The organism is Erwinia sp. 009765445 (assembly GCF_058137865.1).
This window is the reverse complement of the sequence record NZ_JBYUWC010000017.1, coordinates 57,672-115,342: the sequence shown is the minus strand read 5'-3', so window position 1 is coordinate 115,342 and position 57,671 is coordinate 57,672. Positions and strand designations below refer to the sequence as shown.

Genomic DNA, 57,671 nt, shown 5'->3' with positions numbered 1-57,671 from the left:
CCGAACCACTCTTTACCAACAGAGAAAATGGCGTCACCACCAGCCGCTGGGATGACGGGATCAATGCCGCCTTTGTCGATTATCATCTCACTTATTCTCACACCACTGGCGACAACTATCGTGGCGATGACCGACAGCACAGCCTGTATGTCAGCCTGAACGAGGGCGTGAATCTTGGCCCCTGGCGTCTGCGCTACAACCCTGTTTTCCAGAAGGAAACCTGGGGAAATCCGCAGTGGCATACTGAGCGGGCGGTCGCTTTCCGGACACTGCGCACCCTGCGTTCTTCGCTGACGCTGGGTGACAACAGCACTGCCTCCACCCTGTTCGACAGCGTGAGCTACCGGGGGATCAATCTGCAGTCCGACGACCGGATGCTGCCGGACGATTACCGGCCGTTTTCTCCGTGGATACGCGGCTTCGCCCGCAGCAATGCCCTGGTCAAAATCCGCCAGAACGGTACAGTGATTTATCAGACCTTCGTCTCACCAGGGACTTTTATTCTGAAAGATGTCTACCCGCCCAACCCGGACGGGGATGTTGAGATGACCATTAAAGAGAGTGACGGGACGGAAACCCTGCGCACCCTCCCCTGGTCATCAATGCCTAATCTCGTGCACAGCAAGCATTGGGCTTACGATCTGACCGCAGGCAAGTACCGGCCTTATGTCGGTGTGGAAGCGGAAGAGCCGCTGTTTTATCAGTTCTCGGCGGGCTATGGGCTGCCTGCTGACATCACGCTTTATGGCGGTATGCAGAACTCGGATATTTATCACAGCGCCGCCGCCGGGATCGGCAAAAACCTGAACAGCTGGGGTGCACTTTCCCTGGATTACAGCTACGCCACGGCGCAGGATCCGCGGCGTAATAAGACGGTACGCGGAGGCATGGCCAGACTGCGCTATGCCAAAGCATTTCAGGAGTGGGAATCCTCATTAAGCGTGCTGGCCCAGTACTATCCCGATCAGCGCTACCGGACTTTTGGCGAGACGATCTCCCAGCAAACCTCATACTGGTGGGACTGGGAGGACGGGAAGTTTGTCGGTGAGTTTGAAGCGGAAAAAAAATCGCGGCTTGAACTGCGGTATAACCAGTATCTCTCCGAATCAGACAGCTTTTATCTGACGCTGGCACGAGAAACCTACCGGGGAAAAAACAGGGAAGAGAGCAGTCTCGAACTGGGCTACAGCGGCAGCTGGCAGGATGTCGATTATTCGGTTTATGCGCAATACAGCCATCCCAACTATGGCAAGGAGCAGGGCGAGATCGTTCTCTCTTTTTCGGTTCCTCTTGACTGGCTGGCACTGCCACGCCTGACGCTGAACATCGATCACACTACCGCCAAAAATGGCGACAATATCCGCCAGGTAGGCGTGAGCGGCACCGCGCTGGATGACTACAGCCTGAGTTACAGCCTGAGTAACACTCAGCAGCAGAACAAAAAAAGCAGTCAAAACGCCTCGGCAGATTACCAGTACAACGCCGGAGAATTGCGGCTGGGTTACGCTCAGGGAGAAGGCTTCCGTCAGCAGGCTGCCGAGATTTCGGGCAGTATCATGGCGTACCGCGAAGGGATCGTACTGGGGCAATCTTTGGGAGATACTCTCGGTATCATTAACGTGCCGGGCGCTTCCGGGATCGGCGTAGATAATCAGTACGGCACCACGACGGACTGGCGCGGGCAGGCCATCATCAGCAACCTGACGCCTTACCGGGTGAATCGCCTGTCGCTGAGCAGCTGGGATCTGCCCGACGGCATGGAACTGCCGGAAAGTGAAATTGAAGTGGTTCCCACGGCGGGCGCGATTATGTACAGCAAGTTTGCACCACCGCTGTATCACAACAAGGCCAGCGAACCGTAATCAGGGCTGCAGCGCTCTCACGGCTGCCCTGTATAACTTATTTCGCGTAGGCTTCCGTCGAAATAGTCAGCTTCACTTCATCGCTCACCGCCGGGACATATTTGTCCAGCTTGAACTCTGAGCGTTTGAAAGTGGTGGTGGCGTCAAAACCAACCGCCTGCTTTTTCACCATCGGGTGCGTGCCCTGCTTGTTCAGCACCGCGTGCAGAATAACCGGTTTGGTGATGTCTTTAATGGTCAGGTCGCCATAAACGTCCATTTTGTTTTTCCCTTTGCTGACCACTTTGGTACTTTTGAAAGTGGCCGTCGGATATTTCGCCACGTCGAAGTAATCAGCCCCTTTAAATTCTTCGGTAAGCTTATCAACATGGGTATTGATGCTGTCGACCGGAATAGTGACGTCAACTTTAGATTTGCCGATCTGAGCAGAATCGAAGTCGATGTTCCCGGTGATGTTGGATAAATCTGCGGTAGGGTGCGAGAAACCAAAGTGAGTCCAGGAAACCACGACCGAGGTATGGCCGGAGTCCATAGCGTAGCTTTCTGTCGCTGCGGCAGAAAACTGAGAGTAAACGGCGGTACTGATTAATAACGGTAAGGTAATTTTTTTGAGCAATGACATTTATTCAGACCTTATTTTCTTGAACAGTATTTTTGATAGTGCAAGATAATTCACCACGCCGATAGTGAAGATATTTGACCGGGTCTGTCAAAAAAGATTAGTTAACCCCTGGGATTATTTAAGACCGGGCGGAAATTATAAATCGACCCGCCCGTTCTTAATATTTATTCGTCCCAGTCAGGAACTGGATCGGTAAAAGTGGTCCAGCCATCCGGCCCCATCGCCATCTCCTGATCGGTTAGCAGAGCCGCCCCCAGCAGATACCTCAATGTATATTCATCCATCTCCATGCCGATAAAGACCAGCTCCTGGCGGGCATCACCCACTCTGTCATGCCACTCCTTCATGATCATCTGGCGGCTCTCTTCGTCCTGCGGCCAGTTCTCTTCGGGCACGCTGGCCCACCACATCCCCGCCCGTCCCTGACGCGAGACGCCACCGGCCTGTGACCAGTTCCTGGCAAAGGTCGGACGGCTGGCCAGCCAGAAATAGCCTTTTGAGCGCACCACGCCCGGGAGCTTGCCGTTCATCACGCTCCAGAAGCGGCCAGGATGAAACGGCCGGCGGGCGCGGAACACAAAATGGGTGATGCCGTACTCTTCCGTTTCGGGCGTGTGCTCACCGCGCAGCTCCTGCAGCCAGCCCGGTGCCTGCGAGGCCTCTTCAAAATCAAACAGGCCGGTATTCAGCACGCGATCCAGCTCAACTTTACCGAACTGCGCAATCTCAATCTTCGCCCTTGGGTTTAACCCGTGGAGGATGGTTAACAGTTTTTCCCGCTCCGGCTCACCGATCAGATCGGTTTTATTCAGCACCAGCACGTCGCAAAACTCGATTTGCTCAATCAACAGATCCACCACCGTACGCTGGTCTTCATCACCCAGTGATTCCCCACGGGAACGGATGCTGTCACTGGAGTCGTAATCCCGCAGGAAGTTCCAGGCATCGACGACGGTGACCATGGTATCGAGCCGGGCCACAGTGGAAAGACTCTCGCCCTCCCCATCGGCAAAAGTGAAGGTTTCCGCCACCGGCAGCGGCTCTGAAATGCCGGTGGATTCAATCACCAGCTGATCGAACCGCCCCTCTTTCGCCAGCCGGTTAACCTCCAGCAGCAGATCTTCACGCAGCGTGCAGCAGATACAGCCGTTGCTCATCTCCACCAGCTTTTCGTCGGTACGTGACAGTTCGGCCCCCCATCCCTGACCAGCGCAGCGTCAATGTTGACCTCAGACATATCGTTAACGATCACCGCCACGCGGCGTCCTTCACGGTTGTTGAGGATATGATTCAGCAGCGTGGTCTTACCTGCGCCCAGGAAGCCGGACAGAACCGTCACCGGCAGGCGTGTATCCTGCCGCTCAGGCTGTTGAAGTGATGACATTGTTCGATTCTCCTTCCCCTCTTACGGGGGTGATAAGCACTACACCGGCGGGCGTTGCCCGCCATCATTTACATATGTTATAACATAACATTGAGCGCAGCCAGCCCTGCTTATTTTTTTCCGGGTTACCGGGAAGGAGAAGCCGGGCGGCATTGGCCCTGGCGATAGCACTCATTTTGTGGGGATGGCAGAGAGGGACCAAAAAACGGGAGAGCCAGGCTCTCCCGTAACACTTATGCTTTCGCCACAAAGGCTTTAACCACATCCTGCCACGGCGTGGTCGGGCGGCCAGTCAGCTTGCTCAGCGTATGGCTGTCATCAAACAGCGAGCCCTGCGCCGCATTGGCATCCGAGTCGGCCAGCATCTCTGCCAGGCCATCCGGCAGACCGGCTCCTTTCAGCGCTCCGGCAAATTCTGCCTGCGGCAGATTGATGTAGCCAATCTCTTTGCCACTCTGCTTTCCAATCTCCGCAGTGAATTGTGCCAGGGTATAGGCCGTGTCACCCGCCAGCTCGTAAATTTTGTTGGACTCGCTGCCGGTCAGCACCGCAGCGGCGGCATCGGCATAGTCCTGACGGCTGGCAGAGGCAATTTTGCCCTCTCCTGCCGCGCCAATAAAGGCACCGTGAGTTACGGCAGGCGCAATGCTGACCGCATAGTTTTCGGTATACCAGCCGTTGCGCAGGATGGCGTAAGGCACGCCGGAAGCAATCAGCGCCTGCTCGGTGCCACGGTGCTCACCGCCCAGCCCCATTTTAGTGGTGTCAGCACGCAGCAGGCTGGTGTAAGCCAGCAGCTTCACGCCCGCTTGTTTTGCGGCAGCAATGACCGCTTTATGCTGCACTTCACGCTGACCAATTTCATTGGAGGAGATCAGCAGGACTTTATCCACCCCAGTAAAGGCACTGAGCAGGCTCTCAGGGCTGCTGTAATCTGCCTGCCTGAGCTGCACGCCCAGCGCAGCCAGATCGGCCGCTTTCTCCGGTGAACGTACGGCAGCGACGATCTCAGCCGCAGGGACTTTTTTCAGTAAAGCGTTAATCACTAAGCGGCCAAGTTGGCCAGTTGCGCCAGTTACTGCAATCATAATGCTCTCCTTGAGTTTTTTAAGAGCGAGATACCAGCCTGCAGGCTGGTTAAATCGCTTTGACCCAATCAGCCTATGTCATACACTAATAAAAAGTAAGTACGTACAGGAATGTTAGTATGAAATTAACCACAGAAACTGCCTTTTCTCCCCTCAGCGAAAAGCTCCGCCGTGGGGAACTGCTGGACGCGAACTGCCCGTCACGCGAGGTTTTGAAACGCCTGACCAGCCGCTGGAGCCTGTTAGTGCTGATGGCCCTTGAAGAAGAGACGCTGCGCTTCGGCGAGCTTCGACGCAAAATCGGCGGCGTCAGTGAAAGAATGCTGGCGCAGACGCTGCGCTATATGGAAGAGGACGGCTTTGTGGAGCGAATCGCTTATGAAGTGGTCCCTCCGCACGTGGAGTACCGTTTGTCTCCGCTGGGTCAGCAGGTACGTGGTCAGGTGGTAGGCCTTGCTGACTGGATTGAAATGAACCTGCATCAGATTATGGACCACCGGCGGGATTTTGCTTCTACGCCGGAAAGAGAAAACTAATCGTTTTTCAGAGTCGCTGGCGGCTGCGTCCAGTAGTTGGTATGGCCCCGGGAATAGCGAGACTGGCGTGCCGGTAAAACCGAGATAAAATCAGACCGGTGAACACCGGGTAAAGGAGAGAAAGATGCAAAGACCGTTGATCGGAGTAGGCGTGTTGATTGTGCGGGAAGGCAGGCTGCTACTGGGCCGTCGCAAAGGCAGCCATGGCGCTGGCTACTGGGCAACCCCGGGCGGACACCTGGAATTTGCTGAAACGCCAGAGGAGTGTGCCCGGCGGGAAGTGCTGGAAGAAACGGCACTGAAAGTAGGCGATCTGGCTAAGTATGGCTTCACAAACAACTTTTTTAGCGCCGAACAGAAACACTACGTTACCCTTTTTATGCTCACCAGTGACATCAGCGGCATGCCTGAAGTGCTGGAACCGGAGAAATGCGAGGGCTGGCAGTGGTTTTCTCCTGACCAACTACCAGATCCCCTGTTCGCCCCGCTGGAGACGCTGCGCCAGCAAGGCGGGCTGGATTATCTCAGCCCAGCGTCACCCTCCGCCCCTCTTCAGCACTGAGCAGCGCGGCATCCAGCACTTCAAGCGTGCGAATAGCCTGCTCCGATGTGACAGGAGGTTCGGTGCCATTTTTCACTGCGGCGGCAAAGGCTTCGTAATAAGCGTGATAGCTTCCCTGAGCCGAAGGGATGCGCTCCTCACCTTCCGCCGTGCGCAGCGTGCCCCACAGCTCGGGTTGCTCATAGCCCCAGCCTGACGGATCGTCTGCCGGGCGCTTACCGGCAAAAATCGCCTGCGCCTGCACGTCTGAGCCGTTTGAGACATAGCTACCCAGATCGCCGTAAACCCGCAAATCCCGTGCAGCAAGGTAGTTCAGCTTGCTGGAGGAGATATGCGAATGCACGCTGCTGGTGTGCACCAGAGTGATCACAAAACTGGCATCCGTCGGGCCTTCGGGCCGTTCAATCAGGTCAGTCTGCGCCAGCACCGATTTCACCGGGCCAAGCAGCCAGATGGCCTGATCGACCAGATGACTACCCATATCGCGCAGCAATCCACCTGTTTCTCCGCCTTCCAGCGTGTGCGGATCGTCAAGGTCCATGCGGTTATGCAATCGCCAGAGCTTACCTACACGCTGCTGCTCCAACACGCCGCGCAGGGTCTGAATGTCGGCATCGAAACGGCGATTATGGTAAATCCCCAGCACCACGCCTCTGGCTTTCGCCGCCGCAGCCAGTTCACGCCCGGTTTTCGCATCCGGCGCAAAAGGCTTATCTGCAATCACCGCCACGCCTGCCGCAATCGCTTCCAGTACCAGCTCGCGCCGGGTCTGCGGCGGCGTGGTGATAGTGACGATATCAACCCCAGCCGCCAGCAACTCGCTCAGACTGGCGTAGATCGGCACATCCGGAAAATCGGCTTTCGCCTTCGCGATGGTCGCCGGGGCGCGAGCCACAATGCCAGCCAGCTCAACACCCCGTGCCGCAACGATAAAAGGTGCGTGAAAATTTTTGCCGCCGGTACCGTATCCTACTAATCCAATACGCATTTATACTCCTTACCTGACGTTGGTGGCATATAAATTCCATCTATAGTAATTGATGGATTAATTTCACTCCAGCGGACAATTAACGCTGCGGTGCCATGTCAGGATACATTGCCAGCAACCGGCGCGTGACGCCATTGGTCCAGCCAAATCCATCCTGCAGCGGATACTCACCACCACCTGCCAGCACGGGCGCACGTCCGGCAACGTTGTATTTCTCGACCATCTTGTGATGGCGATGGTAGGTCGCTCCCACAACCTGCAACCAGCGCGTGGCGATCTCTTTCGCCAGCAGCTCCTCACCGTAGTTGTTAAGGCCCTTTATTGCCATCCACTGCATAGGTGCCCAGCCGTTCGGCTTGTCCCATTGTTCACCTGTCTCTTCCACCGTGGAGAGCAGGCCGCCCGGAGCCAGCAGGTGCGAACGGATTGCCGCCGCGGTGTGGGTAGCCTGTTCAAGGCTGGACATGCCGACATACAGAGGTGTGACCGAAGCAGCCGAGAACGCGCCTTTCTCACGCTCACGCCAGTTGTAATCGCGATACAGACCGGCCTCGTTGTCCCACAAATATTTGTCGACAACTTCACGACGGCGCACCGCTTTTTGCTGGAACAGATCGGCAGTAGCCGCATCATTCCTGCTGGCACTGGCAGCCAGCCGCGCGATGGTCGTCTCCAGCTTGTAGAGGAAAGCATTCAGGTCAATCGGCACGATACTGGTGGTCTGAATACTCTCCAGACGCCCCTGTTCGCTCAGCCAGCGGGAAGAGAAGTCCCAACCTGAAGCCGCACCGGCACGCAGATCGCGATATACCTCGCTGGAAGGTCGCGCAGAGTTCCTCGCGGTTTCCACATCCTCAATCCACGACTCATCGCGCGGCGTATCACGGTCATCCCAGTAGCGGTTCAGCACCGAACCATCCGACAGCATCACCACATGGCGATAAGCCTCGTTCGGCGTCAGTGATTCCGCGCCGTCCATCCAGAATTCATATTCACGCTTCAGCTGCTTCAGGTAACGATGCGCCTCGTTCACGCCATCTTTCTCAAACAGCTCAACCATCAGGGCAAACACCGGCGGCTGCGAACGGCTCAGGTAATAGGTCCGGTTACCGTTTGGGATGTGCCCGTAGGTATCGATCATCCAGGCGAAGTTATCCGCCATGCTCTTCAGCAGATCTGTCTGCCCACCAGCCGCAAAACCAAGCATGCTGAAATAGGAATCCCAGTAGTAGGTTTCCCCAAAGCGACCGCCCGGCACCACATAAGGTTCCGGCAGCGGCAGTAATGATGAGAATTCCGAATGCTTTTCCGGCTTACGGGTTAATACCGGCCACAGCGAATCAATATGTTCACCCATATTTTTATTTGGGTCAGAAACATAGCGGCTGTCATGCACTCTTGGCAGGTCGAAATTCTCCAGCACAAACGTCAGCAGATTAAAATCCTGACGTTCACGCTGCATGAAATAGCGATAGAGAATTCTTTCGGGTTCAATTTTGGGAGCGCAATCGGCGAACGTTTTACTGTCAGTAAATATCCGCGAAGATTGTACCGCCTCGAACAGCTCCTGATAGCGATCGGACGGCGTCAGGATATCCGATGCAGGCAGGCCGCGGATCGTCTCCGGTTGCGGCTCCACCACGGCGTCAAGACCAGCCTCATAATCGTGATAGTAGGCTTCATAATCTGTCTGGTTATTGTCTGTGATTAGGTCATTTTGATTAAAAGTAATAAGAACCTCCTGATGCCAATGACACTCGACAATGATGCTTAGGTGAATTTCGAAGGAAGCGATCAGTATAGTACTCTCGTCTCACAGCGCAACCTGATGATTTTATTACTGCCAATGAGATAATATTTCAGGAAATGACTGTGAGTGGGATTTTTCCCTGACAGTCATAATATTAAGTCTCTGCCGACATAAATTGACGTTGATAATCAATTACTGAAAAAAATAGCAATAACGAAACGAGAAAAAGGCGAAATATCCGGCGATCTTCTCCGTCTTCGCCCTACCAGCCGGTGGATAAATCACCACATCAGACGATTAAGCCAAATTCAGAAACGACTTAACTTTGTTCAGGAACAAAATTAATCGCAAGTGGCAGAGGTCTCTTTAAAAAAATAATTGGCTTTACCATTTACATTATATTTAAACAGTCCAATACTGACGCAGCCAGGACGTCGAGCAGCCCTTGCCATGCCTGGCATCAATAAGTTTATCTGATAGCAAACCAGACCGTTTAATCACAACCAAGGAACTCTTGTGGCACCCGTAGTAAATAAATCCGCAGCGTTGCACTCGGAAAGTCTCTCTGATGAAGACGACAGTTTAGTTTCCCCCGTTGATAATACCTCCATAAACAAAACCTATATTACCCGTGGCACCCGCAGGTTTATCCATGCCACGCTGGCGCTGTTTTGTGCCGGGCTCTCCACCTTCGCCGTCCTCTATTGTGTTCAGCCGATCCTGCCAGTGTTTTCGGAAAGTTTCCATCTCACCCCGGCGCAGAGCAGTTTGTCCCTGTCGGTGACCACGGCCATGATGGCGCTCGGACTGCTGATCACCGGGCCGCTGTCGGATGCGATTGGCCGTAAGTCGGTGATGTCCATTTCGCTACTGTTGGCGGCCTTCTTCACGCTGGTGTGTGCCACCATGAGCAGTTGGGAAGGCGTGCTGGCGATGCGTGCCCTGACCGGACTGGCTTTGAGCGGTGTGGCAGCGGTGGCGATGACCTGGCTGAGTGAAGAGCTGCACCCGGTGTTCCTCTCCTTCTCAATGGGGCTGTATATCAGCGGCAACTCGATTGGTGGGCTGGCCGGACGGCTCTCCACCGGGATGCTGGCGGATCACTTTTCCTGGCACGTTTCGCTGTTTGTAGTCGGTTTGTTTGCACTGGCCGCCGCCGGGCTGTTTTTCCGGCTGCTGCCACCTTCACAACATTTCCGCCCCAGCTCCCTGCGCCCGCGCAAGCTGCTGGTGAACTTTATGTTCCAGTGGCGGGATATCGGGCTGCCGATGCTGTTCGTGGTCGGTTTTATCCTGATGGGCAGCTTTGTCACTCTGTTCAACTATGTCAGCTATCGCTTCCTGTCAGCGCCCTTTTCGCTCAGCCAGACGGTGGTTGGCCTGCTGTCAGTGGTCTATCTGACCGGCACTTACAGCTCGCCGCGCGCCGGGATGATGACCGCATGCCATGGCCGTGGCGTGGTACTGATGGGATCGTTGGGGCTGATGCTGGCCGGACTGATTGCCACCCAGTTTGCCACGCTGTTTCTGGTGCTGCCGGGACTGATGCTTTTTGCCGCCGGTTTCTTTGCCGCGCATTCGGTTGCCAGCAGCTGGGTTGGTCATCGCGCAAGGCGGGCCAGAGGCCAGGCTTCCTCCCTGTATCTGTTCTTCTACTATCTGGGATCGAGCGTGGCAGGCACGCTGGGTGGCGTGTTCTGGAATGGCTACGGCTGGATGGGCGTTTCAGGCTTTATCGCCGTGATGCTGACCGGCGGTCTGATCCTCGCCAACAAGCTGCGTAAAATTCCCGTACTGGTGAAAAAAGTCCGCTGACCGGACAGGGCGGAAAGCTGAACTGCACCACAAAAAGCCGGACACTTCCTGGCTTTTTGTGGTGCAGTTCAGCCGCATCCGTGCTGAGTAAAGCCTGTCTGAAGATTTACTTCCCCCTGCTCAACCATTACTCTGTCGCCACATTAGTCACCTGACCGCAAACTCCCCGGGCCGGAGCCACCATGAGCGATGTTGAAAACCTGCAGGGGATGATTATCTTCGCTAAAGTCGTCGAGACGCTGAGCTATACCGAGGCGGCGAAACTGCTGGGGCTGTCGAAATCGTCAGTGAGTAAAGAGATCTCCGCTCTGGAAGTCCGCCTCGGCACTAAGCTGCTGCAGCGCACCACCCGCAAGATTGCCGTGACCGATGTCGGCATAACCTGGTATCACTACTGCGCCCGCATCCTCAGCGAGGTGAAAAGCGCCGATCTGTTTATCCGCCAGTTCCACGAAGAGCCGACCGGCAGCCTGCGCGTGGTCGCTCCGGTCACCTTCGGCTGCCAGTGTATCGTGCCGGTGCTTAATCAGTTTGTTGCCAGTAATTTGCACGTCAGCGTCGATCTGGATCTGACTGACCGCCCGGTGAACCTGGTGGATGACAATATCGACCTGGCGATTGTGGTCCGTCGCGACCGGCCGGAGCATGCTCATTGCCAGCCGCTGATCGATATCAGCTGGGGGCTGTATGCTTCGCCGGACTATCTGCGGCGCTTCCCGGCGATCAGCAAACCCGACGATCTGCCGCGTCACGATTTCATTCTGTTTCGCGGTCCGGCGCACACCATTTCGCTGCCGTTCCGTAAAGAGAAGCAAAAGCTGGATATCGAAGTCCGCAGCCGCTTTCGCGCCAACAACAGTACCGCGCTGGTGAATTCCGCCATCGCCTGCACCGGCATCGCTTATCTGCCAGACTACAGTGCACAGGAAGCCGTCAAAGCCGGCAAGCTGATCAGGGTGCTGCCAGAGTGGGAAATGGACGTGTATAAATCGTGGATCCTGAGCAAAGGTGACAGTTTTGTTTCACCGCGCGTCAGGCTGTTTATTGAAGCGTTGCAGAAGGCATTGCAGCAGAAATAACAAGGGCGGAAACCGGTTCCGCCCTTCAAATCTTAGTAGTAGTTACCGTGACGGTAATCCCACGTGGTGAAGATATCAGACATCATCGACATGATTTTATCCACGTCCAGCCCCTTACGGATCAGGATTGGGCAAGGCGTGATGCTGCGCTCGCCTTTCTGCTCAGGGACCAGCTTGCCGCTCTCGTCCACCATCGCCACCATCACACCCTGCTCGTAGCGGGTCTTCTCGGACTCGTTCGGCTGGATAGATTTCACATAGGCGTTCGCTTCAATAATCAGGTCAGCATGCGATTCAATACGCTCGCCGATCCCTTCGACCAGGCCACGGTTGCCCTTGCCTGACGGGTTAGCGGAGCTGGCGAAGGAGAATTTACCGTGGTTTTCCCACAGCTCTTTCGCCAGTTTTTCGCCAGGAATACCGAATTTGATCACGAAGCAGCTGGTCTGACGGCGGTCCATCATCAGCTCTTTCGAGCCATCTTCCGGAATACGTGCCACGGCTTCTTCTTTCCAAGGCAGGATGCAGCCCAGCAGAACGTCTTTGTCCCAGTGCTGCTGATACAGCTCTTCGATTTCCGGGTTCAGCTGCGCCAGCTCTTTCAACTGCTCCAGGGAACCACACAGCACCACACCCGGCTTGTTGCGGTTGCGCTGCTTGGCATCAAATTTACGCTCCAGGCCTTTGGCATCGGAGGTCATAATGATGTAGCCCACTTTGGTCGGGCAAACGATCATGCCGCCATCGGCAGACAGGATTTTTACCGCTTCTGGCTGTAAGCCGCCGTTCCACTGGATAGTCTTATTGCTCATGGTCACACCTGCATATCATAGAGGGTTAAATTCGTTGGTCAGCGTTTCATCCTGGCACAGCATCGTCAATTTCGCTGGCGGCGAAAGCCACTAATAACCTGTTGAAACCATCCTAACCTGGTCACTCTTTTACGCAACAATAAATGCATTCAAACGCTCATTGTTTCCCTCAGGAAACAAATGTTGCGTTTGCAGACCGGAGCGAACTTTCCTCTGCCTGAAGCCACTTAATCCTTTAGCTGACAGCGAGCAATGCAATGCAGATAACCTTTTTCCGGGCGGAAGATCAGGCCACGTTGGGCAGTTGGTTTACTTCCCAACTGGCGGTGACACAGTGGGCCGGTCCGGGCGTGAGCTGGCCGCTGAGCGCGGAGTTCCTTGCAACCCTGCTGAATTCAGACCAGCAGCAACCGGCCTCACTGCTGACTTTTTCCGGATGCGTGGAGGGCGAACTGGCCGTGGTGGCGCAGCTGGGTTTCGACTGGGATAACCATCTGGCCTGCCTGTGCAGGGTGGTGGTTAATCCACAGATGCGGGGGCAGAAACTGGCTGAAAAGATGCTGCAAACCTTGATCGTTAATGCCTTCAGGCAGGAAGCCATCGAACGTGTGGAACTGCACGTTTACCCGTTCAATATTGCTGCGGTGCGGACATATGAAAAGCTGGGTTTTGTGCGGGAAGGCGTGCGCAGACATTGTGTGGTGGTGGGGGAAGAACGCTGGGACTGCGCCCTGTATGGCATGCTGCGCACGGAATATACCGCGCACAGCATCGGCTGACTGGACCGGCATGGAATGCTCAGGCTTGATCCTGAGATCGGCCTGTGATTATCTGCCCGGTCCGAAACCTGCCCTGAGATCAGCCGGGGATCAGCCGTTCTGCCTTCAGCTTATCGAACAGCGCCACAAACGCATCGCGGGTGCACTGGTAGCCGGTGAAGCCCGCCTTACGGCTCTTGCTGATGTCGGTGAAGACTTCCATCGGGCGGCCGAGATCGGCATCGGTATGCCACCAGGAAACCAGTTTGCCGATGTCGGCTTCTTTCAGGCCGAACTTCTGCGCCATCGCCTGCCATTCGGCCGGAGCAGCGTCCATGCGGCCTTCCAGCGGCTTGATCGCGCCCGGGTAAGGCGCGGCTTCGATACCAAAGTAATCGGCAATCTGGCCCCACATCCATTTCCAGCGGAACACGTCGCCGTTGACCACGTTGTAGTCCTGGTCCTGCGCGGATGGCGTGGTGGCGGCCCATTCCAGCTGCTGTGCCAGCACGTGCACATCGGTCATGTCGGTAACGCCTTCCCACTGCGCTTCAGAACCGGGGAAGATAAATGGCTGGCCGGTCTCTTTGCACAGGCGGGCATACACCGCCAGAGTCTGGCCCATGTTCATCGCATTGCCCAGCGCAAAGCCGATGATGGTGTGCGGGCGGTGGACGCTCCAGCTGAAGCCGTATTTCTCCGCTCCGGCAAAGACTTCATCTTCCTGAGCGTAATAGAAGTTATCGACCGGCTGACGGCCCTGCTCTTCACGGAACGGCGTCACCGGCACTGCGCCTTTACCGTAGGCATCAAACGGACCGAGGTAATGCTTCAGTCCGGTGACCAGCGCCACGTGGCCGCCTTTCAGGCTGTCACCCAGCGCTTCAATTACGTTACGCACCATCGTGCCATTAACGCGAATGTTCTCTTTTTCGTTGGCCTGGCGGGCCCAGGCGCTGAAGAAGACTTTATCCACCTTCACGTCTTTCAGAGACTGGCGAACAGAGTCGCTGTCGGTCAAATCCGTCGTCAGCGCCGTACAGCCGGCAGGCACCGCAGTGCGGCCACGGGACAATCCCCATACCTGCCAGCCGTCACCGGTCAGCTGTTGGGCCAGCGCGGTGCCAATGACTCCGCTGATACCGACGATCAATGCGCGTTGTTGCATAGCTTGTCTCCTTAATGAGTGCAGAAGAAAAGCTTAATAGAGAATTAAAGTCTTATCTCAGGTATAAATTCATATCATTCGGGAATCAGAGTCACAAATGATGATCAACCAGGATCGTTTGAAAGGCATCACACCTTTTGTTGCCAGCGTTGAGCACGGCAGTTTTACCGCCGCTGCTGAAAATCTGCATCTGACCAGTTCGGCAGTCAGCAAGAGTGTCGCGCGGCTGGAAGCGCGGCTTGGCTCGCGGCTGTTTTAACGCACCACACGCCGCCTGGCGCTGACCGATGCCGGGCAGGCATTTTATGAAACCTGCACCCGCGTGCTGGGAGAGCTGGCCGAGGCAGAATCGGTGCTGGCGGCACAACGCAGCATCCCGGTCGGCAGGCTGCGCATTGCGGTGCCCAATACTTTTGGCCGGATGCATGTGATGCCGCTGCTGAATCAGTTCTGCCAGCAGAATCCGGAAATGCAGATCAACCTGGCGTTCTCGGATCGCTTTGTCGATCTGTTCGAAGAAGGGGTGGATATCGCCATCAGAATCGGCGGCCCTGCCGAATATCCACCTTCGCTGGGCTTCCGTTTTCTGGGGAATGAAAAGCTGATCTTCTGTGCCTCACCGGGGTATCTTGCCCGTCAGGGAATGCCGGGGCTGGCGGTAGAGGGCCTGCCGCTGTATATCGTCTGGCCGCGCAAAAAACAGCTGACGCCAAAGGTGGCGGCACTGCTGAGCGCACTGGAGCGGCTGAAGATTGATTGAGATTCAGAGAGAGGCGAAAACGGTCCATTTCACCCAGGGTATTAACGCGGCAGGCTTTCCACAAAGGTTCATTGTGTGCCAGGCGGTTCCGGTATTCACGGATCGTTTTCACCATATCACAAGCCCTGTCCAACATAGTGGCTCCTGAAGGATCTGGCCAGAGCCCCTTAAACACATCCGTCATCTTCGCCGCCCCAAAACAGACCTGGTCCCGGAAGCTCATCATTCATCGCAAATTCCCACGTTGAAAATTCAGTACTGGCCACCGTTTCTTCATGTATCGGTATGTGGTTCGCCCTGTGATAACGTAGTCGTTTATCCTTTCGGGCAAAGCTTGCCGCGTGACTGAAGCTTTCTTTAATGTCTTTGATTTAAAATGGAAATTCTTGCCCAGGTTCTGGGAAATAGCTCTTGTAATGAATGTTTTTCCACCACCTGAATTGAAAAGGACACGGCCAGCTCTGAACCAGCCGTATCCCGCAGTCTTACTTCACAACGTTCAGCTTCACAACTTCGGCATCACCCTGCGGTTCAGCCATCGTCTTACGCACTTTCGCCACGTCGCTGGCACTGACCTGCGCTTTGGCAGTGTTGCCCCAGCTGGTGCGGATAAAGTTCACCACGTCCGCCACCTGCTGATCCTTCAGCCGCCAGCCAAAGGCCGGCATGGTGATGCTGGATGGCGCATCCTTCATGCCTGGCAGCGTTGCGCCGCTCAGCACAATATGGATCAGCGAAGTTGGGTCTTCCTCCTGCACCACCGGGTTGCCGCGCAGCTCCGGGAAGAAGCGACGGTAGCCGCTGCCGTCGGTTTTATGGCAGGCCGCACAGCTGTCGACATATACTGAGGCTCCCGGCTTACTGTCGTCGCCTTTCCACAACGCTTTCGCTACCGCAGCATCTTCACTGAACCCGACCTGGTTTGGGTCGCGCGCGCCCAGCGACTTCAGATAACGGGCAATCGCCGTGGCATCTTCTGCACTCAGATGCTGCAGGCTGTGCTGGATAACATCAGTCATGCCGCCAAACACGGCGGTCCGATCGTTGCGACCCATTCGCAGGAACTGCACCAGGTCATCTTCGCTCCAGCGACCCAGCCCGTCACGGCTGTCGCCGCGCAGGTTGCTGGCGCTCCAGCCGTCAATCGGCGAACTGCTGCCGGACAGGTAATCGCTGCCTTCGCTGTCGTTCAGCGCTTTTTCCTGCATAGTCAGGCTGCGCGGCGTATGGCAGGCCCCGCAGTGGCCCAGCCCTTCCACCAGATACTGGCCGCGAGCCAGCACCGGATCCTGGCCTTTGATCGGCTGAAAGGCCTTCACATCCGGCGCAAACATGCCGCGCCAGATCGCCAGCGGCCAGCGCATGGAGAGCGGCCACGGAATGTCGCTCTCCTTGTTTGCCTGCTCAACCGGTTTCACGCCGTGCATAAACCAGGCATAAAGCGCCTGCATATCTTCATCGCTGACGACCGCATAGGACGGATAAGGCATCGCCGGATAGAGCGTGTCGCCATTCTTCGCCACGCCGTGACGGACTGCCTTCTGGAAGTCGTCATAGCTGTAGTCACCAATACCGGTTTTCTTGTCCGGTGTGATATTGGTGGAGTAAATATCCCCAATTGGCGTTGCCATCGACAGTCCGCCAGCAAACGGCTCACCGCCCTTTTTGGTATGGCAGGCCACGCAGTCTCCGGCTCGCGCCAGGTACTCACCGCGTTTGATCTGATCGGCACCGCTGTCGTCCGCCACGGCGGCAAAGGTGGTCATGCCCAGCATCAGGGCAGGGATTAGCATTTTCATCATGGTTATCCTTACGCCTGCACCAACGGACCCGGGTTATTCAGGTACTGTTCACGGATCGCTTTTGCTGACCAGTAAGTCAGCGCTGCCACCATACCGGTAGGGTTGTAGCCCAGCCCCTGCGGGAACGCGGACGCGCCCGGCACAAACACGTTAGACACATCCCAACTCTGCAGGTAACGGTTCACCGCACTGGTTTTCGGATCTTCACCCATGATTGCCCCGCCATTCATGTGCGTGGTCTGATAAACCGTGGTATCGAAATGCGTTCCCGCCTGCTTCGGCGACCCACTGATCAGCGTTGGATTCATCGCTTCGGCGATTTTATGCATCCGGCCGTGCATAAACTGCGACATTTTGATGTCGTTGTCCTGCCAGTCGAAGGTCATACGCAGCAGCGGCTGGCCAAAGGCATCCTTGTAGTTCGGATCGAGGTCCAGGTAGTTATTGCGATACGACTGGTGCGCACCGTGGGCATCCATCGATACATGGTGCGTGTAGTGGTCGGCAACCGCTGCCTTCCACTTGCTGCCCCAGTTCGGCGTACCCGGAGGCGTCGGCAGGCCAGAGATCGGCTTCACGCCAGCCTGGTTGACCCAGAATGGTGAACCGCCGACAAAGCCATATTTGCCGTGGTCAAAGTTGTCAGCGTTAAAGTCGTCCACGCCCACGCCTGCGCCACCAGCACCGATAAAGTTGTTGGTGAACACGTCCTTATCGAAGAAGGCTTTAATCGTGGAGATATTCTGATAAGCGAAGTTACGGCCTACCGTGCCCTCGTTAGTCACCGGATCGTACGGCTTGCCGATGCCGGAAAGCAGCATCAGGTGCACGTTGTGGAACTGAAAGGCGGAAAGGATCACCAGGTCAGCAGGCTGCTCAATCTGACGGCCCAGCGCATCGACATAGGTCACGCCGATCGCGCGCTTTTTATCAGCCGTCAGGTTAACGCGCAACACGTTGGCATTTTCACGCAGCTCGAACTTCGACTCCTGACGCAGTGCAGGCAGTACGTTAACGTTCGGCGACGCTTTGGAATACATGTAGCAGGCATAGCCGCTGCAGTAGCCGCAGAAGTTGCACGGCCCCATCTGTGCGCCGTAGGTGTTAGTGTACGGGCCTGAAGTGTTGGCAGAAGGCAGATCGTAAGGGTGATAGCCCACTGACTCTGCCGCCTGAGCAAACATCTGGGCAGAGAAGGTGCGCTTCTGCGCGGGCAGCGGGAACTTGTCGGAACGGTCCGGTGCAAAGGGGTTACCCTTGCCCTGGCCGATCACTTTCCCTTTCACGCTCCACTCCGAACCGGAGGTGCCAAACACCTTCTCGGCCTGATCAAAGAACGGTTCCAGCTCATCATAGGTGACGCCAAAATCCTGGATAGTCATCCCTTCAGGAATGAACTTCTTGCCGTAGCGCTCTTCGTAGTGGCTGCGCATCCGCAGTTCGATCGGGTCCACGCGGAAGTGAACGCCGGACCAGTGCAGACCCGCTCCACCGGTACCGGTGCCCGGTAAGAAGGCGGCCAGCTGGCGATAAGGCTGCGCGGTCTGCGCGGCGTTATGACGGATAGTAACGGTGCTTTTTGACAGATCCTGGAACAGCTTTTTACGGATGTTATAGGTCAGCTCGTCAATAACCTGCGGATAAGCGCCGTCAGGATAGGTATCACGGTGCGGACCGCGCTCCAGCGCCACCACATTCAGGCCCGCTTCGGTCAGCTCTTTGGCCATAATCGATCCGGCCCAGCCGAAGCCGACAATCACCGCATCCACTTTTTTCATTTCGTTTGCCATGGTTACGCTCTTTCCCCTCGAATCGATACCGGTGGGAACGGATAGCGCTCTCCACGTTCAACCCAGTCCATAAAGTCCGCACGGGCACCCGGGAAGTTAATCAGCGTCCAGCCGACCATGCCCTGATTGCCACCGTGGATTGGATCGCTGAAGAAGCCCTCGCGGGTGTTCTGCAGCAGAAAGGAGAAAAAGACTTTGGCCGGAACCTGTCTGAACTCAACGCTGCCCGCTTCGAAAGCCTGCAACAGTGAGTCCTGCTGGTCGCCACTGAGCCGAGCAAAGACTTTACCGTGCTGCGCTTTCGCCACGGCATCCGCATCTGCCAGTCCCAGACGGTAAATCTGGCGCGGCACCAGCGGATACTGGTAGCCCAGTTCTTTGTCGGCATCCGGGTGGAAAGGCCCCTGCATATACCAGTTGGAACCAATGGCGTAAGGGGTGTTCATCTGGCGGTCGATATACTCCGGCACGCCAGCTTCCAGCGCGCCCGGACCACGATCGTCAGCAGGGATCAGGCGGGCGGCTGCCGCCTGCAAAAAAGCATACTCTTCAGGGGTAAACCAGGTTGGCTGGTAATCGCGAGCTTTCTGCGGTCCGGCAGGAGCGGTCTCTTTTGCCGCGGCTGGAGTGGAGGCGGTTAGTGCGCCCAGCCCGGTGCCGCCCAGTGCCATGGCTGGGGCCAGGGTAATGGTTTTCAGCAGAAAGTCCCGGCGGGAACTTCCGGTTTTTTCGTTCGACATGACATTGCCTTTTCAAGCTTAGCCCTGGTGAGGAAGGCTAAGGGTTCACGGTTGCTTGCGGTATTTTTTTAGTGGAGTTCAGGCGTACAAATTGGTTAGCGGCACAATGTTACCGGTAACAATGACACTTATTGTATCCGATCTTTTTGCAAACATTTAGCGTAACGAAACAAAATGGCACAAATTCATTAACAACTTTCGCCGTGATGAGCAGGAAATGTTACAATTTCGCTCAGGGCAACTTTTTATGCTAAATTTTCTTATTAAAGGCAGCAATTCAAAATTTAACTCCTGTCCGAACCCCTTAGGATTGAGGGTTCCCTATAAAAATAAAGTGGTTGCAAAACAACATGAGTGAAATCAGTTCGGCAGGGATGACATCGCCGTCCGCAGAGAAAGTGAACACCAAACGCCTGTCCGCCAGGATCGATGCCCTGCCCGCTTCCGCCGGGCTGTGGCGCTTTATCGCGCTTCTCTCGTTAGGCGGATTTTTTGAGCTTTATGACCTGTTTCAGACCGGCTATATCAGCGCGGGCCTGCTGGCCGAAAACATCTTTCATGTCGGCAGCCAGGGCGTGTTTGGTCTATCCGATCAGGCGGCGTTTGCCTCTTCGACCTTCCTTGGTCTGTTTACCGGAGCCAGTCTGCTGGCTCCCTATGCCGATCGTTTTGGCCGCCGTCTGACTTTTATGTGCGCGCTGGCGTGGTACGGCTGCTTCTCGCTGATCATGGCCTTCCAGAATCAGGCCGAATGGATCATCTTCTTCCGCTTTCTGATCGGGGTTGGGCTGGGGATTGAGCTGGTCACCATCGATACTTATCTGACCGAATGCGTGCCAGGCTATCTGCGCAGCAAAGCCTTCGCGTTTGCCTTCTTTGTGCAGTTCCTGTCGGTGCCTGCCGTGGCACTGATGTCCTGGTGGCTGGTGCCGCAAACCCTCTTCGGCTTAACCGGCTGGCGCTATGTGGTGATTGCCGGGGCGCTGTGTTCGTTGGTGATCTGGCTGATCCGTAAGAATTTGCCGGAATCGCCGCGCTGGCTGGCGCAGCAGGGCAGGCACAGTGAAGCGCATCAGGTGGTGAGCCTGATGGAAGCGCGCTGCGGTGTCCCTTCCACAGCCCCCCGGGACAATGAGATTGAAACGGGTGAAATCATCGAGAAGAAAGGGACCTTCCGCGATATCTGGCGGCCGGAATACCGTCAGCGTACGCTGATGCTGGTGGTGATGAACTTCTTCCAGTCCATCGGCTTCTTCGGCTTCGGCAACTGGCTGCCCGCGCTGCTTTCCGGCAAGGGAGCCAGCATCACCCACAGCCTACTGTATGCCTTCTTTATCACCCTTGCCTATCCACTCGGCTCGCTGATTTGCAGCCGCTACGCCGACCGGATCGAGAACAAGTGGCAGATCGTTCTCTCCTCGCTGATGACGGTGATTTTCGGCACGCTGTTCGCCCTGCAGAGTGACCCGGTGCTGCTGATTATCTGCGGCTTCTGCATCACCTGGTCCAACGCCTGGCTGACCTACAGCTACCACGCCTATCAGACCGAGGTGTTCCCCACCTTTATCCGCGCCCGTGCGGTGGGCTTCTGCTACTCGTTCAGCCGGCTTTCAACCGTGTTCAGCAGCATTCTGATCGGCATGATTTTGCAGGTGGCAGGCTCGCAGGGGGTGATCGCCTTTATCGTGATCAGCATGTTGATTGTAATGCTGGTGATTGGCGTGTTTGGTCCGAAAACGCGGGGACTGAATCTGGAGAATATCTGAGGCGAAAGCGGGAGGACATTGCAGTCCTCCTGTCGGGGGTACTATGTGGCTGTCGGTAAGCCGGGATCGTTAAGCGCCTCCCTGTTCAGTAGCACTCCGGTACCAGGCGGAGCCTCTGCGGCAGGCGGCGTGACGGCAAATCGCTCAGGCGGGTTAAACAGCTTAAGCCGGGTCTCCGACGGCTGCTGGCGACCAAAATAGTACCCCTGGAACAGCGTACAGCCTTCGTTTTTCAACTGCTCGTACTGCTCACTGCTTTCCACCCCTTCTGCGGTGATCTGAATATCCAGACTGCGGCTCATCCCGGTAATGGCGCGGATAATCGCCAGCGCTTCACGGCTGTCCTTCATATCATTGATAAACGACTTGTCGATCTTGATCTTGTCGAACGGGAACGATCGCAGATAGCTCTGCGACGAACACCCTGTGCCGAAGTCATCCAGCGCAATTCTCACCCCCAACGCCTTCAGCTTCTGCAGAGTGCGGATATTCACCAGGGTATTATCCAGCAGGACCGATTCGGTAATTTCGACCTCCAGCCGGTGCGGAGCCAGTCCGGAATCTTTCAGTGCGGCTTCCACTACCGAGACCAGCGAACTGTTTTTGAACTGCAGCGGCGAGAGGTTGACCGCCACGCTCTGATGCTCAGGCCAGCCAGCGGCTTCCCGGCACGCTTCGAACAGCGCATAGGCCCCCAGCGAGTGGATCAGCCCGGTCTCTTCGGCGATGGGGATAAAGTCCATCGGCATGATCAGCCCTTTTTCCGGGTGATGCCAGCGCATCAGCGCCTCGTAGCCGATGATGTCCAGCCCCTGCCCATTGGTGATTGGCTGGTAATAAAGCTTCAGATGGCGACCGGTCATAGCCTCGCGCAGGTCGGTTTCAATCATCCGGCGCTTGCTGGCAGCCTCACCCATTTCCGCCGAGAAGTGTTCAAAGCGGCTGCGTCCGTTGCGTTTGGCTTCGTACAGAGCCATATCCGCACAGCGCAGCAGTTCATCCTTGGTGGTCATGCCCCTGTCGGCAATGGCAATGCCCACGCTCAGGCCGACCGACAGATTATGGCCATCCACGTTGAACGGTGGCCTGATCACGTCGATCAGCCGCTGGGCAACCGTTTCAGCCTCATCAACGTGGGTAAGTCCCGGCAGTACGATAGAGAATTCATCCCCACCATTTCGCGCCAGCGTATCCTGGTCACGCAATACGCCGCGTAACCGGCTGGCAACGGCTGTCAGCAAGTCGTCACCGACCTGATGACCCAGCGCATCGTTAACATTCTTGACGTTGTCCAGGTCCAGGCAGAGCGCGGCGGTATGCTTATCCGTGTCGCGATCGGCCCGCAGCGCTTCATTCAGGCGCTGGCTGAACAGCACGCGGTTAGGCAGGCTGGTCAGGTTATCGTGGTGCGCCATGTGGTGAATGCGCGCATCCGCAGCGCGCTGGTCCGTGACGTCATCGGCAATCAGCAAAACATAATTGGTACGCGCATCGCTGCCCCGAATAATCGAAGCGGAAGCGTTGATGATCCTTTCCCCACCACGGGTGTTAAGCAACTGCTCGTTTTTATGTACCCCTGCGCTGCGCTGAGCGGCATTCGCCAGCTGGGCGAAATAGCTGCTCACTTCCTGTGTCGTGCATTCAGACAGTTTTTTGCCCGACGTCTCGTTCTGACGGATACCCAGCAGCTGCTCTGCTTTGCTGTTCAGCAACAGAATTTCCTGCGAGACCACATCTTCAACAATCACGCAGGATGGGATATTGGCAATAATGGTATCCAGGAACTTCGACAGGGAGGCGGTGCGGGCACTGTTTTGCTCAGCCAGATCTTTCGCCCGCAGGATCTGCTGCTCGTACTCCCGCACTTCAGTACAGTCACGGGTGATTTTGGCAAAACCAATCAGCGTGCCGTCTTCCGCCTTAACGGCGTCCAGTACCACGTGGGCCCAGAAGGAGCTGCCGTCTTTGCGATAGCGCCAGCCTTCCACCTCGTAACGGCCGGTATCTGCTGCAGTGCGCAACGCAAGCTGGGGCAGACCTTTAAGCCGATCTTCCGCGCTGTAGAAGCAGGCAAAGTTTTTGCCAACGATCTCTTCAGGCTTATAGCCTTTGGCCCGTTCTGCTCCCGCATTCCAGTTAGCCACAGTGCCATCCGGCTTCAGCATATAGATTGCGTAGTCGACTACACTCTGCACCAACAGCCGGTACATCACATCACTATTTTCATTCATGGGCTTTTCGCCTGATCACCAGCTGCTGCCCGGATGTCACCCTTGTCAGTCCCGGCACTACAGGTACGCCATCCCCTGGCGCAAATGGGGGTCGCTCCATACCGGTGAATCGGTCAGAGCGCTGCTTTTTTAGGAAAATTCTGTACTAGCTATAAACTGAAAAGCGCCGCCAATTCAAGAGATTTCCTCCTTTACTCAGAGGTTCTTTCCTGTTTATCGGCATTGATTAAAAATTATTCAGCATTTATTTCTTTAAAGAGGGGCTGTAATCAATAGAAACAACCGCAATGAGATTGTTAACGGCAAAAAGCGTTATAAAAAGAGAACAATACCAGGAGTGCCTATGTTTAAATCTTTTTTCCCCAGGCCTGCGCTCTTTTTCAGCAGTGTCGTTCTCTGGTCTGCGATTGCCATTTTGCTGTGGTTCGGTGAAGCCCGTGAGTGGCTTCTGCATCTGGCGCTTTTCTCTCACGGAGCGACTCTTCCGCTGCCGAATAACGCGCTGCGCTTTATGGCGCCGTCAGGGCTGACCTTCTACCTTTACTATCTGCTGGTGGTGGTGCTGTTTGCCGGATTCTGGTCGCTGTTCAGCCCGCATCCGTGGCAGCGCTGGTCGGTGCTCGGTTCGGCGCTGATTATCTTTGTCACCTGGTTTTCCGTGCAGGTTGGCGTGGCGGTCAATGCCTGGTACGAACCGTTTTATGATTTGATCCAGCGCGCAATGGCTCACCCCAACACCGTGAAGATTGAAACCTTTTACAGCCAGCTTGAAGGGTTCCTCAGCATCGCACTGATTGCGGTGGTGATTGACGTGCTGAACATGTTCTTTATCAGCCATTACGTGTTCCGCTGGCGCACGGCGATGAACAATTACTATATGGATCACTGGGCTGAACTGCGGGGGATTGAAGGGGCTGCCCAGCGAGTACAGGAAGACACCATGCGCTTCTCCTCCACGCTTGAGGATATGGGCGTCAGCTTTATCAATGCCATCATGACGCTGATTGCCTTCCTGCCGGTGCTGGTTGCCCTGTCAGTCCACGTGAAAACCGTGCCAATCCTCGGCAGTATCCCCTACGCGCTGGTGATTGCTGCCGTACTGTGGTCACTGCTGGGGACAGGGATGCTGGCGGTGATCGGTATCAAGCTGCCGGGTCTGTCGTTCCGTAACCAGCGGGTGGAAGCCGCCTACCGTAAGGAACTGGTGTACGGCGAGGATGACCCGCATCGCGCCAGGCCGCCAACGGTAAGGGATCTGTTCCACAACGTGCGTAAGAACTACTTCCGCCTCTATTTCCATTATCTGTACTTTAACATTGCACGCATTCTCTACCTGCAGCTGGACGCAGTATTCAGCCTGTTTGTGCTGTTTCCGTCGATCATAACCGGCGCGATTACGCTTGGGCTGATGACGCAGATCACCAACGTGTTCGACCAGGTGCGCGGCTCGTTCCAGTATCTGATTAACTCGTGGACGACGCTGGTGGAGCTGCTGTCGATCTACAAACGTCTGCGCAGCTTCGAACGCACGCTGAATGAGTTACCGGATCATGAGGATGTAGCGGCTTAATGGCGCGGAGAATTCGGACCATTTGGGAAGACCTTTGAACCAACGACTCTGAGGCTTACAGCGCGGGGAACCCTGGCCGGGAATAAAGCGTCTCAGGCCAGGGACGGCCTGAGTCGAGCTGCCACTGACGGCGCTTTTGCGTCTTTATGAGCGGCCAGGGTTCCCCGCGCAGGCACTGTTTTAGCTTTAAGCTATTAGTTCTCAGTTTCCAGCCAACTTCGCAAACACCCTCTCCACCGCGAAAGCTCCCGGATCCGTTACCCCATTCAGGCTGTCCTTATTCAGATAGGAAGAGCGACCGGCCTTCGCCGAATTCATCTGCGCCGTAGCATCCGCACCTTTCTTCGCTGCGGCCGCCACTTTCTCCAGCCCTTCGCCCTTCACCAGCGCGGCAAACGCCGGATCCAGCGCATCAATCATCGTACGGTGTCCCGGACGTGCACCGCCGTAATGTTGCATGCGGTCCAGTCCCCAGCTCAGCGCCTCCGGCAGCGATTTACCCTCTTCCAGCTTCTGCCCCGCCGCGGTAAACATGATCGACATCAGCACCCCGCTGGAGCCGCCCATCACCACCGCCAGCTCGTCACCGACCTGCGTCAGCAGGCTGTGCAGCTCGTTCAGCGGCAGCTGTTTCGCTTCCAGCGCCTTCAGCACCTTCCCGGCACCGGCAGCAAAGGTGGAACCGGTATCGCCATCGCCCACTTTAGCATCCAGCTGATTCAGCTCGCTTTCCAGATCCATCAGCGTGTTGCAGATACTCTCAACAACGGCTGCAACCTCTGCATTCTCTGACGGCTTAGCTTTCTCACCGCGGGCCACTTTTTCGCCTTTGATCGGCATAATATCCTGCACTTTCACCGCAGGTTTCCAGCCGTTTGCCTCAACCGGCGCGGTAAGCGCTTCAGCCAGGGAGGCGGAAAGGACCAGAGTGGAGAGTGAAAACCCTTTCATGTCCAGCGCGCTGACCAGCGTGGCCGGGCCAATCAGTAGCTCTACCTGCTTACCCAGTGGAGAACGCAGCGCTTCACGGGTCAACACCGCCATTTCAAGCTCAGAAAAACCACCGAGGTTATTCACCAACAGCGCCACTTTCTTATTATCCGGATTCTTTGCTGTCAGTTTCTCTGCAAGCGTGGCGACAATTTCCTCACTGTTCTGCGTCTTCAGCGTTGAAGCACCAGGTTCCCCGTGGATCCCCATCCCCAGCTCGCCCTGCCCTTCCTTCACGCGGTCATCCCGCTTTTCACCCGGCACGTGGCAGGTGGAGAATGCCAGGCCGATACTGGCTGTGGCTTTAATGGCCTCACTGGCCAGCGTGGTAACCTCCTGCAGCGATTTCCCCTGAGCGGCAGCAAAACCGGCAACCTTATGCACCAGTGCCGTACCGGCGATACCGCGCGGCTGTGGATTGTCCGGCAGGGCAATGTCATCGGTTACCATCACCAGCTCCACCTTAAAGCCCAGCTTTTTCGCTTTTTCCGCCGCCAGACCAAAGTTAAGGCGATCGCCGGTATAGTTTTTCACGATCAGCAGGCAGCCTTCATCACCAGTGACATTGATGATGGCGCTGAGCACGGCATCCACGCTTGGCGAGGCAAAAATATCGCCGCAAACCGCCGCCGTCAGCATCCCTTTCCCGACAAAACCCACGTGGGCAGGCTCATGGCCCGAGCCACCACCAGAAATCAGCGCCACTTCTTTTTTATCCCAGTCATTGCGCACCACCACCCGGATATCCGGCCCGGCATCCAGCAGGCTGATATTGTGGTAACGGCTGCTGAGCAGCGTCCCTTCGATAGCTTCACTGACCAGCTGATTTTTCTGATTCATAAAGAACTGGCTCATCGCATTACTCTCTCTGATGTTAGAAAATAGTCGCTAAGTCACTAACTGTAGTTGAATTATTCCAACGGAATTGATGAAATATGCGAAGCGGATTAAAAAAAGCAAAGTGTGAAGCAGGTATAATTTCCGTTAAAATAAGATTTATCCTTAGTCATTCAGCTAAGTCATTAACACCTGTTTCATTTTTAATCAACGTGTTAAATAATAATGTCATACTGGTGAGCTAACTTACCCTCCCACAGAGCCTCAGTTAAGAAAAATCTGCGAAGATAAAAAACCTCATGATAAATAAGGATTTTAATTTTAAAAATATCGCATTTATCTTATTTCCCTGCCAGATGCAAATTTAAAATTGCAGTCACCAGAACTTTTAATATAAAGTCCCTTTCATCGTCTGAAAAGCTTCGATGCAATAAAGGGATTTTATTGAGAAAGCTGTGACCTCTCGTATTAATTCCAAAAAGTCTGCTACTGCAAGCACATTATAATTAGATTGCCACCAGCAGCAGACCTCACCACCGTTTCATCACGTCAACACCAGGGCGTTATACAGGGCGGGCCGCAAGGCCTGCTTTTTTTTGCCGCAGCCTGTCAGTTTCACGACACAACCTGTCAGTTTTGCACCAGTGAACGCATAACCGACTCGGCACAATAAAGGCTCATTCTTCAGGAGAGCCCAGATGCTGTTAACCCCGAGCGACAAATACGCCCCTTTTCCACCGCTGTCCTTACCCGACCGCCAGTGGCCCGGAAAAATCCTGCAGCAGGCCCCGCGCTGGTTATCAACAGACCTGCGCGATGGTAATCAGGCACTGGCCGAACCTATGGACAGTAACCGAAAAAAACTGTTCTGGCAGTTGTTGCTCCAGTGCGGATTAAAGGAAATTGAAGTGGCTTTCCCTTCCGCCTCGCTGACAGATTTCAACTTTGTGCACGAGCTGATTGAGGAAAAGCTGATCCCCGATGGAGTCACAATCCAGGTCCTGACGCAGGCTCGCAGCGACTTTATCGACCGTACCTTTGTCGCGCTGGAGGGTGCCAGGCATGCAACGCTGCATTTATACAACGCCACGGCACCGGTTTTTCGCAAACTGGTCTTTCGTCAGAGCCGAGAAGAGATCGTTGCGTTGGCGGTCAGTGCCGCCCGACAAATCAGATTGCGCTGCGCCAGCCTGCCGGAAACGCACTGGACCTTTGAATACTCACCAGAAACCTTCTGCTTCACCGAAATGGACTTTACTTTGCACTGGAAATTTGCGAAGCCGTTGCGGCGGTCTGGCAGCCCTGCGCTGCGCGACCCATGATCATCAATTTACCGGCAACGGTAGAGGTCAACACGCCGAACGTTTATGCCGACCAGATTGAGTATTTTTGCCGCCATTTCAGCCAACGCAGTCAGGTTTGCATCAGCGTTCATCCCCATAATGACCGGGGAACGGGTATCGCCTGCGCAGAACTGGCCCTGCTGGCCGGGGCCGACAGAGTCGAAGGCTGCCTGTTCGACAACGGCGAACGTACCGGTAATGTCGATCTGGTGACGCTGGCACTGAACCTCTATACCCAGGGTATCCCGCCTGGCCTCGATTTCAGCCAAATCAAACAGGTAGTGGATGTTGTGGAAGAGTGCAATCAGCTGCCGGTCCATCCACGCCACCCTTACGCTGGCGAACTGGTCTTCACCGCCTTCTCTGGCTCCCATCAGGATGCGATCAAAAAAGGCTTTGCAGCCCGTCAGTCATCTCCGCAGGAACTCTGGGAAGTTCCCTATCTCCCGCTCGATCCAGCCGATATCGGCTGCAGCTACGAAGCGGTAATCCGCGTTAACAGCCAGTCAGGAAAAAGTGGCGCCGCCTGGATGATTGAGCAGAATCACGGGCTGAGGCTGCCACGATCTCTTCAACAGCATTTCAGCCAGCATGTGCAACAACAGGCTGACGGACAGGGAGGGGAAATGACCCAGTCACTGAATTGCAGCCCCGTTTCGTAATAAAAACGCCTGGCCAGTGTCCGGCTGCTGATGCTGAGCTGTTGCGGGGCATTTTACATCGTCCAGCGCTCGCCTGGCTCATTCCGGATTTTCTGACACAGCGCTTTAAGTGGCGGTGTATTCGGCTCGGCAGTGAAAACGGCAGCACGTCCATCACCCGGATTTCATCCAGCAACAGCTCATAAATCCGTTCGGTGCGGGTGTGTGGCTGGTATTGTTCTGGCAAAGCCAGCGCCGCAATAATCAGCTCCCTGAGCAACGGTGAAACCTGCACCACCTGGCAGGTGGCAGGCAGATCGGCCCTGGCCAGCGGATCGATAAATACTGTCCGGGCAGCCACCTGACCAGTAATGTGCAGCGCATGCCGGACGCCGGGAGGTAAAACTGGGGCTGAGGGTGGTGGACATAACGGCTTCCGTCATCAGAGTATCAGGAAAACTTATCATGCCCGGAGAATGACTGACAGACTCAACTGAAGGGGCCAGCCCCTTCAGTTGCAACAGGATTAACGGAAGACGCTGATTGCCTCAACCAGCCGGGTGGCCTGATGTGCCATACGGCCAGAAGCCTGTGCCCCTTCTTCCACACGGGCAGCATTCTGATGGGTGATATTGTCCAGCTCTTCCACCGCAAGGCTGACTTCACTCAGGGCCGTAGCCTGTTCAGCAGTGGCCGAGCTGATCTGCGCGATCAGGGAAGTCACGTTCTGCACCTGGGCGACAATGTTTTCCATGGTTTTTCCGGCATCGTTAACATGGCAGCTGCCCGACTGCACTTTCAGGGCACTGGTTTCCACCAGGTCTTTGATTTCACTGGCAGCTTTGGCGCTGCGCTGCGCCAGGCTGCGTACTTCACCTGCCACTACCGCAAAGCCTTTGCCCTGCTCGCCTGCTCGCGCAGCCTCAACCGCCGCATTCAGCGCCAGGATGTTAGTCTGGAAGGCAATACTGTCAATCACGCTGGTAATATTAGCAATTCTCTTCGAACTGTCGGCAATTTCGACCATCATGCTGACCATCTCATGCATTGCCTTGCCACCCTGAGTCGCCGCATCACGGGTGCTGCCCGACAGGCTGTTCACCTGCTGCGCCGTTTCCGTATTGCTTTTCACCGTAGCGGTCAGCTCATTCATGGTGGCTGCCGTCTGCTGCACATTGGCGGCGGCATGCTCAGTGCGGCGGCTGAGATCGTTATTGCCCTGGGCGATGGCGTCGCTGGCGCTGAGCACATTGATTGCCTGACCGCTGACATCATCCACTAGCCAGCGAAACATCAGGCCCAGCTGGCCGATAGCCCGCAGCGTGGTACCCACTTCATCCACCCGATCCATCTGCTCACCTTTATGGCTGGCTCCGGTTGCCACACGCAGCGCCTGCTGGCACATGCGCTCTACCGGACGGGATATTTGCTGCTCCATCAACGCGGAGGCCAGGAACAGCAATACGACCATGGCAGCGGTGAAAATCCCCAGCGGCTGGCCGGGAAGCCCCAGAACCCACACAACGGCGACGCTCAGCGGCAGTAGGGCCAGCAGCAGTGTTCGAATGCGCCAGCGCAGAGGCAGGGTTTTCCCGGCCGATAACCAGCGCAGCGGGCCGGTGCGCACCAGCAGCCCCTTATGGAAACGCCAGCTTCTCCGTTTGCCTTCCCGAAACTCACGGTAAAGCACTTCTGTCTGTTGGATCTCCTGCTTTGCAGGCCTGGTGCGCACCGACATATAGCCCTGCACTTTGCCCTCTCTCACCACCGGAATGGCGTTGGCACGCACCCAGTAATGATCGCCATTTTTACGGCGGTTCTTCACCAGTCCAGTCCAGGGTTCGCCCTGCTTCAGGGTGGCCCACATATCAGCAAAGGCCTCCGGCGGCATATCAGGATGGCGCACCATATTATGAGGCTGTCCGTTAATCTCATCCGGCGTGAAGCCGCTGACCGCAACAAAAGCATCGTTCGCGTAAGTAATGTGGCTGCTGGTGTCGGTGGTCGACATCAGCGTCGCACTTTCATCAAACACATATTCCTGCTGTGTTACGGGTAAATTCGTGCGCATGGAGCGGATCCTTAATGCGGGCACCAAAATTGGCCTAAGAGTTAATGATTTGTGATTTTTATATTTTCGGCGCTCAGGCGGGGATCTTTAGCGGTCGGAGTTAAATTTCGCCTTACCGTTATTACGCAACAAAATCCCGCCAGCAAGGGAAGCCTGCAAAGTGAACCGGTTCCAGATAAGTAATGACCACAAAATCTCTAAATCATTATTATAAAGAGGAGTTTTAGAGTATTACGGATGTATCTTTCAGCGGAGAAAGGACGGGCTGAGGAAACCCCAGCCCGTTATCATCAGAAAGTCCAGCGGACACCGGCGTTATAGTTCCAGCCCTTCGCACCGTTGCTGTCGATCTCTTTGCGGTAGTCCGCTTCGGCATAGACCGAGATATCTTTGGTGAAGGTGGTGGTCCCCCCATCCCGACCTGCCACATCTGACCAAACCTGCCGCTGGTGAAAGTGGTATCCAGGTTGTCGCTTCCTTCCGCTCCCACGGTAGTTTTCGCCTTGCCGCCCCAGCCTTTGTAGTAGTTGGCACGCAGATACGGTGTGTACTGCCTGCCGCCCTCATCGCTCCAGCTGCGATCCAGTCGCGCACCGACACGTCCCACCGTCTGGCTGTAATCGTCGTAATTCACCGTCAGGTTGTCTTTGTCGGTGAAGTTATCCATCCCCAGATGCAGGTACATTAGCTGGGCCTGAGGCTCCAGACGCACTCCACTGCCCAGCTCAATCGGATAGCCACTCTCCAGCGAGGCACTCCAGCCTTTGCCTTTGATTTTTACCACATTTTTCTGTCGGACGATATCCGTGTCACCACGATGCCAGTCATAAGTCAGCACGCCATCGAGGTAGAAACCGCTGTCACGCATCCAGGTCATGTACAATGCCAGGCTGTCACTGTCGAAAGTGGTGCTGCTGTAACCATCAACCGCGTCTGGCTTCACACGGGTGTTAATCACCCCGCCGGTATCAACTGAAACACCACTGCCACTTACGTCCAACCCAGTGCCGGAGGCCACATCCAGCGTACCGTTATTATTGAAGGTACTGCTGTTACGCAACCGGATACCGGTGTTGTTGGCACCCGTCAGCCTGACCACATAATCGTTGGCCAGCGTTGCGCCGTTATTCACGTCAAAACCAATAATATTGCTGCCGCTTCCCTGAATATCCGCTCCGCTGTCAACGGAAGTCGGTCTGGTGACGCCGGTCAGCGTATTGCTCAGGCTGCTCTCCTGATTATCAACCTGCACCCCAATGCTGTTGTCTCCGTTCAGGATAATCTGGCTGCCAACAAACAACGTGGCCCTTGCGCCGCCATCCACTCTGACCGCGGTGGCTCCCTCACCGTTCACCGTGAACTTATCGCTACTGAGCAGATAAGTATCGCTGCCGGAAGCCACTATCCCGTGAGTATTGGCACCGTTGAGCGTGACATCCAGCGGATCGAATAAATTGAGTACCGCACCAGAACCCAGGCGATAAAGCGTTGATCCATCAGTGTTTACATCTCTGACGTGGTTGTCAGGGAGGATAGTTGAGAAGAGGCCCCGGGCATAGTAGGCAGTCTGATTAATATTGTTGAAAACAGGCGATCCGTTACTCCCTACCCTGATTAGCCCCCCACTGATGGCTTCATACCCGACCGCATTTTCCCCGTTCAGGTTCATCACTCCATCCTGCTGAACAGCAGCGAGCGAACCCAATGCCAGCACGCCAGTGGAAGGTTCAGAAGCACTGCCACCATTGACGTTAATCGTGCCGCTATTGGTGACTCCGGCAGTGTCATTTCCGGCAAGACCATCGACGTAGAGGCCAGTCCCGCCATTGTTAACGGTGATATCCCCACTGTTGCTGACGCTGGCTCCATACTGCGCCAGTATGCCCGTGCTGTTATCACCGCCCTGCGTAATATTCCCGGTGTTGGTCAGACTGGCCTGATTGTGCACTATCAGGCCGGTTTGTTCAGATCCAAGGGAGATATCCGCATGGTTGGTCAGAGATGTATTGTCATCGGCCACGGCGGCAATGGCATTGATTCCCTTCAGGTTAAAAGTGGTCGCGGCATCAATAGTGCCCTGAGCACCGTTGCCAAGCGCCAGAGCAGTATCACCCTCACCAAGATTAAACGTGGCACCGTTGGTATTCACCGTTGTGCCTGCACCACTGCCCGAAATAACCGTGGAATAGCTTCCATCGGCATTAAAGGTCATCCCCGCGCCATCCAGCACCGCGCCCTGTTGCAGGGTGAACAGGGTTGAATACCAGGCTTCAAAATTACTGGTACTTTTCTGTTGCAGGTTGACTTTCGCCTCCGGCCCGATAACCAGAAAACCGAGCAGATTCTGACCATTACTGACCTGCGGCATCGCCTCGTTGGTCAGGTTGACCGTGGCATTCCCGTCGGCCCGGATCGCCACAGCACCTATACCATCAATAGAGATCGGTCCTGAAAGGTTGGCGGTGGCGCTGCCGCCATTCTGTCCGGAGACCCAGACGCCATAAGTCGGGACGTTCTGGGTTGGGTAATCACGTCCTGAGGCATAAATTGCGCCGTCGGAATAAGCGCTGGCGGTCTGCCCGGCTGTTGCCACCACTTTCAGCCCGGTACTGTTGTAACTGTTGACGTTAATGGTGCCGCTGTTACCCACCTGACCGCCGCTGCCCGCATTGGTGACCAGCATGCCGATATTAGGGTTCTGCAGGTCGTCCACCAGGCCATTAATCTCTATCACACCTTCATTTTTCAGCACGGTCCGATCGCCGCCATTCGCCTGCATCGCCACCGCGTTTTGCGTCTGCGAGCCAATAACAATCTGCCCGTAGTTGATCGCACTGCCGTTTGCCGTCACTTCAATCCCGCGTGTGCCACCGCTCTGATTCAGTTCGGTATCACTGGTGCCGTCCGTCGTGCTGTTCTGCACCGTACGCCCGAGGTAAATAGTCGCGCCGGAGGCATTCACAAAACTGGCATCAGCTCCGTCGACCATCACCGCAGAGGTATTGCCTCCCCGGGTGGATTCCCACATGCCGACGTTGATATTACCGTTGTTCACCGCGCTGGTATTGTCCAGCCACAACGCAGCCGTGGGGTTGCCGGTCACTCCAGCCTGATCGGAGAAATTGCCCACCACGGCATAGTTAAGGACACCGTTGTTGGTGAAGTGGCTGCCATCAGAAACGTTCACGCCATTGGATCCGTTGCCGACGCTCAGGCGGTCGGTTCCGGAACCATCCGGGTAACCAAAACCGATCCCTTCACCTTTTCGTAATTGAAGAAGCCAGCGTTGATCACGCCGTTGTTGATACCGGTGCTGCTACTCAGCAGCTCCAGCGCCGCGCTGTCGGTACCCACAGTACCGACGCTGGACACTTTGCCGTTGATGATCGCCGTAGCTCCATTGCTGGTCCGCACGGCACCGCCGTTGGCATTAGCCACTTCCAGCGTTTTACCAGCATTGACCGTGACTGTTGCGCCGGGGCCATCGGCACTCAGCACCACCACGTTACCCGGCGGCTGCGTCACATCGTCACCTGCTCTGTCAGCACTGACCTGATAAGTAATGCTGCCGTTAGTCAGGGTGATCGCCTTGCTGAACTCGCTGTTATAGCTGCTGGTGCTGAGGTTGCCGCTCTCCAGTTGCTGGATCAGCCAGTCGTTATAGCTTTGCAGCGCAAAAACATTGGTGACGTTGAACCCGGTGGAGATGCCATCAAGGGTGGTAACGCTGAAGGCACCGTTCAGGGTGTACATGTTGGTGTCGGGGATGGTCACAATCTGATCGGGCGGGGTACTTACCGCATCAAAAGTGATACGGTTACTGGAATCCCAGTTCATATTCCCGGTGCTCGTGGCGGTAAACAGCTGGCTCTGTTTGGCGGCCATCATCCAGCTGTTAGTGGCCGCCGTGATGGCTGCGTTTTCATCCCCGATATCAACGTTGATGGTCCCTTTGCTGACCTGTGCCACCCGAGCGTTAATATATTGGGCATCGCCCACGTTCACCACGTCACTGACCTGGGTATAGGCGTCGATAGTCTCATCGCCAATCAGATCGGCCGAGTTATACACCTGATAAATATTGTTGCCGCTGCCGTTCGGGTCAGGAATAGTGATGTTGTGATCCTGGAAAACGGAATTGAAACGCAGCGCACCAATATACTCGCTGCCGCTGATGATCCGCCCCGTATTTTTCAATTCACCCAGTGAAATGCCCTGCGTGCCGCTCTGGCCGGGGTCAAACTGTGGAAAACCCCTCAGGGTTTGCGTGCTGCCGTTACACACGCAAAATACCCCGACTTTGTTATCATTGTTTTCTGGCGTACAGGGCTTCAGGGTTGCTGCCGTGGTTTGCGGGACAGAGAGGAGCATTCCCTGCGCGGCAATACGGGCAATAACCAGAGGGTGTAATTCAAACAAAGACATCTCCTCCCAAAAGAAGAATCAGCGTCACCACGTGATAAAGTTATGTGATTTTTAAATAAGTTAATACCGACAGAGAACCACGCGATCAGGCGATGGATTAATTTTCTTTACGGCATTATCATCATTTCACAATGCAAACGTCCAGATGGGAAATTGGAAATAACCCGAAACAAGTATAAAATAAGAATAAACCCGCCATTTGTATATTATGCAGCGGACCTTAAACAACAAACAAAAAACAATGTCACAAAATTCAAAAGTAGTTAAATTAATAACTTAAAAAGACTCAGGTTTGCATTGATAAATGCTACAGAAACTGGCGAAACCTGACTGTATTAAACGTCAACCGCATTAATGAAAAAACGGCTTTCATTAAAAAATATCGACAGTTTAGCAGGTTAGAAAAATAATCAGGTCCACTGTAAAAAAAGGCTGGTCAACTGAGGAAGAACCATCAATTAAAATCATTCATTATGATCTGTGGAAAAACGGGTGAAGCAGGTTAACTCTGAAAATAATAGTCGTTTTACTGCAGAACTGAGAGGTTACCAGGAGGAAGATGCGGGAATCACTCTGGTGGAACATTACTGTCCCACCAGAGCCAGACATTTATTAAGTCGAAGAAGCAATCCGCTTAATTTCAGACTCATAGGCCACTGCCTGCTGAGTATCGAACTGGTTTTCCCACTTGGCGATCACCAATACCGCCAGTGCGTTACCCACCACGTTCAGCGCGGTACGGGCCATATCCATAATACGGTCCACACCAGCAATAAACGCCAGGCCTTCCAGCGGAATGCCCACACTGCCCAGCGTCGCCAGCAGCACTACGAAAGAGACGCCAGGCACGCCAGCAATCCCTTTTGAAGTCACCATCAGCGTCAGCACCAGCACGATTTCCTGCCCGATGGACAGCTCAATGCCATAGAGCTGGGCAATAAAGATCGCCGCGATGCTCTGGTATAACGTGGAGCCGTCAAGATTAAAGGAGTAGCCGGTCGGCACCACAAAGCTGGTAATCGACTTGGGCGCACCGTAGGCTTCCATCTTCTCCATAATACGCGGCAATACGGTTTCCGAGCTGGAGGTGGAGTAAGCGAGGATCAGCTCATCCTTCAGGATACGCATCAGAGTGGTGATACGCAGCTTGCAGAGACGGGCCACCGCACCCAGCACCACAAAGGCGAAGAACAGAATGGCGGCATAAACCAGGATCACCAGCTTGGCCAGCGGCCACAGCGAAGCGAAGCCGAAGTTGGCAATGGTCACAGAGATCAGCGCAAACACGCCAATCGGCGCATAGCGCATGATCATATGCGTGACTTTGAACATCGTTTCCGAAGTTGAGCGGAACACCTTCAGCAACGGCTCACGATGTTCTGACGGCAGCGAGGAAAGCCCCAGACCAAACAGCACCGAGAAGAAGATAATTGGCAGCATTTCACCTTTCGCAATCGCCGCAAAAATATTCTGCGGGATCAGCGACAGGATCGTGGTAACCAGGCTGTGCGCCCCACTCTCCACCTGCGCGGTGGTTGCTTCATACTTAGAGATGTCCACCGTTGCCAGCGTCGACATATCAATGCCGTAGCCAGGTTTAAACACGTTCGCCAGGGTAATCCCTACCACAATGGCAATGGTGGTAATCACTTCAAAATAGACGATGGTTTTCAGGCCAATGCGTCCGAGCTTCTTGGCATCACCCATACCGGCGATACCGACGATCAGCGTGGAGATAACAATCGGCACCACGATCATTTTGATCAGGTGGATAAAGATATCGCCAGCAGGGCTGAGAATGTTAGTGATTAACCATTCACGATCGGACGGTTGGTTATGCAGTATCGCACCAACGATGATCCCCAGCACCAGTGCCGTCACTATTTGCCAGGCAAGGCTGAATTTTGCAGCTTTCATAATTTTTTTCCTTAACAAAACCCGGTATCCGCGTCTGGCGTGCGGATTGAATCACTCTCAAGGGAGACCAGGCCGAAGTCGGCTAATTCGCGGATGTTGGATGGTGATAACCTGATTTCCAAGCGCGTAATCAGTACCATTTTCACGGGTATAAATGCAACCCTATGTGATATACGGCTAATATTTCGGCAACAAACAGGATAAAATTCCGGAACCCCCTTCCAAAACTAACTCCTTGTTATAATTAGAAATATTTAAACCCGCTTGCGCATAGCTATGCAACAAATCACCAGAGCTGGCAACATTGACAAGGTTCAATCGTCTTCATTTTGACCAGCTTATTTTTGTACAGCGGCGCTTTGGTGGGGAAATGGCAGCAGAAGTTCCACATCGGTTAGGTAATTTTTCAGCCGCTTTCATCACGTACAGTTATGACGTGATCTGTGGCGCAAAAAGCAAACAAAGCCCGTCGGCTCGCTTCACTTAACCTTTGATTGACATATTATTAACATCTTCAAGGAGATTCGCTATGAGCCAACAACATCGTCATCCCGTTCCCGCAAACATTGCGGAAAATACCCTGATCAACGCTCAACAGTACCAGTCGATGTACCAACAGTCCGTGCAGGATCCTGATGCATTCTGGGGCGAGCAGGGCAAAATCCTCGACTGGATCAAACCTTTTTCCATGGTGAAGAACACTTCGTTCGCACCGGGCAATATCAGCATCAGCTGGTTTGAGGACGGTACGCTGAACCTGGCGGCTAACTGCCTTGATCGCCATCTGCACACTCGCGGCGACCACCCGGCCATTATCTGGGAAGGCGATGACGCCAGCGAGAGCAAGACGCTGACCTTCCGGGAGCTGCATCGCGAGGTGTGCCGCTTCGCCAACTCACTGAAAGAGCTGGGGGTGAATAAAGGCGATGTGGTGGCTATCTATATGCCAATGGTACCGGAAGCTGCCGTTGCCATGCTGGCCTGCGCCCGCATCGGTGCCGTTCACTCGGTGATTTTTGGTGGCTTCTCGCCTGAAGCGGTAGCCGGGCGGATCGTTGACTCCAACGCGAAATTGGTAATCACCGCTGATGAAGGCGTGCGGGCAGGCCGCACCATCCCGCTGAAGAAGAATGTCGATGATGCGCTGGCTAACCCCAACGTCAAAACCATCACCAACGTGGTGGTGTTCAGACGTACCGGGAAAGAGACTGGCTGGCAGAATGGCCGGGATATCTGGTGGCACGAGCTGATGAACAAAGCCAGCGCACACCACCAGCCGGAAGAGATGAACGCGGAAGACCCGCTGTTTATCCTTTATACCTCTGGCTCAACCGGTAAACCGAAAGGGGTGCTGCATACCACCGGCGGCTACCTGGTCTACGCAGCCACCACTTTTAAATACGTCTTCGATTACCATCCTGAGGATGTTTACTGGTGTACTGCCGACGTTGGCTGGATCACCGGCCACAGCTATCTGCTGTACGGCCCACTGGCCTGTGGTGCCACCACGCTGATGTTTGAAGGCGTGCCGAACTGGCCGCAGCCGAGCCGTATGGCTGAAGTCGTCGATAAACATAAAGTCACTCTGCTGTATACCGCCCCAACCGCGATCCGCGCACTGATGGCCGAGGGCGATAAAGCCATCAAAGGTACCGATCGCTCCAGCCTGCGTATTATGGGCTCAGTCGGCGAACCGATTAACCCGGAAGCCTGGGAGTGGTACTACAACAAAATTGGCGACGGCCGCTGTCCGATAGTGGATACCTGGTGGCAGACCGAAACCGGGGGCTTCATGATCACCCCGCTGCCGGGTGCCACTGAGCTGAAAGCCGGATCGGCCACCAAACCGTTCTTCGGCGTGCAGCCCGCGCTGGTGGATAACGAGGGGAACGCTCAGGAAGGAGCCTGTGAAGGTAACCTGGTGATTATCGACTCGTGGCCCGGCCAGGCCCGTACCCTGTTTGGCGATCATGATCGCTTTGAGCAGACCTATTTCTCCACCTTCAAAAATATGTATTTCAGCGGTGACGGCGCACGTCGTGATGAAGACGGTTATTACTGGATAACCGGCCGCGTTGACGATGTCCTGAACGTTTCCGGTCACCGTCTGGGCACAGCGGAAATAGAATCTGCGCTGGTTTCGCACCCTAAAATTGCCGAAGCCGCCGTGGTGGGTATTCCGCACAATATTAAAGGCCAGGCTATTTACGCCTATATCACGCTGAACAGCGGCGAAGATCCTTCACCGGAACTGTACAGCGAAGTCCGTAACTGGGTGCGTAAAGAGATCGGCCCGATTGCCACTCCGGACGTGCTGCACTGGACTGATTCATTACCGAAAACCCGCTCCGGCAAAATAATGCGCCGTATTCTGCGTAAAATTGCCACGGGCGATACCAGTAATCTGGGCGATACCTCCACTCTTGCCGATCCTGGCGTGGTGGAGAAACTCCTTGAAGAGAAACAGGCAATTAAAATGCCGTAATTCGCTTTAAGGTAATTAACGTTGTGGCAGTAAAAAAACCGGGCAGCCTGATTTATTCGCATCAGATTACGCTGCCCTTCATTCCTCTCTTATCAGCCAATATTATTTTAAAAATAAAACCCTGCAGCTGAGGCAGTCAGCGGTCGCCTCTGAACTTTACCTCTGGAGACTCTGTGATGAATGATCTTATTTATCAACGGATAGAGAAGAGTGCCCGCTTTAAAGAACTGGTGAGAAAACGCCAGGCCTTTGCCACCCTGCTCTCCGTTATTATGCTGATCCTCTACGTCGGCTTTATTTTGCTGATTGCTTTCGCCCCTGACTGGCTGGGTACTCCGCTGAGCGCGGACACCAGCGTGACGCGCGGCATTCCCATCGGCGTAGGCCTGATTGTTATCTCCTTCCTGCTGACCGGCGTTTATGTCTGGCGGGCCAATGGCGAATTTGACCGCCTGACCCGAGAGCTGCTGAATGAGGTGAAGGGATGAAACTCCGTTATCTTACTGTCAGCCTGGCTGCCCTGCTGCCCGGCTCCGTGCTGGCCGCAGATGCCATTACCGGCGAAGTTCAGAAACAGGCTGTCAACGTTGAAGCCATCGTGCTGTTTATCATCTTCGTAGCGGCAACGCTGGGGATCACTTACTGGGCCTCAAAACGCACCCGCTCTCGCAGCGATTACTACACCGCCGGGGGCAATATCACCGGTTTTCAGAACGGTCTGGCGATGGCCGGTGACTTTATGTCTGCCGCCTCATTCCTCGGGATTTCGGCGCTGGTTTATACCTCTGGGTACGACGGGCTGATCTACTCGCTGGGCTTCCTGGTGGGCTGGCCGATTATCCTGTTTCTGATTGCGGAACGGCTGCGCAACCTGGGCCGCTATACCTTCGCTGACGTGGCCTCTTATCGCCTGAAGCAGATGCCGATCCGCACGCTCTCCGCCTGCGGCTCGCTGGTGGTGGTGGCGCTCTATCTGATTGCGCAGATGGTGGGAGCAGGCAAGCTGATCCAGTTACTGTTCGGGCTGGATTACCACGTCGCGGTGATCCTGGTCGGCATTCTGATGGTGCTCTACGTGCTGTTCGGCGGCATGCTGGCCACTACCTGGGTACAGATTATCAAAGCGGTATTGCTGCTGTTCGGCGCCAGCTTTATGGCGATTATGGTGATGAAAACCGTCGGCTTCAGCTTCAATAACCTGTTCACTCAGGCGATGGCGGTGCACCCGAAAGGAGTTGAAATTATGCGGCCTGGCGGGCTGGTACATGACCCGATTTCGGCGCTGTCACTCGGGCTGGGCCTGATGTTTGGCACTGCGGGTCTGCCGCATATTCTGATGCGCTTCTTTACGGTCAGCGATGCACGTGAGGCCCGCAAAAGCGTGTTCTATGCCACTGGTTTTATGGGATATTTCTACTTCCTGACCTTTATCATCGGTTTTGGTGCCATCCTGCTGGTCGGGGCCAATCCAGCCTTTAAAGATGCCAGCGGCGCGCTGATTGGCGGCAATAATATGGCGGCGGTGCATCTGGCCGATGCGGTGGGTGGCAGCCTGTTCCTCGGATTTATTTCTGCTGTCGCCTTCGCCACGATCCTTGCGGTGGTGGCCGGACTGACGCTGGCTGGTGCTTCAGCGGTATCTCACGACCTCTACGCCAGCGTGATACGTAAAGGCCAGGCGACGGAGCTGGAGGAGTTGAGGATCTCTAAAGTTACCGTGGTGCTGCTGGGCTTTGTGGCTATCGCGCTGGGGATCATGTTTGAGAAGCAGAACATCGCCTTTATGGTCGGGCTGGCCTTCTCGATTGCCGCCAGCTGTAACTTCCCGATTATCCTGCTGTCGATGTACTGGTCGAAGCTGACCACCCGCGGGGCCATGATCGGCGGCTGGCTGGGGCTGCTGACGGCGGTGGTGCTGATGATCCTTGGGCCGACTATCTGGGTACAGGTGCTGGGCAACGCGAAACCCGTGTTCCCGTATGAGTATCCGGCGTTATTCTCGATGTTGGTGGCCTTTATTGGCACCTGGCTGTTTTCCATTACCGATAACTCGGCTGAAGGTGCGCAGGAGCGGCAGCGTTTTCAGGCGCAGTTTGTTCGTTCACAGACGGGAGTGGGTATAGACAGCGGTAAGGCGCATTAAGAAAAGGCAGATGAGATCGGAAAAAAGGAGCGGATCGCTGATCCGCCCTTTGCATCAGAAATGCAGGGATGCACCCACGTAAGGGCCATCGGCAATCACGTTGTCTTTACGGCCGTCTTTGCCGTTCATCGCCATGTACTGGTAACCAACGTGCACGTCAACCAGCGAAATTGGCTGGAAGCTGACGCCTGCAGAGGCTTCCTGGTAGTTATCGATATGGCTGGAGAAGGCGTCCGGCGAGTAGTAGTACTGGCCGTAAACGTTGAACATTTTGGTCACAGGAACGCTGACGCCCGCGCCCACAGCAACCGCATAGCCGTCTTTGCTGTCGCGAGGATTGGTGGAAATAGCCTTAACGCCTGGCGTCAGGAACACATCCCCCACTGCCACATTGTAGCCCAGACCGACGCTGCCCATGCTGCCGTCATGGTCGCTGCGCAACCAGTTACCTGACAGAGCGAAGCCCGGGGTGTTGGTGCCCAGTCCCGCGTGCAGGTTAGTGTACTCACGACCCACATCAACGCCGCCATCAATTGCCTGCGCCGATCCTGCCAGAGCCAGAAGCGCCAGCGCGCCTGCGGTAGTTGCCACTGCTTTCATTTTATTCTCATGATGAATTTACTCACGCCTTTGTCGGGCGGCTTCGCAGAGTAAACCATCATCAGGGCGATTCATATGAGACAGCGGTGAATCAGTACCGTATTTACTTAACATTAAACTTCAGCGTGTAACAGAATATGTCTCAGACAGCGGCCCACATCAGATGGCCGATAGCCGGAGCGATAATCACCGTAACGATACCGGAAAGCATCATCACCAGGCTGGAGACCACGCCCTCTTCCTGGCCGATCTCGTAGGCTTTGGCCGTTCCCGCCCCGTGAGAAGCCGCGCCAAAGCCCGCCCCCTTCGCCATTCCCTGTTTCACCGCCAGGCGCAGAAACAGCACATCGCCAACCGCCATGCCAAACACACCGGTGATCACCACAAACAGCGCCACCAGGTCAGGCTGGCCGCCGAGCTGTTTGGCAGCGGCGAGCGCAAAAGGCGTGGTGATGGAACGAACCGCCAGGCTGCGCTGGATTTCTTCGGGCAGCGTCATCAGCCTCGCCAGCCAGACCGAACTGAATACGGCGACCAGCGTGGCAGTGACCACTCCGGCGGTCAGTGACATCCAGTGACGCCGGATTATCGCCATGTTTTCATAGACCGGCACCGCAAAGGCCAGCGTCGCCGGGCCAAGCAGCCACAGCAGCCAGTGGCTCTCGCCAATGTAGTTCTGCCAGCTGATATGGGTCACCAGCAGCAGCGCCACCAGCACCATCGGTGTCATAACCAGCGGCATCATTACCAGCTTGTGCCAGCGACGATACAGGCGTTTATTGAGGTAGTAGATCAGCAGCGTGGCGATCAGGCAAAGAATGCTGACGATCAGGTCATTCATCACGCTTCCCCTGTTTGCGCTCAGCCAGCCAGATTTCCAGGCGATAAACGCGGTCCACCACCAGCGCCGTGGCGGAGAGCACCAGCAACGTGCTGATACCTATCACCAGCATGATGCGCCAGCCCTCGACCCGCAGCAGCTGCGAGTAGTTAACCACCGCCACCACTGCCGGAACGAAGAACAGCAGCATCTCGGCAAGCAGCCATTTTGACCCGGCCTTCACCCAGTCAAGCGGCAGCACGCGCAGCATGATCAGCGCCAGTAATAGCAGCATGCCCACGATATTGGCGGGCAGCGGCAGATGCAGCCAGTCCACCAGTTGCTGAGCAACAATAAAGAAAACGATATACAGAACAACCTGTAGCGGAACCTGAACACGTTGCAGCCAGCCCGTTCTCTGCGGACGTATTGCTAACGCCATGATGACTTCTCCCCCGAGTATTGCGTGGAAATATTATAAAGCGGTAACAAAGGGTGAAAAAAATGACTTAATATTATTCAAACTATGCCTTACAGGAATATTTATGGACGTCCGGGCCCTGCGTTATTTTGTCGAAGTGGTGCGCCAGCAAAGCTTTACCCGTGCGGCAGAACAGCTTTATGTCACCCAGCCCACCATCAGTAAGATGCTGCGTCAGCTCGAAGACGAGCTTGGCTGCACGCTACTGATCCGCGAAGGGCGCAAGCTGCATCTGACCGATACCGGACAGGCGGTCTATCAGCGCGGGATGACCATCCTGCAGGAGTTCAAGCAGCTTGAGGCGGAAATCAGCGACATTAACGATCTGAAGACCGGCGAGCTGCGGCTGGGCATTCCACCGATGGTGGGAATGCAGATCGCCGGATCGATTTCCGCGTTCCGCCACCGCTACCCAGGAGTGGAACTAAAAATCTCAGAATTCGGCGGGCTGACAGTCCAGCAGGCGGTCCTGTCGGGCAGCCTCGATATTGCCATGACCGCTCTGCCGGTGGCCGACGATTTACCGCTCAACGCGCTGCCGCTGATGAGCCATCCACTCTGCGTTCTGGTACCCCGCACCACCGAATGGCTGCGCCGCAGCCACATCCCGATTGCCGAACTGGCCGGGCATCCGATCCTGATTTACAACGAGGAGTTTTCGCTGAACCGCCAGCTGATGCGCGCCTTCCAGGCCAGCGGCTTTGCGCCACAAATTGCGGTACGCAGCGGGCAGTGGGATTTTCTGGCGGCGATGGTGCAGGCAGGAATGGGTGTGGCGATCCTGCCGGAGCCAATCTGTCAGCGCCTGGACAAGAGCCAGCTGCTGTGGCTGCCGCTGGAGTCGGACCTGGTGTGGAAACTGGGGCTGATCTGGCGGGAAGGCAGCTACCTGTCGAAAAGCGCCCAGGCATGGATCGCCTGTTGCCGGGAGTTCTGGCCTGGTGAGACACCGACGCTTTCGCTTTAGGGACGAAAAAAAACCGACCTGGTAAGTCGGTTTTTTTCTGTTCCGGTTAAGGCTGGTGACCTGCTCCGTAACTGTGCCGCCTGGATCTGCTAACAACCGATACACGCCGCAGGGGGAACCCAAAAGCACTTGCGACGGGTGGCGCTCTTTAAAAGTGGAGACTGCCAGGTGATAAGTCTGACCTCTATCCTTGTGGCGCTGGAGATTATCCACATCACATTGCAGTTTATTGTTGCCATCAAGCAACTGACCGGGCGCCCGTAAGGGCCGAAGGAACCTGAAAAAAGGCGGGGCTAACCACCCTGCCTTTTTTCATTTTAAGAACTACTCTTCTTTCTCTATCAGCAGCGTTTCCAGCAGGTCGAGGTCGTGCAGCATCTTCTGCATCGTCTCGTTGCTGATCTTTTGCGTGGCACGCAGGTGATACAGTTCGCCGCGCTCGGCTCGTAATGCAGTCAGGCGGAAGCGGCGTTCCAGATTTTCGGCGTACAGCGAACGCTCCAGATCGTCCTTGCCATCTACCCGGCGACGCATATTGCCAATCACCCTTGAACTGATCTCTTTCACCAGCTCAGGATCGATGTTCTCCTCGGTATCCGCTGTCAGACGCTCTTCCATCTTATGCAGACTCTCAATTGCTGTTCCGGCCATCACCGCACGGGCCATCTGCATCTCATGGCGATGGGCGGTTTTGTCCATCCCTTCCACTCCCCGTAGCAGCAACGGCAGCAACAGCACCCCCACCAGCAGGGAAAACAGAATAACCCCTGTCGCAATGAACACCAGCTCATATCGGGCCGGGAACGCATCCCCGTTGGTCAGGAACAGAGGAATAGAGAGCACACCGGCAAGCGTGATCGCTCCGCGTACACCGGCGAAAGAAGCAATCAGCAGCTCACGCAGTGAATAGCTGGTGAACTCCATCGGGTTGTTGCGCAGCAGACGTTTGCTGATCAGACGCATGGTCCACAGCCACGCAAAGCGCACCACCATCAGCGCGGCATACACAAGCACCACCGACAGCACCAGCATCCACAGATCCACATTCGGATCGGCATCCGCCTGGGTAACGGAAATCTGCAGGATATCCGGCAACTGCAGGCCCAGCATCAGGAATACCATGCCGTTAAACACAAACTCCAGCATCTGCCAGACGCTGTTGGCACGCAACCGCATCGCCAGCGGAGCCTGGCGGATAATGCCGGAACGGGTGATGGTCATCCCCGCCGCCACGGCCGCCAGGATGCCGGAAACGCCAATATGTTCAGCGATCAGGTAGGAAGCAAACGGCAGCAGCAGCAGCAGCACCGTCTGCGTGGCCGGATCGTCACCGCTCCAGCGGCTGAACAGGCGCAGCGATTTACCGTACAGCCAGCAGATAGCGATACCCGCCAGCAGGCCACCGACCGCCACTTTAACGAACTCAATCGACGCACCGGAAACGGTAAACACCATTGTTCCCATCGCCACCGCGACGGCAAACTTCAGCGATACCAGGCCAGACGCATCGTTCATCAGCGCCTCGCCCTGCAGAATCGACATAATTTTCTTCGGAATGCGCCCTTCTCCGACGATCCCGGACAGTGCCACGGCATCGGTTGGCGACAGCACCGCCGCCAGAGCAAAGGCTGGCAGTAGCGGAATGCCCGGTACCAGCCAGTAAATCAGATAACCAATCCCGACCACGGTAATCAACACCAGCACCAGCGCAAGGCCGATAATCTCCCGTCCGTGGTGCAGAAACTCGCTGGTTGGCGTTTTCCAGCCGTCAGCGAACAGCAGCGGCGGGATAAACAGCACGAGGAACAGCTCGGGGTCGAAATCGACGTGCAGGCCAAAGGTCGGCCAGGCAAGCAGTGCGCCCAAAACGATCTGCACTAACGGCAGGGGGATTTGAAAAGGAATAATACGGGCTGCAACGCCAGATAGCGACACCATCAGCGTCAGTATCAAAATAGTAAAAAAGATTTCCATGTTGTCCTTACATAGCTTCCAGGTTTTTGTCACAAACCTGCTCCGGGCAGGCCTTAACTGATAGTAAAACAAAAATGGGAACCGTTTAAAAACAGGAAATGCGCTAAAAGTAAGAAAAGTGCGGTAATTTCAGACAAAAGAGGCCGGGCTGCCGGCCTCTCAGAGAGAAGGGTTAAATCGCCCAGCCGCCAGCGTAGAAAGCCACCAGCGCGACAGCAATCACCACCGTTCCGACGTTCAGCTTGCGCCACTCACCGGCAAAGATACGGCCAATCACCAGTGAGCCAAAGCCCAGCATGATGCCGGTCACAATGTTGCAGGTCAGTACGATAAACACCGCAGCCAGCAGGCCAGACATGGCGTCCACAAAATCACTGAAGTCGATTTTGGAGACGTTGCTCAGCATCAGCAAACCAACGTACATCAGCGCAGGTGCAGTGGCATAACCCGGCACCAGGTAAGCCAGCGGCGACAGAAACAGGATCAGCAGGAACAGCACACCAACCACAATCGCCGTCAGACCGGTTTTACCCCCCGCCGCCGTACCCGCCGCAGACTCGATATACACAGCCGCAGGTGCGCCCCCCACCAGACCAGAGAACACGCTGCTCAGGGAATCCGTGGTCAGTGCTTTGCCGCCATTGATAATCTGGTTGTCTTTATCCAGCAGGTTAGCCTGGCCCGCTACCGCGCGAATGGTACCGGTGGCATCAAACACGGCGGTCATCACCAGCGCCAGAACGCTTGGCAGCACGGCAGGTTTCAACGCTCCCAGGATATCCAGACTGAACACTAGCGAATTGCCCTGCGCATCAGACAGCGAGGGCATGGCAAACAGCCCCTGATACTTCACCGTCGGATCGAAGATCAGGCCCAGCACTGAAATGGCGATCATGGTCAGCAGAATGCCACCCGGCACGCGCAGTTTTTCCAGGCCGAAAATCACTGCCAGACCCAGCAACGACATCATTACCGGGAAGGACGCGAAATCACCCAGCGCCACTGGCAGGCCAGGTGCCGGGTTTTTAACCACCAGGCCCACACCATCGGCAGCGATCAGCAGCAGGAACAGACCGATCCCCACGCCGGTACCATGCGCCACGCCCATTGGCAGGTTACGCAGGATCCAGGCACGAATGCCGGTAGCCGAAATAACGGTAAACAGTACGCCCATCAGGAACACGGCACCCAGCGCCACAGGCACGCTGATATGCTGGCCCAGCACCAGACTGAACGCGGTAAACGCGGTCAGGGAGATCGCGCAGCCGATCGCCATTGGCAGATTGGCCCACAAACCCATAACTAACGAACCAAAGCCCGCCACCAGACAAGTAGAAACGAAAACGGCAGTCGGCGGAAATCCTGCTTTGCCCAGCATAGACGGCACGACAATGACCGAATAGACCATAGCAAGGAAGGTGGTAAGGCCGGCTATTACCTCCTGACGAACGGAACTGCCGCGCGCAGAGATTTTAAACCAGGCGTCTAAAGATCCGCCGGCCTGATGAGAAGGAGTCGACATTGAGAAAAATCCCCTGAGATTTCTTATGATTTATGGAAAGGCAAACGATTATCCTGCCTTTATCGGTGCACTTTCAACTCCCGAACGTGCATAAATTTGCAGAATGCAGCCATCCAGGCTCAGGCGTGGCAATGACGCCACGCAATTGTGACTCTACTCATCCGTCCGTTGCGGTCGTAATAGCTCTTTCTTATGACCGCTGGCCCTGGTGCAGCGGGATGAAACGATTGAGTAAAACCGGCAAAAAACCATTCAGCCGGGGTTTACATCGCCTCCCTTTTGCAGGGCACGCTGCCAGGCGGCACGGTTTTGCACTTTATTAAGCCAGGTCTGAATCGCCGGGCTGCTGTCTGCGCCACCACGGGCGCTCAGAGCCTGAATGGGGAAGCTAATCTGCACATCAGCAATGCTGAACTGCGTGCCTGCAAACCACTCGTTTTTTGCCAGATGCTGTTCAATAAATTCCCGGTGGGTGGCAAGCTGCTTGTCGAGATAGCCCTTCTGTACGCCTTTACCAAACGCACTGCCAATCGGGCGCAGCAGCCACGGCACCGGCGGCTTGCCCATCCGGCTGAAGATCAGTTTCATCACCAGCAGCGGCATCAGCGACCCTTCGGCATAGTGCAGCCAGTATCGAGACTGCAGGCGTTCATCTTCATTAAGAAGTTTCAGGCGATATTCTGCGTCATACCGCTCAACCAGATATTCAAGGATCGCGCCGGACTCGGCAATCACCCGATTTTCGTCGGTGATCACCGGGGATTTTCCGAGAGGATGAACTTTTTTCAGGGATTCGGGGGCCAGCATGGTCGATTCCCGCTGGTACTGTTTAATCTGATAGGGGACTTCAAGCTCTTCCAGCATCCAGAGAACCCGCTGTGAGCGGGAGTTATTCAGGTGGTGAACGGTGATCATGACCAGTCCTTGTAGTAATCGAAGAACTCTCAGTATAGACGCCCTCAGTCCCGGACTGGCTCCAGCAGGATGGCACCGGTACCGCGCTCGCTGAGCTGGTCATCCGGGTTACGCAGCGGGCAATCTTCCATCGACAGGCAGCCACAGCCGATGCAGCCATCCAGATCGTCGCGCAGACGGGTCAGCGTACTGATGCGGCTGTCCAGCTCTTCACGCCACTTCTTCGTCAGCACCGCCCACTCTTTCGGCGTCATTCTTTTCCCGGCCGGGAACTGCATCAGGTGCTCGCCGATAGTGGCGAGAGGGATGCCAATACGCTGGGCGATTTTAATAATAGCCACGCGCCTGAGCACGTCACGGTGATAGCGCCGTTGATTGCCGCCATTGCGGAAACTGCTGATTAATCCTTTGCTTTCATAGAAATGCAGCGCCGAAACGGCGACGCCGCAGCGCAGCGCCACGTCCCCCGGCGTCAGCTCGCGCTTGTTCGGGTAGTTGCGACTTTTTTTCATTCAGCTCTTTACCTCAAGTTAACTTGAGGAATTATACTCAGCCCCCATTAAGAAGGCGAAATGAAAATTGTCCGCCAGTCTGTTATTCCACGACCGCCAGGCACCAGGGAGAAGACAAAGTATGCATGACGACATCATCCACACTCTTACCGACTGGATCGAAAGTAACCTTGATAAAACACTCTCTATTGATGAAGTCGCCGCCAAATCTGGCTATTCGAAATGGCACCTGCAAAGGATGTTCCGCACGGTGACCCGACAGACGCTGGGAGGCTATATCCGCGAACGCCGCCTGACGCTGGCAGCAGAGGCTTTACGCCAGACGCAGCGCCCGGTATTCGATATTGCCATGCAGTATGGTTACGATTCGCAGCAGACGTTTTCTCGCGTGTTCCGCCGGCAGTTTTCCCAGACGCCTACTGCGTATCGTCACACCATGCGCCGCCAGTCGCTGAGCCGCCCGGCGGGCTACCACTTCGACTGCAGCGATTTCCCGACTCAGGCCTATCCCAAAGCCGCCGAAAAAAACGGCTGCACTGTCTGCAATTAAGCCGGGCGAATCAGTTCTTCCGGGCGGGATTTATTCCGCCCGTGTTGATTAAGCCCTGCCCCGCTGCTTAAGAGCCTCCTCAGGAGGCTGGCCCCAGAATGAGGGTGAAAAATACCAGCCGCCGCCCAGCTCTTTAATGTGGTACATCGCCGCATCGGCCTGGGCAATCATCGCTTCCCCGGAGCTGTGGTTCTTCGCCAGCGCCACACCGACACTAAGCGACTGAGCTATCAGCGTGCCATCTTCCAGCTTGATCGGCTCCCGCATCGCCTCTATCACATTCTCAGCCACTCTTCCGGCCTGTTCGCCGTTCTCAATTGATGACAGCAGCACGGCAAACTCATCGCCACCCAGCCGGGCTACCAGATCGTCCTTACGCAGCCGGTTCCGCAGGCGATGAGCCATGGCGGCAAGCACGCAGTCACCAGCAGACTGCCACCCAGCCACTTCATCGCCTGACTGAGATAGTGCAACACCCGGCTGGCACTGCCGGTAAGCCACACCTGCCCGACCTGCTGCTGACCCACCATAATCGGTACATTGACCGGTGCAGGAAACAGCCACTGCGACACCAGCTGACTGGCTGCATGATGCTTATCATCATCAGGCGGCGACCAGCGGGTCAGCAGATGCCCCTGCGGATCAAGAATGCGTGAATGGCCGAACTCCGCCTTGCTGCCGATTTCCTGCAGGATGGCCGTGACCGAATCCGCATCGCCCGTCGTCACCGCCTGCGGCACGCTGTAGCTGATAGTGGTCGCCACCAGCTGCAGATTGTTTTCGGCATAGCTGCGCAGCGCAAACATCGACAGCACCGACAGCGAGATACCACTGAACAACAGCGACACCACGATGATTACCAGATGAATTCGCTGCAGTGATTTGCGCAGAGTAGGCAGCGGCTTTTGTTCTGACTTCTGGTTAACGTGGTTCACGCAGAGCCTCCACTTCGGTGATATGACCGTGCTCATCGTGATGCACCCGCAGCAGGTCGTGATGGCTCAGCAGCGCCACCTCCGATGGGGTGATCGCAAAACTCTGCGCCACTTCCTGAGGACGCAAACCGGGACGGCGGCTGCGCCGTTCTACCCGGAAGCGCAACTGGTTGTACCTGGCCCAGCCGATCAGTACCAGCACGTTAAACACCGCGATGGCGGCATACAGCGTGACGGTATTCAGTTCAGAGACCAGCGGGCGCGGGCCAAGCCATGGCGTATTTTTCAGCATTGCCAGCAGGCCAGTGCAGAACAACCAGACAAAGCCGCACCAGCCAATCAGGGTCAGAACGATATCGAACAACCGTGGAAGCCAGCCGCGCTCGGTAATGATCAAGGGTGTTTTCATCTCACTATCCTTTTTCTATGCCACGGTCAGGACTTTCCCAGCGGGCGCGACGCTGCTTCGAACGCAGCATCACCTTCGGGAAGGCCACCAGGGTGGTGAACAGGCTCAGCATCCAGTACACCAGCGGATACCAGATCACCCAGAACAGCGCGCTGCCCAGCTTGTGCTCGTAGCGCCGCTCAATCAGCAGGCTGATGGTGAACTGCAGCAGGCAGGTTACCGCCAGCACCATGCCGGTAAATTCCGGCTGCAGCACTGGCAACGCATAGATGTTGCGGGCAGTTTTCACCTGCGGCCCACGGATCGCCTTCACCTGAGACGCCAGCTGTTCGGTAACATCGATCAGCGTGCGGCTTTTAAAGCGGGTCCAGCGCTGGAACGTGGCCGGATCTTTGCGGATAGCGGCGATCGAGGCAGGGAAACCCGCCGCCTGGTAGGCTTTCAGCGCGTCAGGGCTGGCATCTTCATCGTCGCCCAGCAGCGCATCGTCGTGGAACACGATGCCACGGAAGGCCGCATGGCTGGCCAGATCCTGATAGATCTCACCAATGCGTTTGCGGGCTTCTGAACTGTAAGGTGGCAGACGCTGGTACTGCTGAGGATCGACCTGCACCTTGCCGGTTTTCAGATCCACCTTCTCCACGCGCGGCAGCTTTTCATCCAGATCGAAGGAGAGCACCGGCATCCATGCATACACACTGGCCGGGTCCGGGTTGAGATTTGCCACGCCACGCGATTGAACAGGTCGGCACGTACCGGCAGCCAGCGGTTGGGGAAATAGAGTTCACGTACGCGGCCATCGCCTTTCGGATCGGCAAAGGCCTGCAGGAATACGGTATTCACGCCGAGGTCGTAGATCCGCTGGATCAGCCTGTCGAGGTTCTTCGCCTGCTGCAGCGGATCGAGATCGTAGACGTAGTCCAGATCCACATGCGCCACGCGGATCGTCTCTTTCTCCTGCGCCAGAGTGATGCGCTGGGCGAAGCTGTTCAGGCTGGGGTTATTAGCAATCAGCAGGCGTGGCACGTCATCCAGATTGTCGGTGGAAGCCACGCCGTCATTCAGCGTCATCGCCATCTGGTAGCCGTGCTGCTTCACAATGCTCAACGCCTCGCCGCCAGCAGCTCCGTACGGCCAGACCCAGACGCGCGGCGGTTTGCCGGTCACCGCAGTGATCTTCTGGGTGATCTTTGACACATCTTCCGTCACGCACTGGCGATAGTGCGCACCGGTTTCATAACGGCCGCTGGCTTTGTCATAGCTGCGGTTAACCGCAAACAGCTCGCTGTTACCCTGCGGGTTGGAAACCATTCCTTTGTGCTCATCCCAGGTATGGGCACCTATTTCCACCAGGCCGGAGCACGACATCTCGCCGACCTGCTGCCAGGTGGCAAAGCGATCGCGCGGGGTGATCAGGCCGCCAAAATCCACCGGCTTGTCTGCTGGTGTGCTGACCCAGTGCCCGACCGGTGACAGCAGGGCTGACCACTGATAAGCCTGAAGCAACGGATAAACACGGCGGTAAAAGCTGCTGTAGACATCATCAAAAGTCAGCAACACCGCTTTCGGCGGTAGCGGCTTGCCGCCCGCGTGGGCGACCAGCACGTCATCAACCGACACCGGGTGATAGCCATTCTCTTTCAGCCACGCGAACTGATCGTTCAGCGCGCTGGTACGCACGGCAAGGTAGCGCTGATCGGCAGCGCCATCCTCCACATCGTGATAAGCCAGTACCAGAAAGTGATTTTTCGGCCAGGGCTGTTCTGCCGACAGTTTCGGGCGATCGGCCGGTGCGACAAAGCGCGGAGGCATCGTCTGGCTGCAGGCGTTGAGCATCAGCAGAGCCAGCGAAGCGAGTAAAACATGACGTAAATGCGGTCGCATGGTCGGCTCCCTTAAAAACGATAATTCATGTCAAACGACACGGAGAGATTCTGTTCACGCACGCCGTCATAGGGGCGTTTGTCCCAGGTCAGCATCACGCCGCTATCCAGCACGTCGTTCCAGCGCACGCGCTGGCCGTAACCTATCGTGGTAACCGCGCCGGTCCCCTGGCCCTGCTGCCAGTAGCCGCCCGCACCCAGTTCGACCTCCTGGCTCCATTCTGTCTGGTAATGGCGGTACATCAGATGATCGAGGGTAACGGCAGGTACCACGGCAAAGTCGCTGGACGGGCTGTAGTAAGGCCCGGTGGTTTTACTGTTGTGGCTGCCGCTGATGTTCGGGGTGAAATCCACCGTCAGATAAGGGCCGCTCCAGATACGCTCCTGACCATCGATGCTGTATTCCAGCCGCTGGTTGCCATCAGAGAACCAGCTCGGGGTAAGTGAGGCCTGCCATGAACGGCTTTCGTTCTGCTGCCAGCGCAGATATACCCTGCCACCGTTGGCCGTCACGCCGTTACGCAGCGCCTGAAGAGGCGTGTCGCGCATCAGCCGTTCCGCAGAACCGCCAATTCGCCACTGGTCGTTAAAGTCATGCCAGCCGGAGAGGCGCACGCCGGTTTTCTGTCCATAGCCATAGTTCTGGCCGTTCAGTTCAGCTTCCGCCCAGTTATCCCGTGCGCGGTACTCAATACCGCCGCGCACGCTGCGATTAATCGCTTTCCCTTCTTCAAATTCGCTGTCGTTAAACCCCAGGCCGGTAAACAAACGCCAGTTTTCAGCCACCGGTGGGGCATACAGCAAGGCATCAACCGAGAAATCGTTTGCACCGCTGACCGGGCTGTCTGAATTGATGCCGTGCTCACCTTCAATACGCAGTTCATACATATGATGCACGTCGCGCAGGCGGCTGAGCCGCTGCGTGGCATGGTCCTCAGGCTGGCGCTGATAAACGTCATCGGCCAGAAGATCGGCCTGCCGCCACTCCTGTAAATCCAGCGCGGTCTGGCCCTGCTGGGTTTCCAGCTGAATATTCCGGTCGTCCATACTTTCCACCCGCTTCAACTCCGCTTCTGCGCGACGCGGCCAGCCCCGTGAGAGGTAAATACTGGCAAGGTCAATCTGTAACCCCTGATTACCCGGCGCGGTGCGGGCCAGATGCTCTGCACGTTTCTGTGCAGCATCCAGGTCGGCGGTGAAAAAAGATGACTGAACGCGCAGCTGCTGTGCATCCAGCCAGCTTTCGTTGGGCACGCGCAGTGGCGAGCCATAAATCCGGCGGTAGTAGGGATTAGCGCGGCTGAAGTCTTCACTCTGCTGCCCGGCGCCTGCGGGCTGCTCATCCTCACTGAAGGCATAAAACAGATCGCTCTGATCGTCGCGCGTCAGCTGGCTTCCCTGCCCTTCAGCCCGCACCGCCTGATACAGCTTCAGGGCTTTGTCCGGCTGGTGCTGGTAAAGCCATGCGGAAGCCGCCCAGCGCTGGGCATAAGGCGGGATGGTTTGCCCTTCGGCTATCAGCTGCTGATACTCCTCCGTCGCTTCCCGCATCCGGCTGCGGGCAACCAGCGCCCCAAGGCGATCGATCCGTGCCCGCTGATAGTCTGCCCGGGCAGACTGGAGGTTTTTCCAGGCAGCCAGCAGGCGGTCGTAGTCGGCAAGCGCGCGGTCGGCTACACGAAAACGCTCAGCCTCCGAACGGCTGGCAGTCACGGCGATACGAACTTCTTGTGCCGCTGCATCAGCCTGAAGCTTGCGCTGTTCTGCAGCAGGAAGTTGGACAGTGCCGCATTCCGCAGCGCCGGGCCACTGACCCGGTTCATCGAAAGTGTGGCAGCATAGTCGCGGCGCAGGGTAACGTCATCAGGAAAATGGCGTTTCGCTTCGCTGGCCGTTTGCAGAGCGTCCCAGTCCCTGCCTGCCGCTCGCTGAGCGTAGGTCAGATCCAGATAACGTTGAGGAGTCTGCCTGACAACGAGACGCTGGCGGGCAAGCTGCTGAGCTGAAGTGGTGTCACCGCTGTCCGCCAGCGTCATGATCAGCCCGCTGTTCAGATCGTCATTGTCAGTCTCAGCCCGCAGAGCCTCATGCCACAGCAGCAGAGAGGTATTCCACTCTTTCAGATTACGGTAAGCCCGGGCAACAGCCACTTTGGCCCGCACAGGCAGAGGCCCACTGGCCTGATAACGCTGCCAGATGTCGACAACCTGGCGGTCCTGGTTTGCCCAACCAGCAATCTGCAACCAGTCAGCCAATTCTCCACGGGTCAGCGGACGGCGTTCAGCCTCCTTCGCCAGCCAGTCCAGCACCGGTGAGCTGTTGCCCGACCGGGCCTGAACAATCATCTGGTCATAGGTTTCCGAGGCCTGGCTGCTCTGTGGTAATGAACCCAGTAGCAGACACAGAGCCAGGGAAGTTCTCTGGTGATAAAACAGGCCTTTCAGCCGCAAACAGCCATTGAAAAACACAAAGGCTCCTTATTTAATTTTTATTGCTCCATAAAGACATTTCACGATGACGATTATTGAGCGAGCTTATTTGAGGGACAGGAATTCTCCCCCCCTCGCAATGGAAGGGAATGAGTTATAAGACTTTTTGTTTAAAAAAAACCTACAACCCAATGTCGGCTTGTACAACTTTCGACAGGTCAGATTCCTCTTAAAGAGGTTAATTTGACTTAAGTCAGAATGAAAAATGCCTAAACGGACGTTAAGTGATTATCTGCCCTTTAATATTGCTAGCAATATTAAAGGGTTGTTTTTTAATAAGTTACTGGCAGCAGAAACAGCGGTAATACCAAGAAAAATTAAACTTTATAAATGATAACAATTCTCATCAATCGTCTCAAAATAGGGCTAACCTCCTTAAATTAAATATAAAATTCTAAGGATGATAAAAACAATTGCTTAATTGGCAGAATTCGCGGTGTGAGAAACGACCAACTTTTTGACTAAGTTAAATTAATCTGGCCTGTTATACCATCAGGCCCAATCACGCAAAAATGATAACCCACGGGAAATTAAGATGTATTTTAACAGGTGCAAAAAAACTACCATACCAGGCCTAAAAATTGTTCAATTTTTAAAATCGAGTGATATAATGTGACCGTCGTCACACTTCTATGGCTCCTGAGCCAGCTCAGATAAAAAGCAATCCTGGCAACTTTTTGTCCTGCATGTGGCGCAGATCAATGTCAGGCATGATTTGTCGCGGAGTTTGAAAAGATATGGGTACCTTAACCGCCAGCCTGGTGTTGATGAGATGGGAACTGGTTAGCGCAGTGATGATGTTTATGGCCAGCACGTTGAAAGTGAAGTGCCGCCAGACCAGCCATAACGGCATGGCATTCATCTTTACCGGCGTCGGGATCGGCATGTCATGCTGGTTCGTGACCGGCCTGCTGGGTATCACTCTGAGCATGGATAACCTGCTCAACTTCTGGCATATCACCAAAGATGTGTTTGTCGACGTGATGAGCCATACCCCGACTGACTACCCAATGCCTTAAAATGCAAACGAGCCGCGTTCTGAGAGAAAGCGGCTCGTCGTGTCGTGGCGCAGTTCAGACTTTCTTCAACACCACAGGCAATGCTGCCACTTCACCTGCCGGTCTTGGCAAAACCTCAGATTTATGGTCCTGCACCCACATGTTGCCCATGATCTCATTGAGACCGTGATCCAGTCCGGTCACCAGCCCCGCGCCCGGCGTGAAGGTCAGCTCACCAAAGTAAATCTGCCCGTCATTGATGTACCAGTCCACCCGCACGTAGTCGAAATCATTCGCCAGTTTCTTGCTCAGCTCCAGCGCTTTGTACAGCGTCGGCAAATCGTTGCTGATGTCCAACCCGGTATCGCGGATTTTATAGAAGCACGACGTCAGGCTGTTAACGTAGAAGTTCATCGACAGCGGTGAGTTTCCACAACGGTTGTAGATGATCTGCAGCACGTACTCAAAGTTGCCGTCTTTCTTGTTAAACATATGAAACTTATAGTCGACAGCAGCAAACTTGCCGTCACCTACGTACTGCTCAACCAAAATCCGCGGTTTGATATAGCGATAATGGATTTCACGCGCTTCCAGTGAGAAGTCACGGGTTAGCCACTCTTCGCACCGCTTGATCAGCAACTGCTTCTGAATACAATCCGGTTCTTCCAGCAGGATTTCCAC

Annotated in this window: 42 protein-coding genes and 6 pseudogenes (2 of these 48 cut by a window edge); 16 read left to right on the top strand and 32 right to left on the bottom strand. The window is 55.5% G+C overall.

The genetic code is table 11. From position 1 onward, the window contains the following. Window positions 1-1,862, top strand: partial view of a fimbria/pilus outer membrane usher protein gene (locus AC3Y5R_RS18460; protein WP_489922523.1) — the 3' portion only. 301 nt of this gene lie to the left of the window's left edge; the window shows 1,862 of its 2,163 coding nt (coding positions 302-2,163); its start codon lies beyond the left edge, outside the window; the stop codon is at window positions 1,860-1,862. A 37-nt stretch (window positions 1,863-1,899) separates the two neighbouring features. Here the strand turns inward: AC3Y5R_RS18460 and AC3Y5R_RS18455 are convergent, their stop codons facing one another. The 3 genes and pseudogenes from AC3Y5R_RS18455 to AC3Y5R_RS18445 all read right to left on the bottom strand — a co-directional run bounded on the left by AC3Y5R_RS18455 (window position 1,900) and on the right by AC3Y5R_RS18445 (window position 4,956). After that, window positions 1,900-2,484: a YceI family protein gene (locus tag AC3Y5R_RS18455; RefSeq protein WP_489922522.1), complete on the bottom strand. Its 585-nt coding sequence runs from the start codon at window positions 2,482-2,484 to the stop codon at window positions 1,900-1,902. A 164-nt stretch (window positions 2,485-2,648) separates the two neighbouring features. After that, window positions 2,649-3,868: pseudogene (gene zigA, locus AC3Y5R_RS18450) on the bottom strand (zinc metallochaperone GTPase ZigA). 233 nt (window positions 3,869-4,101) lie between these two features. Then, entirely contained in the window at window positions 4,102-4,956 is an 855-nt protein-coding gene (locus tag AC3Y5R_RS18445) for an SDR family oxidoreductase (protein ID WP_489922521.1), read from the bottom strand. 119 nt (window positions 4,957-5,075) lie between these two features. Here AC3Y5R_RS18445 and AC3Y5R_RS18440 point away from each other — a divergent pair, with 119 nt between their 5' ends. Both AC3Y5R_RS18440 and AC3Y5R_RS18435 read left to right on the top strand, forming a co-directional pair. Beyond that, window positions 5,076-5,492: a winged helix-turn-helix transcriptional regulator gene (locus AC3Y5R_RS18440; RefSeq protein WP_489922520.1), complete on the top strand. Its 417-nt coding sequence runs from the start codon at window positions 5,076-5,078 to the stop codon at window positions 5,490-5,492. A gap of 124 nt (window positions 5,493-5,616) precedes the next feature. Continuing rightward, window positions 5,617-6,054, top strand: coding sequence for a nucleotide triphosphate diphosphatase NUDT15 (locus AC3Y5R_RS18435; protein ID WP_489922519.1), 438 nt, complete (start codon window positions 5,617-5,619; stop codon window positions 6,052-6,054). On the opposite strand, the gene AC3Y5R_RS18430 is transcribed toward AC3Y5R_RS18435, so the two are convergent. Both AC3Y5R_RS18430 and AC3Y5R_RS18425 read right to left on the bottom strand, forming a co-directional pair. Beyond that, window positions 6,017-7,042, bottom strand: a complete 1,026-nt coding sequence (locus tag AC3Y5R_RS18430; RefSeq protein ID WP_489922518.1) for a Gfo/Idh/MocA family oxidoreductase — start codon at window positions 7,040-7,042, stop codon at window positions 6,017-6,019. The two genes, AC3Y5R_RS18435 and AC3Y5R_RS18430, sit on opposite strands and share 38 nt — an antisense overlap. 79 nt (window positions 7,043-7,121) lie before the next feature. Next, entirely contained in the window at window positions 7,122-8,774 is a 1,653-nt protein-coding gene (locus tag AC3Y5R_RS18425) for an alpha,alpha-trehalase (protein ID WP_489922537.1), read from the bottom strand. Window positions 8,775-9,308: 534 nt separating this feature from the next. Here AC3Y5R_RS18425 and AC3Y5R_RS18420 point away from each other — a divergent pair. Beyond that, window positions 9,309-10,607 carry an MFS transporter gene (locus AC3Y5R_RS18420; protein WP_489922517.1) on the top strand — a complete coding sequence of 433 codons (1,299 nt, stop codon included), beginning with the start codon at window positions 9,309-9,311 and terminating at the stop codon, window positions 10,605-10,607. A gap of 182 nt (window positions 10,608-10,789) precedes the next feature. Continuing rightward, window positions 10,790-11,686 (top strand): LysR family transcriptional regulator, encoded by an 897-nt coding sequence (locus AC3Y5R_RS18415; protein ID WP_489922516.1) that lies wholly within the window; start codon window positions 10,790-10,792, stop codon window positions 11,684-11,686. A gap of 32 nt (window positions 11,687-11,718) precedes the next feature. On the opposite strand, the gene AC3Y5R_RS18410 is transcribed toward AC3Y5R_RS18415, so the two are convergent. Further along, complete coding sequence (locus tag AC3Y5R_RS18410) at window positions 11,719-12,498, bottom strand: L-threonylcarbamoyladenylate synthase (RefSeq protein WP_489922515.1); 780 nt, start codon at window positions 12,496-12,498, stop codon at window positions 11,719-11,721. Window positions 12,499-12,755: 257 nt separating this feature from the next. On the opposite strand from AC3Y5R_RS18410, the gene AC3Y5R_RS18405 reads away from it, so the two are divergent. Beyond that, window positions 12,756-13,277: a GNAT family N-acetyltransferase gene (locus AC3Y5R_RS18405; RefSeq protein ID WP_489922514.1), complete on the top strand. Its 522-nt coding sequence runs from the start codon at window positions 12,756-12,758 to the stop codon at window positions 13,275-13,277. Window positions 13,278-13,356: 79 nt separating this feature from the next. On the opposite strand, the gene AC3Y5R_RS18400 is transcribed toward AC3Y5R_RS18405, so the two are convergent. Then, entirely contained in the window at window positions 13,357-14,424 is a 1,068-nt protein-coding gene (locus AC3Y5R_RS18400; RefSeq protein WP_489922513.1) for an SDR family oxidoreductase, read from the bottom strand. Between the two features lie 97 nt (window positions 14,425-14,521). Between AC3Y5R_RS18400 and AC3Y5R_RS18395 the strand changes: the two are divergent. Then, window positions 14,522-15,184, top strand: a pseudogene (locus tag AC3Y5R_RS18395) (LysR family transcriptional regulator). 485 nt (window positions 15,185-15,669) lie between these two features. Here the strand turns inward: AC3Y5R_RS18395 and AC3Y5R_RS18390 are convergent. From AC3Y5R_RS18390 to AC3Y5R_RS18380, 3 genes are read right to left on the bottom strand one after another with little or no spacing between them, the layout of a single operon-like run. Beyond that, window positions 15,670-16,983, bottom strand: a complete 1,314-nt coding sequence (locus tag AC3Y5R_RS18390) for a c-type cytochrome (protein WP_489922536.1) — start codon at window positions 16,981-16,983, stop codon at window positions 15,670-15,672. An 11-nt stretch (window positions 16,984-16,994) separates the two neighbouring features. Next, a complete protein-coding gene (locus AC3Y5R_RS18385) occupies window positions 16,995-18,776 on the bottom strand; it encodes a GMC family oxidoreductase (protein ID WP_489922512.1) in 1,782 nt (593 codons plus the stop codon). Window positions 18,777-18,778: 2 nt separating this feature from the next. Beyond that, window positions 18,779-19,516, bottom strand: a complete 738-nt coding sequence (locus AC3Y5R_RS18380) for a gluconate 2-dehydrogenase subunit 3 family protein (RefSeq protein WP_489922511.1) — start codon at window positions 19,514-19,516, stop codon at window positions 18,779-18,781. A gap of 374 nt (window positions 19,517-19,890) precedes the next feature. Here AC3Y5R_RS18380 and AC3Y5R_RS18375 point away from each other — a divergent pair, with 374 nt between their 5' ends. Next, entirely contained in the window at window positions 19,891-21,282 is a 1,392-nt protein-coding gene (locus AC3Y5R_RS18375) for an MFS transporter (protein ID WP_489922535.1), read from the top strand. Window positions 21,283-21,323: 41 nt separating this feature from the next. Here AC3Y5R_RS18375 and AC3Y5R_RS18370 read toward each other — a convergent pair whose 3' ends face one another. After that, window positions 21,324-23,513 carry a sensor domain-containing protein gene (locus AC3Y5R_RS18370; protein ID WP_489922510.1) on the bottom strand — a complete coding sequence of 730 codons (2,190 nt, stop codon included), beginning with the start codon at window positions 23,511-23,513 and terminating at the stop codon, window positions 21,324-21,326. A 343-nt stretch (window positions 23,514-23,856) separates the two neighbouring features. Between AC3Y5R_RS18370 and sbmA the strand changes: the two genes are divergently transcribed. Then, window positions 23,857-25,083, top strand: a complete 1,227-nt coding sequence (sbmA, locus tag AC3Y5R_RS18365) for a peptide antibiotic transporter SbmA (protein ID WP_489922509.1) — start codon at window positions 23,857-23,859, stop codon at window positions 25,081-25,083. Between the two features lie 201 nt (window positions 25,084-25,284). On the opposite strand, the gene AC3Y5R_RS18360 is transcribed toward sbmA, so the two are convergent. Continuing rightward, a complete protein-coding gene (locus tag AC3Y5R_RS18360; RefSeq protein ID WP_489922508.1) occupies window positions 25,285-26,928 on the bottom strand; it encodes a dihydroxyacetone kinase subunit DhaK in 1,644 nt (547 codons plus the stop codon). Window positions 26,929-27,608: 680 nt separating this feature from the next. On the opposite strand from AC3Y5R_RS18360, the pseudogene AC3Y5R_RS18355 reads away from it, so the two are divergent. Next, a pseudogene (locus AC3Y5R_RS18355) lies at window positions 27,609-28,885 on the top strand (2-isopropylmalate synthase); the annotation flags it as partial. Here the strand turns inward: AC3Y5R_RS18355 and AC3Y5R_RS18350 are convergent. The 5 genes and pseudogenes from AC3Y5R_RS18350 to gltP form a co-directional block, all read right to left on the bottom strand. Beyond that, a pseudogene (locus AC3Y5R_RS18350) lies at window positions 28,882-29,297 on the bottom strand (cupin domain-containing protein); the annotation flags it as partial. The pseudogenes AC3Y5R_RS18355 and AC3Y5R_RS18350 sit on opposite strands and share 4 nt — an antisense overlap. 123 nt (window positions 29,298-29,420) lie before the next feature. Further along, window positions 29,421-30,965 carry a methyl-accepting chemotaxis protein gene (locus tag AC3Y5R_RS18345; protein WP_489922507.1) on the bottom strand — a complete coding sequence of 515 codons (1,545 nt, stop codon included), beginning with the start codon at window positions 30,963-30,965 and terminating at the stop codon, window positions 29,421-29,423. 223 nt (window positions 30,966-31,188) lie between these two features. Then, complete coding sequence (locus tag AC3Y5R_RS18340; RefSeq protein ID WP_489922506.1) at window positions 31,189-34,152, bottom strand: autotransporter domain-containing protein; 2,964 nt, start codon at window positions 34,150-34,152, stop codon at window positions 31,189-31,191. Window positions 34,153-34,175: 23 nt separating this feature from the next. Beyond that, window positions 34,176-35,384: a hypothetical protein gene (locus AC3Y5R_RS18335; RefSeq protein ID WP_489922505.1), complete on the bottom strand. Its 1,209-nt coding sequence runs from the start codon at window positions 35,382-35,384 to the stop codon at window positions 34,176-34,178. Window positions 35,385-36,002: 618 nt separating this feature from the next. After that, the gene (gene gltP / locus AC3Y5R_RS18330; RefSeq protein WP_489922504.1) at window positions 36,003-37,307 is read right to left on the bottom strand and encodes a glutamate/aspartate:proton symporter GltP; all 1,305 of its coding nucleotides are present in this window, start codon (window positions 37,305-37,307) and stop codon (window positions 36,003-36,005) included. A gap of 529 nt (window positions 37,308-37,836) precedes the next feature. Here gltP and acs point away from each other — a divergent pair. From acs to AC3Y5R_RS18315, 3 genes are all read left to right on the top strand, one after another. Next, window positions 37,837-39,792 carry an acetate--CoA ligase gene (gene acs / locus AC3Y5R_RS18325; RefSeq protein ID WP_489922503.1) on the top strand — a complete coding sequence of 652 codons (1,956 nt, stop codon included), beginning with the start codon at window positions 37,837-37,839 and terminating at the stop codon, window positions 39,790-39,792. 176 nt (window positions 39,793-39,968) lie between these two features. Beyond that, window positions 39,969-40,280 carry a DUF485 domain-containing protein gene (locus tag AC3Y5R_RS18320; RefSeq protein ID WP_489922502.1) on the top strand — a complete coding sequence of 104 codons (312 nt, stop codon included), beginning with the start codon at window positions 39,969-39,971 and terminating at the stop codon, window positions 40,278-40,280. Continuing rightward, window positions 40,277-41,935: a cation acetate symporter gene (locus tag AC3Y5R_RS18315; RefSeq protein WP_489922501.1), complete on the top strand. Its 1,659-nt coding sequence runs from the start codon at window positions 40,277-40,279 to the stop codon at window positions 41,933-41,935. The genes AC3Y5R_RS18320 and AC3Y5R_RS18315 overlap by 4 nt, the downstream gene beginning before the upstream one ends. Window positions 41,936-41,989: 54 nt before the next feature. Here AC3Y5R_RS18315 and AC3Y5R_RS18310 read toward each other — a convergent pair whose 3' ends face one another. The 3 genes from AC3Y5R_RS18310 to AC3Y5R_RS18300 form a co-directional block, all read right to left on the bottom strand. Further along, window positions 41,990-42,535 (bottom strand): YfaZ family outer membrane protein, encoded by a 546-nt coding sequence (locus AC3Y5R_RS18310; RefSeq protein WP_158785055.1) that lies wholly within the window; start codon window positions 42,533-42,535, stop codon window positions 41,990-41,992. Window positions 42,536-42,677: 142 nt separating this feature from the next. Further along, window positions 42,678-43,376: an LrgB family protein gene (locus AC3Y5R_RS18305; RefSeq protein ID WP_489922500.1), complete on the bottom strand. Its 699-nt coding sequence runs from the start codon at window positions 43,374-43,376 to the stop codon at window positions 42,678-42,680. Next, window positions 43,369-43,797, bottom strand: coding sequence for a CidA/LrgA family protein (locus AC3Y5R_RS18300; protein WP_489922499.1), 429 nt, complete (start codon window positions 43,795-43,797; stop codon window positions 43,369-43,371). Before AC3Y5R_RS18300 ends, AC3Y5R_RS18305 begins: the two co-directional genes overlap by 8 nt. A gap of 103 nt (window positions 43,798-43,900) precedes the next feature. Here AC3Y5R_RS18300 and AC3Y5R_RS18295 point away from each other — a divergent pair, with 103 nt between their 5' ends. Continuing rightward, window positions 43,901-44,803, top strand: coding sequence for a LysR family transcriptional regulator (locus AC3Y5R_RS18295; RefSeq protein WP_489922498.1), 903 nt, complete (start codon window positions 43,901-43,903; stop codon window positions 44,801-44,803). Between the two features lie 324 nt (window positions 44,804-45,127). On the opposite strand, the gene AC3Y5R_RS18290 is transcribed toward AC3Y5R_RS18295, so the two are convergent. The 4 genes from AC3Y5R_RS18290 to soxR all read right to left on the bottom strand — a co-directional run bounded on the left by AC3Y5R_RS18290 (window position 45,128) and on the right by soxR (window position 49,726). After that, window positions 45,128-46,777, bottom strand: coding sequence for a Na+/H+ antiporter (locus AC3Y5R_RS18290; RefSeq protein WP_158785051.1), 1,650 nt, complete (start codon window positions 46,775-46,777; stop codon window positions 45,128-45,130). Between the two features lie 172 nt (window positions 46,778-46,949). Continuing rightward, complete coding sequence (locus AC3Y5R_RS18285) at window positions 46,950-48,299, bottom strand: NCS2 family permease (RefSeq protein WP_158785050.1); 1,350 nt, start codon at window positions 48,297-48,299, stop codon at window positions 46,950-46,952. 252 nt (window positions 48,300-48,551) lie between these two features. Next, window positions 48,552-49,214, bottom strand: coding sequence for a glutathione S-transferase family protein (locus AC3Y5R_RS18280; protein ID WP_489922497.1), 663 nt, complete (start codon window positions 49,212-49,214; stop codon window positions 48,552-48,554). Window positions 49,215-49,258: 44 nt separating this feature from the next. Further along, entirely contained in the window at window positions 49,259-49,726 is a 468-nt protein-coding gene (gene soxR / locus AC3Y5R_RS18275) for a redox-sensitive transcriptional activator SoxR (protein WP_489922496.1), read from the bottom strand. A 121-nt stretch (window positions 49,727-49,847) separates the two neighbouring features. Here soxR and soxS point away from each other — a divergent pair, with 121 nt between their 5' ends. Next, on the top strand, window positions 49,848-50,276 hold the full coding sequence (gene soxS / locus AC3Y5R_RS18270) for a superoxide response transcriptional regulator SoxS (protein WP_489922495.1): 429 nt from the start codon (window positions 49,848-49,850) through the stop codon (window positions 50,274-50,276). A 48-nt stretch (window positions 50,277-50,324) separates the two neighbouring features. On the opposite strand, the gene AC3Y5R_RS18265 is transcribed toward soxS, so the two are convergent. From AC3Y5R_RS18265 to AC3Y5R_RS18235, 7 genes and pseudogenes are all read right to left on the bottom strand, one after another. After that, window positions 50,325-50,681, bottom strand: a complete 357-nt coding sequence (locus AC3Y5R_RS18265; RefSeq protein ID WP_489922494.1) for a diguanylate cyclase domain-containing protein — start codon at window positions 50,679-50,681, stop codon at window positions 50,325-50,327. Beyond that, window positions 50,636-51,211 (bottom strand): CHASE sensor domain-containing protein, encoded by a 576-nt coding sequence (locus tag AC3Y5R_RS18260; protein WP_489922493.1) that lies wholly within the window; start codon window positions 51,209-51,211, stop codon window positions 50,636-50,638. The genes AC3Y5R_RS18265 and AC3Y5R_RS18260 overlap by 46 nt, the downstream gene beginning before the upstream one ends. Next, on the bottom strand, window positions 51,198-51,620 hold the full coding sequence (pgaD, locus tag AC3Y5R_RS18255; protein ID WP_489922492.1) for a poly-beta-1,6-N-acetyl-D-glucosamine biosynthesis protein PgaD: 423 nt from the start codon (window positions 51,618-51,620) through the stop codon (window positions 51,198-51,200). The genes AC3Y5R_RS18260 and pgaD overlap by 14 nt, the downstream gene beginning before the upstream one ends. A gap of 4 nt (window positions 51,621-51,624) precedes the next feature. Beyond that, window positions 51,625-51,870, bottom strand: a pseudogene (locus AC3Y5R_RS18250) (poly-beta-1,6 N-acetyl-D-glucosamine synthase); the annotation flags it as partial. Then, window positions 51,862-53,504 (bottom strand): annotated as a pseudogene (pgaB, locus tag AC3Y5R_RS18245) (poly-beta-1,6-N-acetyl-D-glucosamine N-deacetylase PgaB); the annotation flags it as partial. The pseudogenes AC3Y5R_RS18250 and pgaB, both read right to left, overlap by 9 nt. A gap of 11 nt (window positions 53,505-53,515) precedes the next feature. Beyond that, window positions 53,516-55,216 carry a poly-beta-1,6 N-acetyl-D-glucosamine export porin PgaA gene (gene pgaA, locus AC3Y5R_RS18240; RefSeq protein WP_489922491.1) on the bottom strand — a complete coding sequence of 567 codons (1,701 nt, stop codon included), beginning with the start codon at window positions 55,214-55,216 and terminating at the stop codon, window positions 53,516-53,518. Continuing rightward, window positions 55,213-55,971, bottom strand: a complete 759-nt coding sequence (locus AC3Y5R_RS18235) for a hypothetical protein (protein WP_489922490.1) — start codon at window positions 55,969-55,971, stop codon at window positions 55,213-55,215. The genes pgaA and AC3Y5R_RS18235 overlap by 4 nt, the downstream gene beginning before the upstream one ends. 758 nt (window positions 55,972-56,729) lie before the next feature. Between AC3Y5R_RS18235 and AC3Y5R_RS18230 the strand changes: the two genes are divergently transcribed. Continuing rightward, a complete protein-coding gene (locus AC3Y5R_RS18230; RefSeq protein ID WP_489922489.1) occupies window positions 56,730-57,011 on the top strand; it encodes a YjcB family protein in 282 nt (93 codons plus the stop codon). Window positions 57,012-57,065: 54 nt separating this feature from the next. On the opposite strand, the gene AC3Y5R_RS18225 is transcribed toward AC3Y5R_RS18230, so the two are convergent. Continuing rightward, window positions 57,066-57,671, bottom strand: the 3' portion of a protein-coding gene (locus AC3Y5R_RS18225; protein WP_489922488.1) for an ATP-grasp fold amidoligase family protein. It continues 348 nt past the right edge of the window; 606 of the gene's 954 nt are visible here — the last part of the coding sequence; its start codon lies off the right edge, out of view; it ends in the stop codon at window positions 57,066-57,068.

Bases quoted from the DNA above. Each gene is read 5' to 3' on its own strand.
- AC3Y5R_RS18455 (WP_489922522.1), bottom strand. From the start codon at position 2,484: ATGTCATTGCTCAAAAAAATTACCTTACCGTTATTAATCAGTACCGCC.
- AC3Y5R_RS18445 (WP_489922521.1), bottom strand. From the start codon at position 4,956: ATGATTGCAGTAACTGGCGCAACTGGCCAACTTGGCCGCTTAGTGATT.
- AC3Y5R_RS18440 (WP_489922520.1), top strand. From the start codon at position 5,076: ATGAAATTAACCACAGAAACTGCCTTTTCTCCCCTCAGCGAAAAGCTC.
- AC3Y5R_RS18435 (WP_489922519.1), top strand. From the start codon at position 5,617: ATGCAAAGACCGTTGATCGGAGTAGGCGTGTTGATTGTGCGGGAAGGC.
- AC3Y5R_RS18430 (WP_489922518.1), bottom strand. From the start codon at position 7,042: ATGCGTATTGGATTAGTAGGATACGGTACCGGCGGCAAAAATTTTCAC.
- AC3Y5R_RS18415 (WP_489922516.1), top strand. From the start codon at position 10,790: ATGAGCGATGTTGAAAACCTGCAGGGGATGATTATCTTCGCTAAAGTC.
- AC3Y5R_RS18410 (WP_489922515.1), bottom strand. From the start codon at position 12,498: ATGAGCAATAAGACTATCCAGTGGAACGGCGGCTTACAGCCAGAAGCG.
- AC3Y5R_RS18405 (WP_489922514.1), top strand. From the start codon at position 12,756: ATGCAGATAACCTTTTTCCGGGCGGAAGATCAGGCCACGTTGGGCAGT.
- AC3Y5R_RS18400 (WP_489922513.1), bottom strand. From the start codon at position 14,424: ATGCAACAACGCGCATTGATCGTCGGTATCAGCGGAGTCATTGGCACC.
- AC3Y5R_RS18390 (WP_489922536.1), bottom strand. From the start codon at position 16,983: ATGAAAATGCTAATCCCTGCCCTGATGCTGGGCATGACCACCTTTGCC.
- AC3Y5R_RS18385 (WP_489922512.1), bottom strand. From the start codon at position 18,776: ATGGCAAACGAAATGAAAAAAGTGGATGCGGTGATTGTCGGCTTCGGC.
- AC3Y5R_RS18380 (WP_489922511.1), bottom strand. From the start codon at position 19,516: ATGTCGAACGAAAAAACCGGAAGTTCCCGCCGGGACTTTCTGCTGAAA.
- AC3Y5R_RS18375 (WP_489922535.1), top strand. From the start codon at position 19,891: ATGACATCGCCGTCCGCAGAGAAAGTGAACACCAAACGCCTGTCCGCC.
- AC3Y5R_RS18370 (WP_489922510.1), bottom strand. From the start codon at position 23,513: ATGAATGAAAATAGTGATGTGATGTACCGGCTGTTGGTGCAGAGTGTA.
- sbmA (WP_489922509.1), top strand. From the start codon at position 23,857: ATGTTTAAATCTTTTTTCCCCAGGCCTGCGCTCTTTTTCAGCAGTGTC.
- AC3Y5R_RS18360 (WP_489922508.1), bottom strand. From the start codon at position 26,928: ATGAGCCAGTTCTTTATGAATCAGAAAAATCAGCTGGTCAGTGAAGCT.
- AC3Y5R_RS18345 (WP_489922507.1), bottom strand. From the start codon at position 30,965: ATGCGCACGAATTTACCCGTAACACAGCAGGAATATGTGTTTGATGAA.
- gltP (WP_489922504.1), bottom strand. From the start codon at position 37,307: ATGAAAGCTGCAAAATTCAGCCTTGCCTGGCAAATAGTGACGGCACTG.
- acs (WP_489922503.1), top strand. From the start codon at position 37,837: ATGAGCCAACAACATCGTCATCCCGTTCCCGCAAACATTGCGGAAAAT.
- AC3Y5R_RS18320 (WP_489922502.1), top strand. From the start codon at position 39,969: ATGAATGATCTTATTTATCAACGGATAGAGAAGAGTGCCCGCTTTAAA.
- AC3Y5R_RS18315 (WP_489922501.1), top strand. From the start codon at position 40,277: ATGAAACTCCGTTATCTTACTGTCAGCCTGGCTGCCCTGCTGCCCGGC.
- AC3Y5R_RS18310 (WP_158785055.1), bottom strand. From the start codon at position 42,535: ATGAAAGCAGTGGCAACTACCGCAGGCGCGCTGGCGCTTCTGGCTCTG.
- AC3Y5R_RS18305 (WP_489922500.1), bottom strand. From the start codon at position 43,376: ATGAATGACCTGATCGTCAGCATTCTTTGCCTGATCGCCACGCTGCTG.
- AC3Y5R_RS18300 (WP_489922499.1), bottom strand. From the start codon at position 43,797: ATGGCGTTAGCAATACGTCCGCAGAGAACGGGCTGGCTGCAACGTGTT.
- AC3Y5R_RS18295 (WP_489922498.1), top strand. From the start codon at position 43,901: ATGGACGTCCGGGCCCTGCGTTATTTTGTCGAAGTGGTGCGCCAGCAA.
- AC3Y5R_RS18290 (WP_158785051.1), bottom strand. From the start codon at position 46,777: ATGGAAATCTTTTTTACTATTTTGATACTGACGCTGATGGTGTCGCTA.
- AC3Y5R_RS18285 (WP_158785050.1), bottom strand. From the start codon at position 48,299: ATGTCGACTCCTTCTCATCAGGCCGGCGGATCTTTAGACGCCTGGTTT.
- AC3Y5R_RS18280 (WP_489922497.1), bottom strand. From the start codon at position 49,214: ATGATCACCGTTCACCACCTGAATAACTCCCGCTCACAGCGGGTTCTC.
- soxR (WP_489922496.1), bottom strand. From the start codon at position 49,726: ATGAAAAAAAGTCGCAACTACCCGAACAAGCGCGAGCTGACGCCGGGG.
- soxS (WP_489922495.1), top strand. From the start codon at position 49,848: ATGCATGACGACATCATCCACACTCTTACCGACTGGATCGAAAGTAAC.
- AC3Y5R_RS18265 (WP_489922494.1), bottom strand. From the start codon at position 50,681: ATGGCTCATCGCCTGCGGAACCGGCTGCGTAAGGACGATCTGGTAGCC.
- pgaD (WP_489922492.1), bottom strand. From the start codon at position 51,620: ATGAAAACACCCTTGATCATTACCGAGCGCGGCTGGCTTCCACGGTTG.
- AC3Y5R_RS18230 (WP_489922489.1), top strand. From the start codon at position 56,730: ATGGGTACCTTAACCGCCAGCCTGGTGTTGATGAGATGGGAACTGGTT.